This window comes from Peribacillus sp. TH27 (assembly GCF_016650915.1).
GTDB lineage: Bacteria > Bacillota > Bacilli > Bacillales > DSM-1321 > Peribacillus > Peribacillus butanolivorans.
This window is the reverse complement of record NZ_JAEKEV010000002.1, coordinates 5,146,000-5,203,670: the sequence shown is the minus strand read 5'-3', so window position 1 is coordinate 5,203,670 and position 57,671 is coordinate 5,146,000. Positions and strand designations below refer to the sequence as shown.

Sequence of the window (57,671 nt, the reverse complement as noted above, 5' to 3'; positions counted from 1 at the left end):
CTTCCACTTTGTTTGTTACATCTTCGTAATTACTTTCTAATTGCATAAAAAAACCAGGTAATTTACCTGGTTGTAGGAGATGGGTTATATGTAGCTCGGTTTTCAATTGTTGACTCCGTATAAGCTTTTACTGCCTTTGCCGGTTTTTGAATATTACTTAATACATGTTTCATCACAAAACTATATGTAGCGATTGTCAATAAAATGAATAACCAGACCATTACGAACACCATCCTCTTTTATATTGGGTAGCTTTTAAGTTTCAAAAATATTTATCAGTAAGTGAATGAGAATAATTTTCATCTTCAATTAGAATCTTATCACGAACGATAATCATTTTCAATAAGAAAAATGAAACTTTTATTATTTTTGCTTAAAAACTGTAGAATATTCTGTGTGTGTTTTTAAAGCCTTCTCTTCCAAGGGGATTCTCACCGCCATCATCCAAGCGTTCAACAAACTAAAAATAATAGCTGTATAATAAGCATTGAATAATAAGGAAATGACGATAATCTCCGTTGCAACAATGAGATAGTTAGGATGTTTGAAGTATTTATAAGGGCCTTTAACTACAACTTCGGCATTTGGCACCACAATGATTTTCGTATTCCAATGTTTTCCTAGTGAACTGATTACCCAAACCCTGCCTGACTGAGCAATGAGAAAAAGAGTCAGCCAGATCGGCCAAAGCGTAGCAATTTTCCTTTCATAGACCATTACCTCGATAGTGAGTACAATAAAAAAACTCAGGTGCATCAGAACCATCCACCGATAATGGGACTCACCGAACTCAACAGCCCCCTCCATTTTCAACTGCTTTTCGTTTTGTTTTGCAATATATAATTCAACAAGACGCTGAATAGCAATCAGCGCAATAAAAATGGTGAAAATCATCAATTCCACCTCATTAACACTAGTTCTGAAGAAAACCCTGGCCCCAATGCAGCTGCCAAGCCATATTCACCTATATTCCCGCCACGAATCATGAATCTTTCTAGTACATACAAAATCGTAGCCGAAGACATATTTCCAAACTCCCTCAATATACCCATTGACTCTGCTGTCATGCTTTCATTAAATCCCAGAGCTTCGTGATAGGCATCGATTACTTTTTTTCCGCCTGGATGCGCTATAAAATCTTTCACATCCCCCAGCATCAATCCATTCTCCACTAAAAAAGATTCCACGTTAGGTTTAAGCCAATCTTTGATAATGGTTGGAATATCTTTTGAAAAAACCACGTACAACCCCTGATCTTTAACTTCCCACCCCATTACATCCAACGAATTTGGCATAAGCGTTGATTGTGAATCTAAAAATTTTAAATGCTGATCTTTTTTCGAGAACTTTTCAGCTGACACTTCATCACCACAAATTAAAACGCAGCTAATTCCATCAGAAAATAAGGATGTTCCAATTAAATTGCTCTTGGAAATATCGTTTCTTTGAAAGGTTAAGCTACACAATTCCACACTTAATACTATGACCTTTGCTTTCGGATATGCTTTACAATATTCAAAAGCACGCGATAGCCCACTCGCTCCCCCCGCACATCCTAGCCCCCATATGGGAATTCTTTTTGTATGTGGGTTAAAAGGTAGTTCATTCATTATTCTTGCATCAATGGTAGGAGTAGCCATCCCTGTACTTGATATATAAAAGAAGGCATCAAGCTCACTTGGCTGCAGTTTATCTTTTAAAAATTCAGTGTTAGCTAAACATTTTTCAATTGCTTCTTTACCAAACTCGACTGCTTGTTTAATATATATATCATTCCTTTCCGCAAACGTATGTTCCTCTTTGAACCAATCAAGATCATTTGAAAAATAACGATTTTCGACTTGGCCATTTTTAAATGCCCGCAATAATCGTTCAATATTCTTAAAAGAGGAACCAAAGATTTCCCTGGAAAATTCCATGATCTTTTCCTGTGAAAGTAAATAAGGAAGTTTTATATGAGATGCGGATAATAAATATGGCATGAACCCACCCCTTAATATACATGATATGGTTAATATACCCACAATAACCCATTTAATGCTTTAACGATAAATAGTGATATATATATGTTTTTTATAAATATTTTGTTTTTTTCATTTTATTAAGTAGGTAAAAAAACCTATATCTTTGATAAGATATTCAAAAGCCTTCTCTTTTTTCTAATCAGTCTTCGAACAGGAAACCATCAGCGTGCTAATTGGCATGACAGTTGATTTCCGAGGAAGATTTTTCATTGAGGAACTAGTGGATGCATGAGGAAAATAGTCGAGCCATGTTTGGTATCCCTCTAGAAGGAGAAATGCTTGACTCATTTGCGCAGAACTTGGCAATATGCTAGCTGTTATTATAGCAACATCCTTAACAGTGGATGAGACCATTATGGATATTACCCCTCCAACTGTTTTTGTCGGTCAAATATACGGCTTTAATCAAGTAATCATTTTCCTGATTATACTGAATGGGCCCATAAGATTCATATTATCTTGATGATTGAATTGTAGTTTTTAAATCATAAAACCCCCCTTACCTTCACAAGCGGTAAGGGGGGCCTTCATTCTTCCTTCTTTATTGAGGATTGGTTTTGTACTTGTATAATGATATTTTGAAATTCCTCTTTTCCGCACACACGGCATCTAAATTCCTGATTTAATATAGTTCGACAATGAATACAATATTTTTTTTCCATCTCTATCACTTACTTTCTTGTATAGATACTATCAATATATTCAAAAAGTGAAGAGAGTTTCCTTTTATCTGTTAAATCTTTTTTTCATTATAATTAGAATTCTCTGGAGGGCTTTCTTTCAATCCGGTAATGATTTAATAACCAATCAGAATAAAAAAATACTGCCTCAAACGCAAAAATATCTGTGCGTTTGAGGCAGTTTACTCTAAGGTATAAATCTATCAGCTTTTTCGAAACTATTTAGGCTACTTTCCGTCCTTCGATACGTGCTTCTTTCACTTTCCCGTTTGCAGGGACGATATTGAAAACAATATTCAAGAAAATAGCGGTCAAACTTCCTGCCACAATTCCGTTATCCGTTAAAATTTGGATACTTTCTGGAATTTGAGCAAATAGCTCAGGAACAACCGTTACCCCAAGTCCCATACCTACTGAACAGGCGATAATCAATAAATTTTCTTGGGAAGCAAAGTCTACTTTGCTTAACATTTTAATTCCTGCTGCAATAACCATTCCGAACATGGCTACCATCGCTCCGCCTAAAACGGATGAAGGAATAATGGTCGTGAACGCACCTATTTTAGGAACAAATCCGATCAAAATAAGCATACCTGCTGCTGTATAAATAACATTTCTTGTCTTAATACCGGACAATTGTATCAGACCGACATTCTGTGAAAATGCCGTATAAGGAAATGCATTAAACAACCCACCCAACATGATCGCAATCCCCTCAGAACGATATCCACGTGCTAGATCATCTTCTGAAATCTCTTTATCTGTAATTTCCCCTAATGCATAATAAACACCTGTTGATTCCACTAAGCTAACTATTGCCACCAATGTCATTGTAATAATAGCTGTAATGTTAAATGTCGGAGTTCCAAAGTAGAAAAAATGAGGTAAATGCAACCAAGATGCACTTGCTACTGAGCTAAAATCCACTTTCCCCAGGAAGAAAGCTACAAATGTTCCGACTAGTAAACCTAATAAAATAGAAATAGAACGTACAAATCCCGTTGAGAATTTATACATAAAAATGATAAATAGCAATGTTCCAAAACCAAGACCCACATTATTCAAGGCACCGAAATCAGCTGCACCTTGGCCGCCCCCCAGATTGTTAATCGCAACTGGAATAAGCGTGATTCCGATAATCATAACTACTGATCCTGTAACAACAGGAGGGAAAAATCTTGCCAACTTACCAAAAAACTTACTTATTATAACCACAATCAATCCTGAGACCAAAATGGCTCCATAAATGGTAGTGACTCCATATTGGGTACCAACCGCAATCATTGGGCTAACTGCTGTGAATGTGCAGCCAAGAACGACTGGCAGCCCAATTCCAAAGAATTTATTTTTCCACACTTGTAATAAGGTTGCTATACCACACATTAAAATATCAATCGATACTAAATAAGTTAACTGCGCTGCCGTTAAACCCAACGCCCCACCGACTATCAGGGGAACAACAATCGCACCTGCATACATCGCAAGTACATGTTGTAATCCTAAAGAAGCAACTTTTATTGGTGATTGGTTAGACATTTACTGTTGCCCCTTCCTGTTCCTCAGCGAATGTTATCTCGCCGAATTTCAACTTTGCGATTCGAGCTAGAGATTCCACTTGGAAGCCTTGTTCTCTGAGATCCTTTCCACCACTTTGGAAAGCTTTCTCAATTACAATCCCGATTCCGGCCACTTCTGCTCCAACTTGGTCACAAATATCCGCCAAACCTCGGGCTGCTTGACCAACTGCAAGAAAGTCATCGATGATCAATACCTTATCACCTGCTTCAATATATTTATTGGACACCGTGATTGTATTCGTTTCTTGCTTAGTAAAGGAATGAACAGATGCTGTCACTAAACCTTCAGTCAAAGTCAGTGATTTACGTTTACGTGCAAAAATTAGCGGAACTTCTAATTCTAAGGCCGCCATCAGTCCAGGTCCAATCCCTGAAGATTCAATCGTTAGTACTTTTGTTATTTCCTTATGTTCAAAACGTTTCACAAATTCCTTACCGATTTCTTTCATCAGGATAGGATCCATTTGGTGGTTTAAGAATGAATCTACTTTTAAAATATCTTCTGATAAAGCTTGACCCTCGGACAAGATTTTTTCCTTTAAAAGTTGCATGAAGGTTCCTCCCAATCTTGGATGTTTATTTAACCCATAGTCATGCAGATGTTTCCCGACAAATAAAAAGCCCAAGAAACATTGCAGCACTTTTTTTAGAGTGAGGCAATATTTCTTGGGCATAAATGAAAAAGGACTCAACAAAACCCTTTTATTGTGCGACAAGATCTATTACTCACCCATAGTCGAATTATTTACGGTAATTCGGTAGAAACTTGCAGGCCATATCCCTGCTATTATACGAGTGAAACTTTATATTTTTGTAATATATGAATTATAACAACGCTTTCTCTATTTGAAAAGGTATTTTTAACAAAAACCGAACTTTCACTTTAAATAACAAATGATCATTCGTATTTTTAGAAAATTTAGAAATTGACTGATCGTTTCATAGGATTTTTTCCTACCATCTATGTGTGAAAAAATCCAGACTATATAATCTTCACAATTTTTTCACAACTTGATACACATCAAAAGCAAATTTTTATACTTACTTCAACTTTACACTATATCGAACTTATAAAAGTAACGATTGAACAATTTGTGAAAAGAGAAAAAGTGGATTCTAACTTACCACTACTTTTGTATGATGAACATGTACTCATGTATTTTTGGGAATTAGAAAGGAGTGAAAACGATGGCCGCACCTAAACTTAAGAACAAATCACAAATAAAAGAGACTTCTAATTTAAAAGGTACACTTGCTTCTGTTTTAATACTAGGAATTATTCTAATTATTGTATGGGTCAGCATCTATTTTATTTTTGTAAATCGTTTAGGTTAATTGAGGAGGAGAAATAATGCACATGCACAAGTTTGAAAAGGTTTGGTTGATTTTCGGTACAGTAGCCCTGCTAGTTTTCTTGACAGTGCTTGGGGTTAGTGCTTTCTATCTAGGGAATCAACCTCCCAGCTGTTTAGTTACAATTGATCCTGAAAAAGTGGAGGTCACTGCTCCATTTAATGCCCCTGGCTTACATGAGGTCACAGGAAAAGATTGGGACTATGAATTAGTGTTTGTAGCTTCTGCCTTTTCGTATAGTCCTGCAAAAGTGGAGATCCCTAAAGGTTCAACTGTCAAGGTTATCGCAACATCAAAAGATGTTATCCATGGCTTTGAGATAGCTGGGACTAACGTTAATATGATGCTTGAACCTGGATTCGTCAGTGAATATACCACTAGATTTAATAATGAAGGAGAAAATTTGATTATTTGCAATGAATATTGCGGGGTTGGTCACCACATGATGAGCTCCCGTATCGAGGTGGTTTCAAAATGAAAAAAACGGCTGAAAATGAAAAAGTTCACCCACTGGATGCAAAACTATCCATGGCTCATTTCTATGTAGCCATTATTGCTTTAGCACTTGGAGGATTTGCAGGATTACTTCAAACTTTGGTTCGCTCAGGCAGAATGGAATTACCTGCCGGTATAACGTATTATCAATTACTTACGGTTCACGGAGTTTTACTTGCTCTGGTGCTAACAACTTTCTTTATCATAGGATTTCAGCTATCAGCAGTTAGTAAAACAATCGGTCCATTGTCCACCCCTTCCAGAATTGCAGGCTGGATTGGTTTTTGGACAATGACACTCGGCACTGTTATGGCCGCTGTTATGGTTTTATTAAATGAAGCATCTGTCCTTTATACTTTTTATGCACCTCTTCAAGCGCATCCTATTTTCTATGGTGGCTTAACACTTGTGATCGTTGGCAGCTGGATTAGTGGTGGAGCCCTTATAGCGGCATACCGCAAGTGGAAGAAAAACAATCGCGGCCAAGCAAGCCCCTTATTAAGTTTTATGGCTGTTGTAAATACTCTACTTTGGATTGTTGCTACTATCGGAGTGGCAGCTACCGTGTTATTTCAAATTCTCCCATGGTCATTAGGCTGGGTGGATTCTATTAACGTTTTAGCAAGCCGAACTTTATTTTGGTATTTCGGGCATCCGCTCGTATATTTTTGGTTGCTACCAGCTTATATGTGCTGGTATGTAGTGATTCCTAAAGTCATTGGCGGGAAAATTTTTTCAGATTCATTGGCTCGAATGTCTTTTATTCTTTTCCTGCTTTTCTCTATCCCTGTTGGACTTCATCACCAATTGCTAGAACCCGGTATCGATCCTGCCTGGAAGTTTTTACAAGTGATTTTAACCTTCTTGGTCGTTGTTCCATCTTTAATGACGGCCTTTTCTTTATTCGGATCTTTTGAACAATACGGACGTTCTCAGGGTGCCCAAGGGATATTCGGTTGGTTTAAGATGCTACCTTGGGGAGATGCGCGTTTTACCGTTCCTTTTATCGGAATGGCGGCTTTCATACCAGCAGGTGCCGGAGGCTTAGTCAATGCCTCAAACCAATTAAACCAGGTTGTCCATAATACTATTTGGGTTACAGGACATTTTCATTTAACGTTGGCGACTTCCGTAATCCTAACTTTCTTTGGGATTTCATATTGGCTCGTTCCCCATTTAACTGGACGCACCTTAACAAAAAAATTAAATAAATTAGCGATTATTCAAGGGGTCTTTTGGGCAATTGGGATGTCCTTTATGTCTGGGGCCATGCATATCGCTGGATTGCTGGGAGCACCTCGCCGCTCTTCGTACTCCACTTATGGAGATTCCACACAGGCACTTGATTGGATTCCTTATCAAATCGCCCAAGCTGTAGGTGGAACCATACTCTTTATCGGGATTATTTTATATATCATTATTTTTATACAGTTATCCTTCATTGCTCCAAAAGGCAACGAAGAGTTCCCTGTTGGTGAAGTTACTGATAAAGCCGAAAAAACGCCTCTCGTTTTTGAAAATTGGAAATTATGGCTTGGAATAACTGCAGCACTCATTCTCTTTGCGTATACAATTCCGTTTATTGATATTCTCCAAAATGCACCACCGGGATCAAAAGGATTTAAATTATGGTGATCCTACACCATAAAAAAACCTTGGCAGATTTGCCAAGGTTTTTTTATTTGAAGATTTTATTTAATTTTATAAACTTCCTTATACTTACTTTCAAGATAATCTATTAAATACTGCACGTTTAAGCCTTCACCTGTTGTTTCTTTCAAAATCTCAAGCGGCTTTTTTGTTTTTCCGTATTTATGTATCTTTTCATTAAGCCATGTTCTAATTGGAGCAATATCACCGGATGCCAACAAATCATCAAAATCAGGCAAATCTTTAAGCATAGCCTGCTTGATTTGGGCCGCATACATATACCCTAATGCATAGGATGGGAAGTAACCAAAGCTGCCGTCTGACCAGTGTACATCTTGTAGAACGCCCATGGCATCATCTTCAGGTACAATCCCTAAGTATTCCTTGTATTTTTTATTCCAAACCTCCGGTAAATCCTTCACTTCAAGCTCTCCATTAAAAAGTGCTTTCTCCAGTTCATAACGAATCATAATATGTAAAGGATATGTCAGTTCATCAGCTTCAATACGGATGAAGGACGGTTTTGATTCGTTAATGCCACGGTAAAAGTCATCAAGTTTCACATCAGCAAATTGTTCTGGTGCATACTCTTTTAAAAGAGGGTATTTATTTTTCCAGAAACTATAGTTTCGTCCAATAAAATTTTCAAAAAACAATGATTGTGATTCGTGGATTCCCATTGACGTCCCATCATCTAGCAGTGTCCCCGTTAACTCTTCAGCGATATTCTGCTCATAAATAGCATGTCCACATTCATGAATCGTACCAAAAATCGCCCCTCTAAAATCATATTCATCATAGCGGGTCGTCACCCTTACATCACCTCTGTTGATTCCAGTCGCAAAAGGGTGGACTGTTTCATCCAACCTTCCAGCCTTGAAATCGTATCCAAGCTGTTTTAAAACTCGAAGATTGAGTTGATGCTGTTGTTCTTTCGGGAATTCTTTATAAAGGAAAGCAGTTTCAGGTTGATGCTTACTCTCCGCTATTTGTTTTACTAGAGGAACTATACTTGCTCGCAGTTGACTAAATACCTTATCAAGAATGTCAACGGTCATACCTGGTTCATACATATCTAATAGGGTATTATATTTCTGACCCTCATAACCCCAATATTCAACGAATTTACGAGTATAGGCAACAATTTGTTCCAGATAAGGTTGAAATAACGAAAAATCCGCCTTTTCCCTTGCCTCTTCCCAAGCGCTTTCAGATCGGGATTGTAAAATAACGAATTCTTTAAATTCGTCTGCTGGGATTTTCTTATTCCTTTCAAACTCTTTTTTACATTCTTGTACCATTTTATTCGTCGTTTCACTAAGAGAAGCTTCCTCTGTTGTAAGGTCGTCGATGAAGCACTCCATCTCTTTACTTGTGATCATATTGAAAACTTCAGAGGAAAGTACCCCAATAACTTCAGAACGCTGCTCTACTCCCTTTTTGGGTGCACCTGTACGTAAATCCCAATTAATTAATGCGAGGGCTTCATTATAGGCTGAAATTTTCTTCACATATTCTTGAAATTCTTTTTCTATCACATTAGTACCCTTTTTCATATTCACTGCCCCTTCCATCTACACTTTACCATATTATACAAAAAGTTTTCATATCAGAACTACCAGCAGCTTAAAAATAAAATAAGAGCCAAGGGCTGGCTTTGCCCCTTGACTCTCAAAATAGTTTAATTAAAGCGATACAGGAAGAACAGAAATAATTTTCTCTTTCACCTGTTCCGAAAGATCCTTCTCAATCAAAATCTGTACGGTCCCCGAGTCATTGCTGGTACGGATCAAACGTCCAATTCCCTGACGCAAGCGAAGAAGCATATATGGAAGATCCACTTCTTCAAATGCATTAGTAACCGAGTTTCGTTTTGCCTCGAATACTGGATCATGTGGCGGGAATGGAAGTGAGTGAATCACTACATTTTGTAATGAAGCCCCCGGAACATCGAGCCCTTCCCATAAATGATATGAGAACAGAACAGATTGCTCTTCTTCTTGAAACCTTTTAACAAGATCGCTAATCTCCGCTTCACCTTCAAAATAAAAGGGATATGCTGTTTTCTGGCTGTTTTCCTTGAACCATTGCAATTCTTCTTTTGATTGGAATAATACTAGCGTTCTACCTTCATTTTCCTCAATCGTCTTCATTGTATAATTAAGTTTAGCCAATTTGTCTCCATTTTCAAAGACCGGCATATTCATTTTCATGACTTCATCATAATCAAAAGGCGATTCAACAGAGAAGCTATCATACTTATCTATCCCTAAGCTATCTGCAATGTATTGGAACGATTTATTATCAGATAATGTTGCCGAAGAAAAAATGTAAGGGATTTTTTTAGAAAAAACTTGTTCAGACAAAATATCTTGTACAAGCCTTGGCATAATGACCAATGTTTTTGTCATTTCATTTTCTTCAAACCATGATACCGCCTGTTCATCCTTCACAAATAGAGAAAGTGAGTATCCTAGCTGTTCTAAGTATTCTTCTGTCACTTTTAAATCATAGTCATTAATGGTGTACATTTCCGCTTCAAAAACAAGGTTTTCTTCTAACTCTTCAACCTTTTTATGAAGCTTTTGTGCAAAGTTTGTAATTTCTTTGGACATCGGAATTTCATACCGATTAGAACCACTAACATGAATGGCCTTTTCATCAAGCAAATCGAAGAACTCTTCATTAATGTCAATTAAGTCTTCAATGATGTAAAGCGTTTCTTCACGCACCTGGTTGGCTGTTAGCAATTCTAAAACCGAAGCAAGAGTTTGTTCACCAACTTTATACGTTAGTGCCTTTTGAGCAGAAAACTCCAATAAATGGCCTTCATCAAAGACTACACAGCTATGTTCTGGCAATAACGGTAACTGTCCTTCACGCTTACGTTTTTCTTTTGTCCAAACATGCTCCATAAAGAAGTCATGTGAACAAATGATCAAATCACTTGATTTTCGGTAGTGGTCTCGTGAAAGGGTTTGTCCACAACGATGGCGTTTATCACACGTAAAACAGTTTTGAAGCTGATCCCAGCCTACTTTTGACCAGTCTTCATCATTCAAATATGGATATTGTTTACGGTCCCCGTAAGCAGTATAAGCATTCATGGATGAGTTATCATGGACAAACTTGGGAAGTTCATCATATAGCTGATCTATTCCCTCTGAATCTTCATGATTCACTGCATACTCCAATTTCTTAAGGCATACATATTGATCATGATATTTGGCAAGACGTACATCCACTTCAATACCTAATGCGTTCTTAATTTTTTGAATGTCGCCTTCTTCTTTGACAAGCTGTTCAATCAATGTTTCGTCTGCACACGAAATAATTGCCGGTTTATTAGTATATCGGGCATAACAAATGGCATATAGTAAATAGACCAATGTCTTACCAGTCCCTACACCAGCCTCCGCAAAACTTACATTCTTTTCTTTAAAGGCTTTTTCTAATTGAAAAGCCATGAAGATTTGTTCGTCACGCAGCTCAAATCCTTTTTCGGGAAGAATATCGTAAAAAACATCACCGATCCATTCTGAAAGCTTATCGTAAAAAGAATCTTCCTTTGTAACCGAAAAAGGCAGTGTTTTAAGCATCATGGTCTCCCCTTTTATCTATCATCAGTATATAAAATTTCGTAAAATAACTTATCTAGGCAAAAGTATATTATCCTTTATTCTACATTGATAGTCAAGTTATTTACCTTTCTACAAGAAATGAATTTTCCCGTATAAACTGCATCTTCTATGTATGTAAGCAAAGCGGCTCCCTACTCGTAAAATAAAAGACAGGCTCTTCATGAGAGCCTGTCTGTAAGTACTATTTAGTTGAATTAAGCTTTGTTTACGTTTGATGCTTGTGGTCCACGTTGACCTTGTTCTACATCAAATGTAACATCTTGGCCTTCTTCAAGTGTTTTGAAACCTTCGCCTTGGATAGCTGAGAAATGTACGAATACATCGTCTCCACCTTCACGTTCGATGAATCCAAAACCTTTTTCTGCGTTAAACCATTTTACTTTACCTTGTTCCATTTTTGTTGCCTCCTAGTGTGTTCGCCACACATTATATTACTATCCTTGCTCATTGAATATTAAGGTATTCCTTAAATCTGAACAAAAATAATTCATTATTAGAATAACAGAAAAGGAAATGATAAGCAAGACTGGAACCTATTATGAATAAAATGTCCTGACTATTCTAAATTTTCCATTATATTATACCTATTTATTCATTTCTCGGTTGTTTTGGCGGCCGTTTTCCCCAATACTGATAAAGGTCCGCTCGGATGAATCCATTGAACAACTTCCTTTTTTTAGTTGCAGGCTTACCATAAAACTGTTCAAAGTCAGGGTTCGAGGTAATCATGTACACTGACCAAGTATCAAGCTTCTTGAAGGCCTGCCCCATTTCTTTATACATCTGTTCAACAGCTTTTTTCTCCCCTAGACGTTCACCATAGGGTGGGTTCCCCACAATAACACCATATTCTTTCCTGGTCGAGATATCTCTCACTTGCATTTGTTTGAATTCAACAAGATCACCAAGTCCTGCTTCAAAACTATTGGCTTTTGAAATTTCAACCATGCGATGATCAATATCACAACCTGTTATGTCTAAATACTGATCATAATTCGCTAAATCTTCAGCTTCAATTCTCGCTTCATCCCAAACCTTACTGTCCATCCAAGCCCAGCTTTCAGAAACAAATTCCCGGTTAAAACCAGGAGCGATGTTCTGCCCAATCAATGCAGCTTCAATAGGAATAGTTCCAGATCCACAAAATGGGTCAATGAAAGGTTTATCCGGTTTCCAATTAGTCAGCATGATCAATGCAGCCGCCAAAGTTTCTTTAAGGGGCGCTTCCCCTTGCCCTGTGCGATATCCGCGCTTATGAAGTCCTGCACCTGATGTGTCCATAGTAAGTGTCACTACATCTTTTAAGATAGAAACTTCAATTTTAAACAAAGGACCTGTTTCTTCAAACCAAGATACTTGTTTATATTTACTTTTCAATCTATCAACAATCGCCTTTTTAACGATAGCCTGACAATCAGGGACACTGTAAAGCTGCGATTTAACTGATTTACCACTTACAGGGAACTCAACGTCTGCAGATAAGTAATCTTCCCAGTTCAAGGCTTTTGTTTTTTCAAACAGCTCATCAAAAGAATAAGCTTTAAATTCAGCGACTTTAATTTTCACACGGTCTGCACTGCGCAGCCACAAATTAGAGCGAGCAATGGCTGATTGGTCCCCTTTGTACATAATTTTCCCGTTTTCCACTTGACAATCGTAACCAAGATCCCGAACTTCCTTGGCAACAATTGATTCCAATCCCATTGCTGATGTTGCAATAATATCGAATTGTTTCATTTCTTCATGCACCTACTTTCCATTAATCAAAATCGGTTCCCGCATTTTTCCAAATTTTTTTAATTCAGAAACAGGTAGCGGTTTTGACAAGTAAAACTCTTGAATGATATCACACTTTTGCTTTTTCAAAAAGTCTACATGCTTTTTATGTTCAACGACTTCAGCAATGATTTCCAGATTAAGTGTCTTCGACATCGTGATGGTAGCTTTTACAATGAGCAAGTCACCTTTATAATTGACCAACTTTTCATTAAAACTTTGATAAATTTTCATTGTATCAATCGGAAACCATTTAATATAACTTAAGGAAGAATAACCAGTACCAAGATCATTGATAGACAAAATGACCCCCTGTTTTTTAAGAATAACCAATTATTCAACAGAACCCTCTGCATTTGCCATAATTCTGCTATCCAACAGTTTCATTCCTTGCGCAATAGGGGAAATGTTCTTATTTTCAATAAGGACAATACCTTTTTCTAACATTATTCCTGTTAAAATACAAACTAGAAATGTTAATGCTAACCTTGCAATTAGGATACCCAGAAATATGGAATCACTTAACATACTCACATGTTCATTTTATAACCAACTGGCTGATTTAGGTTAACAAGGTCTGTCTCTTTTGGAAAAGAAATGAACTCTCCAAGGTGATATGTATTCCAGTCCAATCACATCTCCTGTTTCCAAGTGAACTTGCGGAAGATAATGTACCTGCAACTCATTTCTTTCAATTGCAGTCAAAATCCAAGTTTAACACAGAAAGGTATTGATTATACCCTTATGAAAGTTATTATTGTTATACTCATGATTTAGAGTTAACATTGCCGTACCCAACAATACGTCTTACTGACCCACTTTTGAAACTGATCTTTTTTCTCGATTGGTAATGTCCAAAAATAGAGCAACGTAATACATCCCGATTCGACTCTTCGGAAATGGGGGAATCTTAACTATAAGGTAAAGAACTCCCCCTTTATGGATAATCACTGGTGAATCACTATACATATCATATTGCTGTATAAAAGTATTAGTAAATTAAAAAAACTCTAGAATACTGACCTGTTCATTTATGTCACTCACATAATCTTCGAATACTTTTACAAAGTCATTTTCACTTCTATGATAAGGTATTTTGCACCTATAGTGTTAAGATATTGAGGGAAATTTAAAATGGATAATTTTTTCACAAACAAAAACTCTCCTTTTAAAAAGGAGAGTTGTGCTTTAAGTGTTATATGGTAACGTTCTGTAAGCCATGTTTTGTTCCTCAGTACTGCAAGCGACTCACGTCTCGTACTTCGGCGGTAATCATCTATCTACAGAAGCATAGCTTCTGTCCTTCTCCTCGTTCAATTCCAAGGAAGAAAGCGCCCCTACCATTAATTTGGGTTTCTCGCTCGTGGGGTTTACCTCGTTCCACCCTTTACATTTCTGTAAAGGCTCCGTCACTGTGGCACTTTTATAGGTATTCATGCCATATCCAAAAGGACTTAGGCATTTTCCCAGCCGTCAGCAATCCAAGACTGCTGCCCAAGCTTATTTTTTCGCCAGGCACGAACACTACGGACATCTCAGTCCGTGCGAGCATGGACTTTCCTCTACTGCAAAAAAATGCAGCAGCAATTACCCAAACGTTAACATAACATTATTGATTATAATACATTATTCAAGAAAACACAATACAAATTATTTTACCTTTTAAAAACATTAATCAAAAAGCTTGTTTCCAAATACGTGCTTTTCCAAGTTGGATAACCGTTTAAGGATATCAAAGTTAGTGGTCCCAGGAGTGGCACCAGGTGCAGGTTGGCTCGGACGTTTTGTACTCTCTTCGGCCTGTTTTTTTAATTTAAGATTTTCTTGTTTAAGATCATCAATTTCCTGATGAAACACTTCATAATCTTTAATGATTAGATCCAGAAATTGATCCACATCCTCAGGTTTATAACCCTTTATGGCTGTTTTAAAATCTTTTTCAAGAATATCTTTAGCCGTTAATTTTATCTTATCGGATAGCATAAGACTTCACCTCAATACTTTCGCCAATACAATCGACTTTTTATTATTTTTTCAAATCTACTTGGGTTTGTCAACGAAACACTTTTTTTATACGTCATACTTTTTTTAGTGCCCGATATGTACTCCCATAAATCTGTATCTAATTTTCATCATAATATGAATATGCTTTTGAAACAACTTTTAGTCCATAATTATTTTTACTGTGCTAATCTTCGGCCCAACTGTCTTCTTCTGCAGCCAGTTGCAGATCATCAAAGCTTATCTGTAAAATAGGGTATAGTTGAGTTTCCGCTTTTTTCATTGCTTCGTAATAAGGATATTGGGCGGATCCTTCTTTTTCGGGATCAAAAATGATTAGCATGGCATCACTTTTATGGACCATATAACGATTTTTAGTTTTCAGCTGTTGTGGTCCTTCATACGGTTTTTTGAAGATGGATTCTATAAAATCAGCACGTGCTAAAATGGAACGGTAATAGTCTTGATTCGTCTCGTTCCATGACTCTTCCTGTTTCAGGAAGGGAGTAAGTACCCCTAATTTAAGCTGGGTATATTCTTCCTGTATCTCGAATACTACTTCTGCACTCCATAGTTCTGTGCCTAACTGGCCTGAAATAATTACCCATTCTAACCCCTCTTCCACCAATGGTAAAAGACGTTGCTTAATTGCTTTTTTTATATATTTTACTGCTTCATGATCATTTTTAAATATTCCCATTTCAAAAGCTTTGTAGCCAGTTATGTACAAAACCTTCATTACTTGGCCAATCTCCCTTTTCACATGATTATGTAAGAAGATAAGGGCTTAAAATAAGCCCTTAAATTTTAATATCCGAAATGCCCAGGTGGGCAGCAATGATGGTGGTGATGCGGCCTTCCACAAATAAAGTTTTGAGTGTAACACTCATTCACTACAGATTGAGTATGCGGAAAGTAATGTTTATACGTGTTTACATGTTTATTAACGGTTGTAGTATGTGATGGGTGAACGACAGGTATCACTGTGTTCGAAACGTTTGTATTAACATATTGCTGCGTTGGAGATACTTGTGCTGGGGCTACTTGAGATGGAAGTGCTTGTGTTGGACCATATTGCGCTGGAGATACCGCAGTCGGATAACCGCCAGCCATCGGATAACCGCCAGCCATCGGACTAGTATAAGCTCCCATTACATGGGAAGGTTTTTTTCCAGTTGAAGCACCCATTACATTTGATGCTCCCATTACATTCGATGCACCCATTACATTGGATGTTCCCATAACATTGGATTTATGTCCTCCACAATTACGAAAATTCATTTATATTACGTCCCCTTTCGTCATAATAATTTTGGTCTTACCATTATAGACTATGAAAAAAAGGGGCTACGTGTACTGATGAAAAGACCTATTTATACGTAATAAGTATAAAACTCTATGCGACAACCTAAAAGTACACATCGTTATATGTGATAGCCCTACAAAAGTGCTTGCAGAGTGAATTTCTTATAAAAAGGAGTAGAAACTGTCTTTTAATGATGTAAATAAAACAATCGTTAAACAAAGGACAACAAAAAATAGAAATAAAGTCGTTTTATACATTTCTCCGCTCCGCTTTCACCTTGAATTTAAATGATGTAAGGCATGAAATGAATGTTTCAGAATTTCACCCTCAACCATTACCATTTTACACATAATGACTGAATGCTACAATATTTGTAACCATTTTTTTAAATTTCATAATCACGTATTTATTGACTATGTAGATTCCTATTTAAGACTATCTATATTATACAAGTCTACCCTTAGAACCTTTTTTCCTTTCGAGTCTTTGAATCCTTTTTTTCAGATCCAAGATTTTTTTTGGTAGATGGTTGCCATTCTCTGTCCTCATCATCTCTTGATGCGCATTTCTAGCACAATTTATTGCTGAAGCGATGTCCTTAAATTGATGTTCAAATAATTTTGCACATTCAATCTGAGCCTGTATCCTTAAGTGAACATCCCCTTTTAAAGCAACTTCCTTCCAAATCTCCAACGCTTCATTGAATTGCTTTTGCTTCTTTTTCTGAAAGGCTAAAGCATTACCAGCTATAATCCGATCTTCCTCACTTCCTACTTCCAATATTCTTTGATAGGTCTCAACCGATTCCTCTTTTTTTCCTAGATAATCGAGCCAGCGTGCAATTTCCATCGACTCTTCCGTATATCCATCTATTTGGAGAATTTTCCGGGACAAGTGAATATACAGAGTGATTAGTGATAAAATATCCACTTCATTATGCTTCATGATTCCAAACAAAATTTCCGGGTTCTTTCTTTCAACGAAATCAAAGTAAATCATCGGCGCCAAATATCCAGGAATATCATCCTCTCTATGTACACCTAAAATGTCTGTTTCGACAACGGATAATTTTACACGTTCTAATTTGTTTTTCCAAAGGCGTCTTGAAGCATGATACAAATCAAAATGTCCGAATTCAGGCAGTTTTGGAACATGTTCCTTTATCAAGGTATGTCTGGTTTTTAACTGCGGCCAATCAAATGACTTACCATTATATGTGACAAGGGTTTCATAATTGATGTTTTCCAGAAAGCTTTGGTAAAGCGGTATTTCACTACCAGGCTGTGGCAAGATATGCTGTTTAACGACCACTTCTTCACCTTCTAAATAGGCATAACCTAGTAAAAAAATTGTATTTCCGGCACCACCGCCAAGCCCTGTTGTTTCGGTATCGAAGAAAAAGAGTTCTTCGCTTTTTACACCTTTAGCGGAAAGGGGATGCACTAATGAAGTTTGATTCCATTCTTTCACAATCTTTTTCAACTCAGAAAATGAATACAACCCATGCTTATGATTAAGGGGATAGCGGACTTCACGGATGAAACAATAGTCATCATCGAAATGAAAGGAAACGGTATCGTTCTCCAGCCACTTATCATGAAAAGGAATATCTGTATTTACTGACGTGCTATCTTCCTCTATAGGAGAAGGATTGTTCACTGGTTCTAAGTTCATATGTGTTTTCATACGATTCAATTTATTTTTTAATGACAAAATACTGCACCTCTATTCACATACCCCTGCATTTGATGCATGGTTTCCCTTACAAAACAGATCCAATAACCGCTTTGCATCACTTTTGGCTGTCTTCGAAGCAGATTCCGTTCCGATACAGGAAGGACAGCCGTTTTCACAAGAACAATTTTCGATCATTGATTTTGTTTCCAACAAAATAACCGCAGCATTTTCAAACACTTTATCACTTAGTCCTATTCCACCTGGATAACTGTCATAAATAAAAATGGTAGGTTTTTCATTATGTGCTGCTTTAACTTGTGGATACACATGTATATCATGGGGATCACACATTACATAAAGCGGAATCATGTAATTCAGCGCGTGTGAGGCACCTATCATTCCTTGCTCGATTCGATTTTCATCCCATTCAAAAATATCAGGTTCCATGGAAAGCATGGCAGAGCTCGTATGAAGTTCCACTTCCGGGAGGCTGATTGGCCCTGATCCAATATTTTCATGAGTCTCAAATTTAATTTTTTTGAATATCGTAGGCATCGCCCGGATAGAGACATCTCCAAAAGCTGCTGTAGTTGAAGAGAATGTTTGCTGTTTATCCACTTCCAATACAGATAACTGAACAGCAAGGTTAGCATCGGTGTAATAGTCCACATTGACTTCACGTACATACGCTTTCTTTTCTTCCCAATCTAATTCTTCCACTTGGAATTGTATTCCTTGATGCAAATAAATTGCTTCATCGTGAAGAAGGGTCATCGCACTGAACGTATCCATTTCTCCGATAACCCTATTGTCTGGGGCATTCGTTTGATCGACGATGACGACATTTTCCTGTGCTGCAGAACGAAGACTGATATTGCTCGCCGGAAATGCGTCATTCATCCAATGCCATTTATCGCCATTTTGGTGTAAAACTCTTTCTTCTGTCAGAAATTCAAGAACGTCCATAATCTCCGCTTTGCCAAAGGCATCTCCTTTTTTAAAAGGAAGCTCATATGCTGCACATTTGATATGATCAACCAAGATTACGAGATTATCTGGATTAATTCTTGCGGTTTCCGGATTTCTCGTAAAGAAATAGTCAGGATGCTTCACGATATACTGATCAAGAGCACTAGAGCTGCCGACCATGATGATTAAAGCTTCTCCATGCCTTCTACCTGCACGTCCTGCCTGCTGCCAGGCGCTCGATATTGATCCAGGGTAGCCAGTCATGATGCAAACCTGAAGCTGACCGATATCAACCCCTAACTCAAGAGCATTCGTAGAGATCACACCATAAATTGAACCATCCCGCAGCCCCTTTTCAATTTCTCTACGCTGTGTTGGCAAATAACCTCCACGATAACCTCGGATCGATTTTGGACCCAACTGTTTGGACACTAGTTCCTGTAAATAGGTTAGTAAAATCTCCACACGGACCCTGCTTCGAGCGAAAACAATTGTTTGAATCTTATTTTTCAAAAACTCATTTGCGAGTTTCCTGACTTCCAACACCGCACTTCTTCGAATATTAAGCGGTTTATTAATTACTGGCGGATTATAAAACACAAAATGTTTTTTTCCGCTCGGTGCTCCATTGTTATTGACCAGAACCATCTCTTTTTCCGTAAGTTCCTCAGCCAACTCTTTTGGATTATTGATTGTCGCAGATGTACAGATGAATACAGGATCACTTCCATAAAACTGGCAGATTCGTTTTAGTCTTCTAATGACGTTTGCCGTATGACTTCCAAAAACGCCTCGGTATATATGAAGTTCATCGATGATCACATACTTTAAATTCTCAAATAAAGAAACCCATTTCGTGTGATGCGGCAGGATTCCCGAATGGAGCATATCAGGGTTGGTAATCACAATATGCCCTGCCTGACGTATTTTTTGCCTTATATTGGATGGTGTGTCTCCATCGTACGTATAACTATTTATATCAGCTTCCATCTCATTAATCATTTCGTTCAATTCACTTTTTTGATCATAACTTAATGCTTTTGTCGGAAAAATATAAAGTGCTCTTGTTTTTTCATCTTCAAGTACTTTTTGAAGAACTGGCAAATTATAGCATAACGTTTTACCAGAAGCTGTCGGTGTGACAGCCACAAGGCTTTTACCACTCACAGCAGTCTCAAAAGCAGTCGCCTGATGGGTATACAACCCATTTATCCCTCGTTTATTAAGAGCCTGCTTGATTTTATCATCTATTTGATCTGGGAAAGAGACGATTTTTGCCTCTTTCGCGTCAATAACTTGCCAGTGAACAATATTATTTTTAAATTCCTCATTTGTTTTTAAACCAGTGATAACTTCTTGTAAATTTTTTCGCAGTTTCATATAACCCACCTCATACTCCTATTCTACCGAATGAACGTTCTGTACAAAAGGGAAACTATTTCCTTTTACAAAAAAAAAGCAGGAAACGGTAAAATTCCGTGTTCCTACTTGTTATTTCTTCACTTATTTTCCTTCGACAAAACGTATAATTTCTTCGGCAAGTTTGCCTGGGGCTTCCAACATCCCCATATGCCCGCTTCCTTTGAGTATAACTTCTTTAATATGATCCCCTTTTACAGTAAAGGTTTTTTTAGCAGGAATAACCTTATCTTGTTCACCTGCAACCAAAAGGACAGGTAGCTTTGTATCTTTCAGTACATGATTTCGGTCTCTTCTTTTCCTCATAGCATGCAAACAACCGATTGCTCCACTTTCACTTGTTTTATAACCTATTTCTTTTGCATTTTCAATGTTAGGATCATCAGATTTAGCAAAAAGCTTCGGTACAAGTCCGTCAATAAAGGCAGGGATCCCGTCAATTTCAATTTTTTCAACAGATTTTAACCGCCCTTCCTTCCCAGCCTCATCGTCAGGCAATGCGGTGGAATGAATGAGGGAGAAACCACTCAATTTTTCAGCAAACTGCTCAGCAAATGACAATGTGATATAACCTCCGAGCGAATGACCGAACATGTAAACCTGATTGATTTGCTGTTCATCTAAGAATGCAGCAATATTCACTGCCATATCTTCAATCGTGAAAGATGTCCCTAGTGGCTCACTTGCACCATGACCTGGTAAATCAATGGCAATAACTCGATATTTATCTTTTAAACCACTAATGATGTCCTGCCAATACCCATGACTTCCGCAAAATCCATGGATAAATAGCAACGTTTTTTTACCTTCCCCGCTATCTATGTAAGAAAGCTTGTTCCTTTTATTCATCTCTATCCCTCTTTTCTAAAAATAATCATTTAGTAACGTTATTCCCTTCCTCCCTATATCTAAACCCTTCTTTGATTCACACATATTAAGTCTCTACATAGCCTATATGCAAAGGAATTTTTAGAAAGGAGCACCGTGATGACCTCTTCTGAAAAAAATAATAACCACAAGGGCAGAAATGAGCCTTTTACCCATTTTATTCACAAGATGGATCGATTGTTTTCCGAGAGACCCAAAGGCATGCTGCAATCACTTGATGATTTCTTTAGTTCAGCAAAAGAACGAAGCTTTCCGGTCGACCTTCATGAGACGAATTCCGAATATATCCTCACTGCTAGCTTGCCCGGAATTGCACGCAGCCAAATTTCCATTGATTTGTTGACCCAGGCGGTAACCATCTCGGCAAATCATGTAGATAGCCTTGCTACGCAACATAAAACTCAAGGAATGTTTCAGAAAGATCTGTCAGCAAGCCGATTATCTAGAACCATTTCCTTTCCAAAACCAATTAATGAAAGAAAAGTAACAGCAAGACATCGCGATGGCATTCTCACTCTACATTTACCCAAGGTTAAGGGAAATCGAATTGAAATCAATGATTAATCTTTTTAAGCAATTAAAAAGCAGACTTAATTAAGTGGCTGGGTCACTTGTAAGTCTGCTTTTACTTTATTCAACATCTAAACTTTGAAGAAGCCCCCTACTCCTTTGACCATTGAAGAAACTTGAGAGACTGTATTCATCATTTGTCCAGCTGTGTTCATCATTTTCGTTATATCCATGGATCCATCTTGTGTTTTGAATTGATTCATAACCGACTTGATACCCGATGGCTGCTGTTTTTGCATGAATTGCTGCTTTGGATATGGATTGTGAGCCTGCTGCTGATTTTGTGGGGGACGTTTAGCCGGCTGGAGCGGGTTATCAAACGGACTAAAAGCTTGAGGCTGATGTTGCTGCTGATGTTGCTGCTGATAGGGCTGCAGTTGCATTGGCTGCATTGGCTGCTGCATTGGCTGCATCGACTGCTGCATTGGCTGCATTGGCTGCTGCATTGGCTGCATTACACTGTTGCCTGGAAACGCTCCCACAGGCATCACCTGTTGTTGCATTTGTTGAAACGGATGATAGGCCGCCTGTTGATATGGGTCATGATTTGTCGGCATATAGCCCCCTTTTTCCTGGGGAGGATAAGGATACATATATGGTTCTTGATTACTGGGCTGAGGATACGGCATTGGCTGCTGGTATCCTCCCCAGTATTCTGATATTGATTGAGGATAATGTTCTTGACTAGGGGAGACTTGGTTATAACCGGATCTCATCATTTTCAATGAGCCCTCCTCATTATTCATGGCATGGTTCCAATAATATATGAAAAAAGAGGAAATATAGTGTAGGTGTTTTTATGATAATATCCGATCGATTTCTGATTTAACATTATTAAGAATAAACACAACCGATTGGACATGACTTTTAAATCGCTTGTAACTGGTTTTTGGAAAAAATGCCTGAACGGCTACATCGGAAAGGTTATGTGCTGTTTGTTCAATTTGCTCGGGGAAAAGATGTTTAAACTCCGTTTCTTTCATCCACTCCTTCATTCCGCTTTCCCATTCCATACAAATGGTTCTGACTTGATCTGCAAACGGCTTAACCTCAGAAAAGAAATCCTTTTCTTTTCCTTCCCTACGTACATTTTCATATATATCATCTGCTTTAACCGCATAATTCAATAATTGTTCAGTTAATCTTTGAAGATTTTCTTTTTGCACAATAAATTCCTCCGCACATTTGTTTCCAATAGTATAATCTAGTTCCTTATAAAATGAAATCCTGTTGGCTTAAAACTGCACTTCAGCTAAAATCTTGTGCGTCCTTTTGGATTTATCTAGTGTAATGGAATAGGAATGGTTTTCTTTTTCAGTATTAATCCAATAATCTTCTGCTTTCTCAATGGCCTCCTGGGCTTCATTTACTAATGTATACTGCTCTGCCCATAGTTTACACCTTACTGTATTAACAGTTTCTCCATATGAATTTTCCAAACAGTCCAGACTGGTACTGATCTCAGCTATCATCCTTAGTATTTCCTCTGTTGCGACACTATTATTGACCATGCTGACCCCTCCCATTCATTACCTGTACTATTCTTTTTTTTATTAGAAAGCCCTTCAACGTTGACAAAACTAGAAGGGAATCGGCAAAGAAAGTGCTATTCACTTAATTTATTGGGACCTTCGACAACAATGGCAGAATGAAGAATGGAGTTTTAAACAAAAATACAGACAGGAGGTGAATTTTATGCAGTCGAATGAAAGCAGACAGAAAGCAAACGAAAAACGACAAAAGCCGCCCAGCAACAAGGCAGGAACGGGAAATCCGAAACTTAGTGGAGAAAACCGGCCCTCTACCTAAGGCTGTAACACTTGCATCACCATTAACAGGGAAGGCTTAATCAACGCCTTCCCTGTTTGTCATTTTATTAAAAAACCAATTTTTGACCATTACGGCTGTGTGTAGCTGTTTTTGTTTATGGTCATACCAGTCGGTCAACATAGGGTCTTCCTCCCATTTAGGTTTTATAAACCACTCCTTTTTAATTTTTTTATTTGAATCCCACTGTTCAATCTTTTCTGCCTTATGATGGATGATTGGATAAACTCCCCGCAGCATCGGTGTCTCGTGGTACCTAGGCCTTTTTCGATATTGTTCATAATCGAAGCGGGCTCCGGTTGGCTCAGTGCGGCAGGAAAATTCATGAAATAGTGGAAACAACTCCTTAGAAAATAAAAGATTAGCCAATTTTTTCCCCAAATTAATTCTTTCATCGATATTTCTAAAATGCGAAACGGACGAACCATACAATTTCCCATTGCAAGTAGGAAATAATACAGTACTAAAATGCATCCAGTCCTGCAGCAAAAATAATAATGAATGAAATACGAAAGATTGCTTTTTAATAACCGGTTTTTCAATGATATTTTGTTCATTTATTATTAGAGCAGTGACTAATTTTTCGTGATTTCTATGTTTCCAAAAAGATTTCCATTGATTTGTCATAAATTTGGTAATAAAAAAATAATGACATAAGTGAAACAAAGGACGCCCATACTTCGTCGAATAATGATAGAGCAGTAATTGTGGATAAGCATCCTGGAAAATACGCCAATTCGCTTCTTCATATGTAAGGAATAATTGAAGTCTGTATTTAGAACTAAGTAAATGAGAAAACCAAATCCCTTCAAGATCACACATATTCCAGCCTGCATTTCGGGAAACCATACCTGCCAAAAAGGACCATTGGATTTCTGGATGAGCATTAAAAAATTGTTCATATGCTTTAGTTCTTGATATATTATCTCTATTCCCTTTTGCAGTTTGAACTTTTATGGAGTAGAGTAATTGCATTTCCGTCTTTGGAATTCGCATTCTAATGCTCCCAACCTTTCAAGAAGGATAAAATGTGACAATTGTGTTGTACTTAAATCCTATCGTTCTAAGAAACAATTCTTTTTATTCACATTTTAGATTCTTTTTTTGCTAATATAGATAAGTGAAAAAAAGGAGGGGTAAAAGTGGCATTTCATTATCCCAACGGACGAAGATTTGTACCGCAGGCAATGGAAGAAAAGAAAAGCCCACTTAAAGAAATCAGTTATAGCAACCGGGGAAAAACATTAGAAGATGATTTGAACGAAACCAATCAGTATTATTTAGCACACGGTATTGCCGTCATTCATAAAAAACCAACACCTATTCAAATTGTCGATGTTCACTACCCGAAAAGAAGTGCCGCTGTTATTAAAGAAGCATACTTCAAACAAGCATCGACTACCGATTACAATGGTGTTTATAAAGGAAAGTACATTGATTTTGAGGCAAAGGAAACGAAAAACAGCAGTTCCTTCCCTCTTAAGAATTTTCATGACCATCAAATTGAACATATGAAACACATTGTTCAGCATGACGGAATTGCATTTGTAATCATCCGATTTTCTGCTACGGATGATATATATTTAATGAGTTCTGAACAACTAGGTTTTTATTGGAAAAGAATGAAAGACGGCGGACGCAAATCTATTACTCTCCAAGAGGTCGAAAGTAGTTCAGAAAAGATTACTCTTGGCTTTCAACCGAGAATTGACTATATTAAAGTAGTAGATTTACTAATCGCAGAAAATTTTTAGTTTTTTTTAGAAAGGCAGGTTAGCTGTAATGGCTGAAAAATATAATACTAGAGAAGAACGCCGAAAGCAGGGGCAGACTCAGAAAAAGGCACCAAAAAATGGGCCGAAAAAGTCAGCAAGCATGCTCAAGCGCATTTTTCTTATACTCGTTACAATTGGAATTATCGGCTTAGTCACTGGAGGTGCTGCATTAGCTTACTTTATAAGTGATGCTCCCAAACTTGATGAAAAGCTTTTAAAAGATCCAGTTACTTCAAAAATCCTTGATGAAGATGGTAAATTACTGGCAGAGGTTGGCAGAGAGAACCGGGATTATGTCAATTATGAAGATATACCTGATCTTGTAGAAGAAGCCTTCCTGGCAACAGAAGATTCCCGCTTTTATAAACATCACGGGGTTGATTTTTTACGTCTGGGTAGCGCAGTCATCGCCAACGTCAAAAATGGATTTGGCTCAGAGGGTGCTAGTACTTTAACCCAACAAGTTATCAAACGTTCTTATTTAACGCCTGATAAAACTATTAAAAGGAAAGTCCAAGAAATGTGGCTATCCATACAGCTTGAAAGAAAGTATACAAAAGAAGAAATTTTTGAAATGTATGTTAATAAAATTTTCTTTGCAAACCGTGCAAATGGGATTTTGACTGCATCTCAAACATATTATGGAAAAGATTTAAGTGAATTGAAATTAAACGAAGCGGCCATGCTTGTTGGATTACCGCAAAGTCCAAGCCGTTATGATCCATATAAATATCCCGAACGTGCAAAAGAACGTCGCGATATTGTACTTCATTTAATGAATAAACATGGTTATATATCCGAGAAGGAAATGAAAGATGCTCAAAATATCGATATTGCTGAAGGACTTCAAGAAGTTGATAAGAGTCAAATAGACACGACAGCTTATGATGCGTTTATCGACTTAGTAATTGAGGAAGTCGGGGATATGGGAGACTATAACGTCTTTACAGATGGATTAGAAATACAAACGACTATTGATAAAGATGCCCAAGAATATGTTTATAAAATGCTAAATAGTGATGAAGTCATCAATTACCCAAGTAAGGACCTTCAAGCCGGCCTTACCTTGCTTGATACACAATCGGGTGAAATTAAAGCTGTAGGCGGCGGTAGGAATACAACTGTTAAGCGCGGCTGGAATTATGCAACGGATGCCAAGCGTTCACCTGGTTCGACCATTAAGCCAATTCTGGATTATGGTCCTGCAGTAGAATATTTAAATTGGTCCACCTACCATCAAATCAAGGATGAGGAATATACCTACAGTGACGGAACACCGCTTAAAAATGCTTCAGGGCGTCATTATGGTACAGTTACGACTCGTGATGCACTGGCAAGGTCATTAAATATCCCTGCCTTAAAAACGCTTCAAGCAGTCGGCTTGGACCGGGCACGTGATTTTGCTGTAGACCTGGGCATTCCTTTTGATAAGGAAATCACCGAATCCGCTGCAATTGGCGGTGGCAAAGATGTTTCCACACTAGAACTTGCCGGAGCATACAGCACATTCGGTAACAGCGGAATCTATAACAAACCGCATACAGTGAAAAAAATTGTTTTACGTGATAAAACTACGATCAAAAACAAAATGGAAACGAAACCTGTAATGAAAGATTCAACTGCTTTTATCGTGACGGACATGCTGAAAAGTGTCATGAAAGAACCTTATGGAACAGGAAGGTTAGCCAATATACCTAATCTCCCGGTAGCCGGTAAAACGGGGTCAACCAATTTCACGCCTGAACAGCGTGCAAAGAACAACATCCCATCTTCCGGTGTAAAAGATAGCTGGATGGCGGGTTATACAACCAATTATACAGTCGCAGTATGGGCTGGTTATGATAATGCTTCAGGTGGGCAAATGGAATATCTGGGTGATTCATCACAAAGAATTCCAAAAGCAATATTTAAGAATTTAATGGAATATATGGCAAATTCAAAGGAAACTAAAGACTTTGAACAACCAGACAGTGTAGTAAAAGTTGGCATCATAAAAGGCTCAAATCCAGCTATTAAAGCCAATGAATATACGCCAAGTGATAAAATCACTTATGAATATTATGTTAAAGGGCACGAGCCAACACAAGTAACGACAGAATATAAGAAAATGGACTCACCTAGTATCAACGCTTCCTATAATCAAGAAAGCAATGAAATTCAGCTATCATGGTCATATCCTCAAAGTGATGGGGATCCGCAATTCGAAGTCAACGTGTCCGTTGATGGCGGAGCTCAAAGTGTGCTGAAAAAATCTAAGGATACTAGCTTGACGATTCCAAATCCAACCCCTGGAAGTAAATATACTTTCTCTGTTGTAGCAAGAGTTGATAATCAACAAAGTGATCCTGCTAGTACCTCTGTGGAAATTCCTGCAGAAGCGGTAGAACCTGAGAAACCAGACGAGGATATTGAAAAACCAGCCGAAGATGAAAATCTGGAACAAGAAACTCCAACCGAAGGCGAGGACAATCAAGGCAAAGACAATCAAGGCGAGGACAACGGCAATGGCAACACCGAGAACAATGGCAATGGCAATGGTAATGGTAACGAAAATGGAAACGGCAATAACAATGGCAATACAGATGATGGAAGTGGCAACAAAGACGACGAAAACGTTGTTGATGAAGGAGATACTGAACCTGGCACAGTAGAGGAGAATAAACCAGAAAAACCAGTCGAGACTCCTGATCCCACTCCAGACCCAGACCCAGATAAAGAAAATGCAGACTAACAAACAAAAAAAACGTCTAAGCTTTAAGCTTAGACGTTTTTTTATCGTTCTTATTTTTTAATTTTAGACTTTACATATTGTTTTTCAAATTCCCTAAACATTTCACTGAGCTGCCTATACGAATGAAAAAAAGCAGGTCTTGCAAGGATAAAAGAAAGCCTTTCAACCAAATTTACTGGAATATAAGTGAAGTCCTTTATCTGTCCCTGCCAGGCACTCATTACAACTGGCATTCCATGCATCCAATAGACTGCCGATAAAAATAAACCAATTCCCTGCTTCATAGGTTCCAAAGCCTGTCCCGCTTTTCTCTCTGAAAATAGCAGACCGCATTCAGCTTCGATTTTCTTCCACTTTTCCAGTAGTTCCGGGACATGCCCATCTCCATCTTTCCAAGGTAAATAAGACTCTACTTTATTATAAAAAAGTAACTCATATGGGAACTTCTCGAGTTGAATCAAACAATTCCACTCATTATAGTCTTCTTTTTCCAAGATGATTTCCTCATTAGAAAAAAACAAAGGATGTTTTAATTCAGCAGGCACTCTTAATGAAAGCAATTGCGTCATTTGACCTCTATCCTTTTCATTCTTTTTTTCCCTTCACGGCACAGCTCTAGAAGCGGGCAGGTTTCACATCTCGGTGACTGGGCCTTGCAATGATAGCGTCCAAAGAATATCAGCCGGTGGTGCGTAACAGACCATTCTTCCTTTGGTATCTTGACCATTAATGTTTTCTCAACTTCGAGCACACTGTCCTTCCAGCGACATAATCCCAGTCGCTTGGAAACACGCTCTACATGGGTATCAACAGCAATCGCTGGCACGTCATACGCGACCGATACGACTACATTGGCCGTCTTTCGGCCGACACCAGGTAATTTAGTAAGTTCATCACGATCTCGTGGAACTTCTCTGTCATATTCCTCAATCAGCATTCGTGACAACTTTTGGATATTCTTAGCCTTATTACGAAACAACCCGATTGAGCGAATGTCATTTTCTAACTCCTCTATCGGGACGCTTATGTAATCCTCAGGCGTTTTATATTTTTGAAATAGATCCTTAGTAACCTTATTGACTAATACATCCGTACATTGAGCTGACAGGGCAACAGCAATCACCAATTCAAATGGATTGGAATGATTCAGCTCACAATGGGCATCCGGAAACATCTCACCCATTGTATCCAAACAATAGCGAATTTGAGCTTTATTAAGCATGTTCGTTCTCCTTTAATTCACATTACTGCTCGAGCCAATTATAAAAGGGCACATCTTTCATCGGTTGTGTTGGCTCTATTTTCCGGTCCCTTTTTTGATGCACTCTAAATTTTTGTCCTTGCTCCCTTGCTTGTTCCAGGGTTTTTATTCCATTCTTTTTCCACTCAAATAAAATCCGGTCAATGTATCGGAAATTCAATTTACCAGAAATGACAGCCTCCTTAAGAGCTGATTTAATAATTTCCGGTTGATGATCATCTTCCATCCACATTGCCAATGTCTCACATTCAAATGGAGATAATGGGCGCCCGAACTCCTGTTCAAAAATCGTATAAAGACTCTCCCCGGCTTTTTGTACCTCAGCGGATTCAGCCTGTTTCAAAGACTTTAAGAAGCAGTCCATCATTTTTTCATATAGCGGAGCCAGCGAATATTTTTCCTGGCCGATTTCTTGATTACTTTCAACCAACATTTCAACAAACCCTCTTTGAACCAAACGTTGGATTAAAAATAGACATTCCGATTCTTGTAATGTCATTCGTTCAGATAGTTGGGATGGTGCAGGAAAAGGATTATCTTTATCAATAAAACTTTGCAATTGAAGTAATAGGACCATTTCTTGTTCATTTAGTCCCATTGTCTTATAGTTAGTCAACAAAAAGGATGGAATCGTTATCGTTCCTTCCTTAAACCACGCATATAAATGTTCTTTATTCATGTTATGGACACCTCTGAATAAGTATAACATGAATAAGGGTTTACGAATAAGCTTATAATTTTAACAAAAAACGGTTATCTGCCAAATATGACAAGATAACCGTTTTATCATGGAATCAAGGATATAATCGATTTAATAGGCGTGGGAATGGAATAGTTTCACGGACGTGTTCAACACCACTAATCCATGCTACTGTCCGTTCTAAGCCCAAACCGAAGCCCGAATGCGGTACCGAGCCATATTTTCTTAACTCCATATACCATTTGTAAGCATCTTCACTCAAGCCATGCTCTTTAATTCTCTGTTCAAGCAGTTCTTGATCATGAATCCGCTCTGAACCACCGATAATTTCACCATATCCTTCTGGAGCAATCAAATCGGCACAAAGAACGACTTCTTCCCTGTTAGGATCTGGCTGCATATAAAAAGGTTTAATTTTCGTTGGATAATGAGTGATAAATACTGGCTTTTCATAACTCTCTGCTATTGCTGTTTCGTGTGGCGCTCCAAAATCATCACCCCATTGGATATCTTCAAAGCCTTGTTCATGAAGGAATTTAATTGCCTCATCATATGTAATCCGTGGGAAAGGAGCCTTAATTTGTTCAAGCTTTGCTGTGTCACGGCCTAGTGTATTCAACTCAAGCTGACAGTTTTTCAATACAGACTGAATTATTGATGAGACAAATTGCTCCTGAACTTCCAGGTTTTCTTTGAATTCAATGAAAGCCATTTCCGGTTCAATCATCCAGAACTCGATTAAATGACGTCTTGTTTTGGATTTCTCTGCCCGGAACGTAGGACCAAAAGAAAATACTTTTCCTAATGCCATGGCTGCTGCTTCCATATAAAGCTGACCGCTTTGTGAAAGATATGCATCCTCTTCAAAATATTTCGTGGCGAATAATTCACTTGTTCCCTCTGGAGCACTTCCTGTTAAAATTGGAGGATCGACCTTAACAAATCCTTCTTCATTAAAGAATTCATAGGTAGCACGAATGATTTCATTCCTAATTTTCATAACAGCATGCTGACGTTTTGAACGCAGCCATAAATGACGGTTATCCATTAAGAATTCAGGACCATGTGCTTTTGGAGTAATCGGATAATCAACTGATTCATGAATGACTTCAATATCTTTTACCTGTAATTCAAATCCAAACGGCGAGCGCTCATCCTTCTGAATGACACCTGTAACGTACATAGATGTCTCTTGCGTAACCGTTTTCGCACGAGCGAAAACTTCTTCGCCCACATCTGCTTTAACGACCACACCTTGTATGAAGCCAGAGCCATCACGAATTTGAAGAAAAGCAATTTTCCCACTGGAACGTTTGCTAGCAAGCCAGCCGCCAATGGTCACTTCTTGATTGACAAATTTACTAGCTTCTTTTATTGTAATTTTCACGGAATTTCCCTCCAAAAATAGCTTATCTTACTAAGGAATTTACTCTACTTATTATACCTATAGCCCTCCATACAAGCAAATAAATCACATAAATCAGAGGTTCCAAAATTCTTTTATATTCTTTTTATTCATACTTTTTTTGATAACTATTGCCCTTGTACTTGTTAGGTTCCTTATTTACTAACGTATTTGCTGATACAAAATGCAATAGTCATTTTTAAGCTTTTGTTTTTAAAATTTATAGACTAAACATACTATTTAAAAGGGGTGACAATTGAACTGTCCACATATATAAAATCCACCATTTAAAATTTGTTCCAGAAATAATCCTTTACCCTTTCACGCACCTTTATCTCTAGCTCTAGGTTTATAGTATTATCTTTTATAACACCTAACAGCAAAATTGGCCATTATTTTAATCACTACTTATCGTGATAAAGTCCTGGCAACTATCAACATGACTTTAAATACATATTCTTTTGTAATTCTTTAGTTAATTGAACTTCTGAAAGATAATCTTGAAGGAGCCGATTACACATAACTTTTATTATTTTTTTTATCAATATCTGAATCTACTTCACACAATTTATCTAAAACAATTGGTCACATCCTTTTATAAAGGGAACCAAAGTACATCCTGTACCACTAAAATATTTATTAAACAAAAAAACCTGCTGACACCCACTTTTACGCGGAATGACTGCAGGTTTTATAATATTTAAGCCATTTTTGACTTAACAAATGAATGGATTCTTTCAACCGCTGCTTCAAGCAGTTCCAATGAAGTCGCGTAAGATAGTCTGATGTTGTCCGGAGCACCAAAACCTGAACCTGGAATTACTGCTACCTGAGCTTCTTCTAACAATGCAGTAGTAAAATCATCCACATTGCTGTAGCCAGTTAATTCAACCGCACGTTTAACATTCGGGAACAAGTAAAATGCTCCTTGCGGTTTAATGCAGCTAACTCCTGGAATTTCCACTAATTTATCATAAATTGTATTCAATCGACCTTCAAATGCTTGGCGCATTTCTTCCACAGGATCCTGTGAACCTTCATAAGCGGCAATTGCACCGTACTGAGCTGTTGTCGTAGGATTGGATGTGCTGTGGCTAGAAAGGTTTGTCATAGCTTTGATGATGGCCTCATCACCTACTGCATAACCAATTCTCCAGCCTGTCATTGAATGTGATTTAGAAACACCATTAATGATGATTGTTTGCTTTTTCAATTCAGGAGAAATCTCCGCAATCGATGTATGTGATGCATTTCCATAAACCAATTTCTCGTAAATTTCATCGGAAACGATTAAGATGTCATGTGCTAAACATACTTCTCCGATAGCCGCTAACTCTTCCCTAGAATAAAGCATACCAGTTGGATTGCTTGGAGAGTTAATGATAACTGCTTTCGTTTTCTCAGTAATTGCTTGTTCTAACTGTTCTTTTGTAATTTTATATTGATTTTCTTCAGTGCCTACAACATATACTGGTTTTCCGTCAGCAAGTTTAATTTGTTCTGGATAACTTACCCAATATGGTATTGGAACAATAACTTCATCTTCTTCATCCAGAATTGCTTGAAACAATGTATAAAGAGCGTGCTTAGCACCTGAACCAACAATAATTTCAGAAGGCTTGTAATCTAAACCTTGATCACGCTTTAATTTGGCAGCAATAGCCGCTTTTAACTTTGGAAGACCTGCTGATGGCGTATATTTAGTTTGCCCTTCATTCATCGATTGAACGGCTGCATCAATAATATGTTTAGGAGTGTTATAGTCTGGTTCACCGGCCCCCAAACCAATTATATCAAGACCTTGAGCTTTTAGTTCTTTTGCTTTTGCTGTTATTGCCAATGTTGATGATGGCGTTAATGCTTGAACCCGGTTAGCTAATTTCATAATAAATTAATCCCCCATTCTAAATGCTTCGATAATACTTTAGCCATTCCCCTGTTTTGAAATCATAATAATCATAATTAAAGCGCTCAGATTCATCAAGATATGTTACTTCCCAAAGTGGAACGTTTTTTTCCATACCAAGCTTTACTGAAATGATTTTTTGAGGATTTAGCTTTTCATTAACAATGCTTAAAATCTCTTTTTTTGACTTACCATCTTTATAGTTTTCCACTACAATTTCTTTCTTCTCGTCCTCAGGAAGCCAGACTATTTTTTTAGTCCCATTTTCTCCCTTACCAATGATGACAGAATACGAATCCTGCCCATTATAAAGGTAGAACTCTTCCATGGTTTCAAGGCCGCCCTCTTTCTTCGCCTTTTCAAAAGCCTCATTACCAGCTTCTTTTTTAGGCTGCAACGCTTTAATATATGCCCCGCCGACAAATCCGATAAAACAAAGGACTAGGATAGAAGCAATAATCAACCATTTTTTCAAAGCCGCTTTTCCCTCTTTCTATGTACGATAAATTGTAAATATCGCTTTTTCTTGATTTTCTGAATCTAATGCAAGTCCGAACATTAAGTCGTCCTTTTTCAACGTCCGGTTCAAAGAATCTACAATCTTATACAAATCAGGAGAATTTTGCAACCTGACTGTCGAGATTACTTCAATTTTACTTTCCATGAAAACGCCCCTCCATTTTAACTAAAAATTGTCAACAATCACTGGTATGAATAGGATTAGAAGGCTTTACTACCTTTCACATTATAACAGCTCGAAGGTTATTTTTCTTTATTATTTCATAAAAATTCAATTGGATTTATGAATAATCTAAAGATTCTTTAAATCCACTCTTCTATCATATCCACCATCTCATTAATTGAGCCCTGATGCCAGTCAACGGCCGGTATGGACTTTTGAAATTCAAGACCGTATTTGGCGGTGATAATGCGGCGGTCCAGAACAACTAGGACTCCTCTGTCTTCAGGAGTACGTATCAGCCTCCCGAATCCTTGGCGGAACCTTAGCAAGGCTTCAGGTAAAGAATACGCAGAGAAGGCGTTTCTGCCTTGCTTTTCGAGAAGTTGGCATTTTGCAGCTGTGACCGGCTCATCCGGTGGTGAAAACGGCAGCCTGACAATGATTAGGCAGGATAAATCCTCTCCTGGAATATCAACACCTTCCCATAGGCTAGTTGTTCCAAATAGGACGGCTTTCTCGAAGTTTTGAAAATTTCTGAGTAACCTCATTCGGCTTCCACCAGAAATCCCCTGTGCAAACAAGGTATACTCATCTAGGACCCCTGAGTCTTTGATGGAAAAATAGGTTGCTCGCAGCATCTCATGCGATGTGAACAAAACCATCATTCTCCCTTTAGCTGCCTGTGCAGCGGCAATAATATGGTTTGCCGCTGTTTCCGAGAACTCCTCCACTGATAAGCAATTAATATCCGGAATATCGTTCGGAACTACGACCTTCACAAGTTCCTTATAACGAAAAGGCGAAGGAAATCTTGCGGTCTGTATTGGTTCAGAATCTAAACCAAGCTGCGCTTTAAAGTACTGAAATGAATCCTTCACAACGAGGGTTGCCGATGTCATGATCACACTTTTCTGGCGTCCAAAATAGGAATCCCACAACCATTTACTTCCTGCAATTGGCTGAACAGTCAATGTCACGCCATGTTGTGGTGCTGTATTTGTATAATCAAGCCAATAAATATTTTCTTCTTGTGGATTGATAAAAAATTCATGTAAGGAATCCCTTGTATCCTGCAAATGTCCAAGAAGCACTTCTATATCATTTAAATAAAATAAAGCATTTTTCCCTAACGTGGCCTCATTATTTAATAAAAGACTCAACCTTTTCTCCAGTTCCATGATGATCGATCCTAGCAAGTCTACTAACCGTTCAGCAACCAGAATCGCTTTACTCCATCGATGGTCATCTATCTTAAATGAGAGGCGTTTCGGACTCACAGAATGAGATAGTTTTTGGGCTTGGTTGGAGATGTAATAAAAAAGTTGTTCAAATTCATAGGCAAAGTCATTAAGCTTTCGATCTAGGTCATGCGTGGACTTACCTTCCGTCAAGCCGTTGTTTGAGAGCAATTTTTCAAGTTTGTATAATAATTGCTTTTGATCTGTGGTCCCTAGTCTGTTCAGCACCGTCTTCACGGAAATATAATTAAGTCTTCGTCCAAGCTGTTTAGAAGCAGCCTGTTCCAAATGGTGAGCCTCATCAAGAATTAAATACCCTTTTTTTGGAATGAGGGCATCTTCTGTAAGAAGATCAGTCATTAAAAAGGAATGATTAGTAATGATGATATCTGCTTTGCCAGCTGTTCTTTTTGCTCTTTCAAAAAAGTCCAATTCAAGCCATGGTTGTTTTAAACCGACATATGTAAGCCCGTCACTTTGAAGTCTATTCCAAAAAAGTTGTCCACCACTTGTGAGATTTAATTCATCTTTATCTCCTGTTTCCGTTTCCGTTAGCCAAACTAATATTTGCATTTTTGTTAATGCTGTTTCGTAATTATCTTCCTTTTCACGTAATGCCCGTTCAAACTTTGCCAAACTCAAATAATTACTTCTTCCCTTTAGCAATACAGCTTGAAAAGAATAAGGAAGGATTTTTTTCAGCTTAGGAACTTCGTTTTGAAGAAGTTGATCCTGTAACTGAAGCGTATACGTCGAAACGACTACGGGCTTTTGATGTTTCCTCGCAAAATAAACAGCAGGAAGCAGATAGCCTAAGGATTTCCCAATCCCAGTCCCAGCTTCAATGATTGCGTCTTGACTGGATTCGAAGGAATGATGAATCATATTCATCATTTCCAGCTGTCCGTTTCTCGCTTCAAAAGCAGGAAAAGCATTTTGTAGCATGGCCATTTTCTTCTCATCATCTTGCGGAAATTCTGCTTCTCTGTCTTTATAATCAGTTTCTTCGTCGACTTTTTTAAATGCAAGGCCTCTAAATGTAATAAGTTCAGGTGAATGAACTTCAGCTTTTGTAAGTTTGCTTGCAATACAAGCATCTATCAATTCGGAAATTTCACTTTGTAAGGAAAAAGATAAGCGGTATAACTGTTTTAGCGTCATCACTGGCAGATTCATGAGCTTTTTTTTCAATTCCAATAATAATAAAGCGGTAGCATATGCATCGCTATCCGCTTGATGAGGCCGAGAATGATCTAGATTTTCTTCTTTGGCCAGCTGATGTAGCTTATATCCATCGGATGTCGGTTTCAAAATTTTCGCTAACTCTACCGTATCAAGTGTGGAACCATAAAAAGGCTCCAATCCACAGCGTACTAATTCTTCCTGTAAAAAAGATAAGTCAAATAAAACATTATGGGCAACAAAACAAGCCCCTTCTATAAGCCTGGAAATATTTTCTGCGACATCTTCAAAGTCAGGTGCATCCTTTACCGTCTCGTTGCTTATTCCGGTCAATTCTTCAATAAACAAGGAAATTTCTTGTCCAGGGTGGATGAACGTTGAGTATTCATCTACAATTTGATCATTTTCGATGACTACGCCGGCAAATTGAATAATCCGGTCTCCCTTTTTCGGAGAATTTCCTGTTGTTTCCAAATCGACCACTACATATCGTTGTGTCATGAATTGTACACCTCAAACTTCACTTTCTCCACTTCCTGATGGAATTCTCTTATCTTTTTTATACCATAATAATCGTAATAAAGGAAACACGCAGTTTATCGAATAAAAGTTTAATTACCTTTGAATCCACTTCAATCCCTACCCCTATCCTGGTAATACAATTCTAAGCAAATGAAAAGGGCCGGCTCAACATATGCATGATACATGTGCATAAGAGCCGGCCTTCCGCTTACATGATAGTAGCTGCAGGTTCGTTTGAAATCAGTTCAACAATTTGGTTATTTTCATTCATAATCGCAACTTTAGGCTGATGATCACTCAGCTTATCTTCAGCGACCATCACATAAGAAATAATAATCACAATATCATCAGGCTGAACTAGTCTTGCTGCTGCTCCGTTCAAACAAACAACACCGCTGCCCCGTTCACCTGCAATCACATACGTTTCAAGGCGTGCACCATTATTATTATTGACGATGGCTACTTTTTCATTCGGCAGAATGCCTACCGCGTCAATTATGTCTTCATCAATTGTAATACTGCCAACATAATTCAAATTGGCTTCAGTAACCCTTGCGCGATGGATTTTTCCATTCATCATTGTTCGAAACATGTAAACTCCCCCTAAGCTGTAGGTTTATTCTACTGTCAATGTAATATTATCAATTAGCCTTGCATGCTTAAACTTCACGGCCATTGCAATAATGATATTTCCTGATAATGTTTCAATCGGCTTGAGCTCTGGATATTGATAAACCTCAATATAATCTATTTTCCCATTTGTATGGGCTTCTACATGTTCCCTTACTAGCGCCGTAATTGTATTAGGATTTCTTTCCCCTGTATTAATCGCCTCTATCGCCTTTAATAAACTTTGGTATAATTCTTTTGCTTCTATGCGTTCATCATCTAGCAGATATACATTTCGAGAGCTCTTTGCTAATCCATCTTCTTCACGAACGGTATCGACAGCTACGAGTTTAATTGGAAAATTAAAGTCTTGAATCAAACCATCTATTACTGCGACTTGCTGTGCATCCTTCTTACCGAAGTAAGCTCTATCTGGAAGAATGATATTAAAGAATTTCGTTAGGACCGTCGCTACACCATCGAAATGGCCTGGTCTTTGTCTACCACATAAACATTCCGTCCTGCTTTGGACGACAACCTTGACTGATGGTTCTTCACCGTACATTTCATTGACAGTTGGGTAGAAAAGATAATCTACGCCTGCATTGGCTGCGACATTTTCATCACGTTCCAAATCACGAGGGTATGTTTCAAAGTCCTCATTGGGTCCGAACTGCAACGGATTGACAAAAATACTTAAAACAACGATATCATTTTCTTTACGAGCGTTTTCTAAAAGGGTGGCATGCCCCTCATGTAAGAAGCCCATTGTCGCTACATAGCCGACACTTTTTTGATTGCTTTTTTCCTTAATGATTATTTGTTGTAATTCAGCTGCAGAAGTAAAAGTTTTCATTTTTTTCCCCCATAAAGAGCTGAAAGCTGCTCTTCCTTCATCGTAAATGTATGCTCTTTCGTTGGAAAATCTTTAGTTTTCACGTCATTCACATAACTTGTAATCGAATTGCTTATTAGTTCGTTCGCATTTCCGTACACTTTAACAAATTTTGCAACACGATCAACACCATAACTGATGACATCGTGATAAACAAGGACTTGACCATCTGTTTCAGCACCTGCCCCAATTCCAATGGTTGGAATTGCTAGGTTTTGTGTGACGAGTTCTCCTACTTGATATGGTACACATTCAAATACTATCGCTATGGCTCCTGCCGCTTCACATTTTTTCGCATCTTCAACGAGCTGTGCAGCTGCTTCGGCATCTTTTCCCTGTACTTTATACCCACCAAGCACACCGACTGATTGCGGAGTCAGGCCAAGATGAGCTATTACGGGAATACCAGCCTTTGTTAATGCGGAGATTTTTTCGACAACGTCATCTGCCCCTTCAACCTTCACAGCATCCGCATGGCCTTCCTGCATGATGCGGGCCGCATTTTTAAGTGTTTCATCTAAAGAAAGGTGATAGCTCATGAAGGGCATGTCTGTCACGACAAACGTATCGGGGGCCCCACGTTTTACTGCTTTTGTATGATGAATCATGTCATTAACCGTAACAGGGATGGTAGAGTCATAACCTAATACAACCATTCCTAAAGAATCGCCAACTAAAATCATGTCGACACCTGATTGTTCGGCTAACTTTGCTGACGGATAATCATATGCCGTAAGCATGACAATTTTCTCGTGATTTTGTTTCATTTTCAAAAAATCTCCGGATAATTTCATTACGTTTCCTCCTTTTTGATGGAGGAGATGAAAACATCAGCGTTTTAAAAACTGGTGTCTATACATTCATACGCAAAAAAAAGACTGACTAAATAGAGTATCTGTTACGTTACAATAAGTGGCAAAAAACGCCTCATCTTTGTCAACAAAACAGCACTTGTCCTTTTAGTCAATCTCTTTGATAACATCAGAAGTTTCATCCCTCCGTCCTAGTCCAGTACGCTGGATCAAGGCAGATTTTCAAATAATTTGGTATTTATGGGGGTGCAGTTCACATGTGATACTGCCCACTTGCATTATATCAAGCCAAAATCAAAAATTCTATTTATTTTTCACAGATTTGACAAAAATCTACTGAATTTCAATGTCTGCTGAATAAATCGAATGTACGGTTCCCTTTTTGTCTTCAAGGAGCAGAACACCAGCATCTGTTATTCCCAATGCTTTTCCGACAATTGTATCATTAACCGTACTCGCTTTAATAACCTGTCCCAGGCTGATGGCATAACTCTCCCATAGACCCTTTATTGGCATAAAGCCTTCTTGTAAATATAGATCATACAAATTTTCTAAACGAACCAACACACGTTGTATAACCTTTGACCTTGAAACCGTTTCTCCGCTTTCTATGAAAAGAGAAGACGCTTTCTCCTGCAGATCTTCTGGGAAATCTTCAATTTGTTGATTGATATTCATACCAATTCCGATAATGACAGAATGAATTCTGTCCGATTCTGCCTGCATTTCTGTCAGAATGCCAGTTACTTTCTTTCGATTTATCAAAATATCGTTCGGCCATTTGATTTGAGGTTGTAAATCCGTTATATCCTCTATTGCCTGAACCACGGCAACCGCGGCCAGTAAAGTCAACTGAGGAGCCTCATGAAGTGGAATCTTTGGTCTTAAGATTAGACTCATCCAGATGCCACTGAATTTTGGAGAATGCCAAGATCTCATGAGTCTTCCTTTTCCAGATACTTGTTCCTCGGCAACAACAAGAGTCCCCTCCTGAACTCCTTCATTTGCAAGTTGATGGGCAATTTTTTGAGTTGATTCTACAGATTCCTGATAGTGAATCATTTTCCCGAGTTTTTTTGTTTCCAAGCCAAGCTGTATTTCACTTTCTGACACTTTTTCCGGTGTTGAAATAATCCGGTAGCCTTTTTTGCGGACAGCTTCAACATTATAACCTTCACTGCGCAGGTCTTCTATATGCTTCCAGACAGCCGTGCGCGAACAGCCTATATATTCAGCAATTTCTTGACCGGATATAAATGCACCATTCGCCTTTGAAAGGGCTTCCATCAGCTTTGTTCTTAAATCAGATTGCATTTCTCCAGCCACCTCTTAATTTCATCTTTTTCATTTCTTAATTCTGCATTCAAAACAGCTTTCAAAATCAATTCCAAGTTTTCTTTCACCCATGGACCCGGTCTTTCTTGACGCCATTTCAGTAAGTCCGTACCCGTTACCGCAAGATCAGACATTTGTTTAATTATTAATTCATTAAATCGTTGATGAATAACCTTCTCTGCATCCTTAACATTTCGTCCTGTTAAGACAGCTCGGACTTTAGCAGCTTGGACGGCTTCAATCTGACCTGCCTGAAATATTTCGAGAGCAGAATTTTCAAACGGTGGTTCTTTCTTTGCTAACTGAATAATACGTTGGACACTTCTAATTGTTTTTAGCGGCAGTTTCCACTCTCTTAACGCCACTTCAATATCCTTGGCATTCGTATAAATCATGATAACAGACCATAATTCTGCCGCTTTTAAGTGATGAAGCGGCAGATTTAATAACTGCTCCAAATTTTCTTTTTGATTAGAAAATTGGGGCAAGTATTGGTATAACCCGCTCTCTAGTAAGAGCGAAAGAGCCCTTGTCTTGTAGGCTCCAGCTAAAAGTTTTTCAAATTCAATGAGAATTCTTTCGATTGCAATTTCGCTAATGATTGGTCCATTCTCTTGAAGTGAATCAAAAGTTTGCTGATCCAGTTCGAAATCAAGCTGGCTGACAAACCTTAATGCACGCATCATTCTCAAAGCATCCTCATGAAATCTTTCATGAGGATTGCCAACCGTGATAATTCTTTTTTGTAACAAATCACGCTTTCCGTTAAATGGATCAATCATATTCCCAGACTTATCCATAGCAATCGCATTCATCGTAAAGTCTCTTCTCTGTAAGTCTTCGGTCAAAGAACGGACAAATTGCACGGAATCAGGTCTGCGAAAGTCCGTATACCCGCTTTCCGTTCTAAATGTCGTAATTTCGTACGTACCAGACTCCGCAATTACAAGCACCGTTCCATGTTCGATTCCGATATCTGCTGTTTTAGGAAAGATCCCTTTAATTTCCAGAGGTGTAGCAGAACTAGCGATATCCACATCATTGATGGGCCTGCCGAGTATATAATCTCTTACAGAACCACCCACAAAATAGGCTTCGAATCCTGCTTTTTCAATCAATTCAAGAATGGGTACTGATTTTAAGAATAACTGATCCATCAGCATCCCCTCCTTATTCAATAGAATTAGTTTCGAGCGCTTGAACATAGATTGCTTCATACTCTGACATAATGGTATCTGAGTGAAATTCAGTATTGGCCCTTTCTAGAGCAGCCTCAGAAAAACGTTTATGTAAAATAGGGTTGCTTAAAAGTCCGACAGCCTTTTCAGCTACCATTTCGACGTCGCCCAATTCACAAATATAGCCGGTCTTTCCGTCAACAATAACCTCTGGAATCCCTCCTACATTCGTTCCTATACATGGAACACCACATGCCATTGCCTCAAGAAGTACAAGTCCAAAACTTTCTTTTTCGGATAGCAGTAAAATTAAATCACTAATTGAATATAATTCGGCAAGGTTGTCCTGCTTCCCCAGGAACAAGACCTTTTCTTCGATTTCAAGATCTTTAGCCAACTTTAATACCGTTGTTACTTCCGGGCCGTCTCCTACGAGAAGAAGCTTAGCAGGTATTTTCTTTTGAGCTAAAAAGAACGCTTGGATAACATCTTTAACCCGCTTGACTGAACGAAAATTTGATACATGAATGATGACTTTTTCTTCATCTTGGATACCGTATTCGTCCCGTAAATATTCTGAATTGGTTTTATGATAATCCCTTTCATCAATAAAATTATAAACGGTTTTGATTTCCTTTTCCGGAGAGATTAACTCATGTGTTTGTTGCACGAGCGAATTAGATACACCTGTAACAACATCTGATTGTTCAATCCCAAATTTTATTAAATTGGATAGTGAAGGGTCATGGCCTAGCACAGTAATGTCTGTACCATGAAGAGTCGTGACGATTTTAACTTTATTTCCTGACATCTGCTTTGCAAGAATCGCACAAACCGCATGTGGAATGGCATAATGAACATGGAGAATATCAAGTTTTTCCCTCTTCACTACTTCCGCTATCTTACTCGCAAGCGCAAGGTCATAAGGTGGATATTGAAAAACAGAGTAAGAGTTGACTTCCACTTGGTGATAATAAATATTATGGTACATCTTATTTAGGCGGAAAGGGAGGCTTGAAGAAATGAAATGAATTTCATGTCCTTTTTCAGCAAGCATTTTGCCCAATTCAGTTGCAACGACACCCGAACCTCCTACTGTAGGGTAGCAGGTAATTCCAATTTTTAATTTCATAAGATTATTTTTCCCCTAACAAATCGGCTTCGATCAGCAACGGTTTTTTTGACATAAATCCTTCCGCATAAGCGACACCCACTTCTTTGCCGAACATCTTTTCCCTTGCTTCTACTGTCTCGATATATCCGTTCACAAGCGGTGTCTCCACCGTTGTATTACTTTTTTCGAATTGACTTCCATATGCTCTAAGACTGTCCAATTTTTCCGATATAGAAGAGGTAATGTCAACGACAAAGTCAGGTTTGTGAAAACCATTTATCATAAAATAGTACATATTTTGGACACGATGAGCTTCAAGACCATCTTCATCCAAATACTTTCTAACCCCTGCTGAAAAAACTGCTTCTTCAACTAATTTTGCACAATTCCCATGGTCAGGATGACGGTCTTCCCAAAAAGGGGCAAATACAAGTGTAGGTTTATATTTGCGAATAACCGTTATAATTTGATTTATGTATTCTTCTTTCATATATAAACCACGGTCGGGTAAATCTAGGGATATTCTCTCCACCCCTAGGATTTCCGCTGCCTTAGCTGCTTCCTTTTGCCGTAATAGAACGGTACCGTTGGACGACATTTCCGCTTTTGTCAAGTCACAAATGACGATGTCCTTACCCTGTTGCGCATATTTAGCAATCGTACCACCCATACCAATTTCAACATCATCCGCATGTGCCCCGAAAGCGAGGATATCTATATTACTTTTGTTTGTCATTTATCTCACCTTGTTTTTTTCGTAGTTTAAGCCAGTCCATATATCCATGTTTCAAACCCTGAATAAGTACTTCTGCCGTTCCCATATTTGTGGCCAATGGAATTTCATATACATCGGAGAGCCTTATTAGTGCTGATACATCCGGTTCATGTGGCTGCGATGTTAATGGATCTCGGAAAAACAGGACCATATCCATTTCACCACGGGCAATCATTGCCCCGATTTCCTGGTCTCCGCCTAGAGGTCCCGAATGGAAACGATGGACAGGCAATGATACTTCTTCCATAATTCGTTTCCCCGTTGTACCAGTAGCAAATAATTCATGTTGTTGAAATACAGCTTTATAGGCTGTTACAAATTGAATGATATCTTCTTTTTTCTTATCATGGGCAATTAAGGCAATTTTCATCGTATTCCTCCTAATACCTACTCGATAATATTTTCTAGTCCATATACAAGTACATCCAATTTCATGACTGAATCAACAGCAAGTTTAACTCCTGTCATAAATGACGCGCGATTGAATGAATCATGGCGAACCGTCAATAGCTCTCCATCACTCCCGAAAAGTACCTGTTGATGAGCAACAAGCCCCGGTAGACGAACACTATGGATATGCATGCCATCTATATTTGCTCCTCGAGCACCTTGAATGGTTTCTTTCTCATTCGGATGACCCTGTTGTTTTGTCTCACGTACTGCAGCTATCATATCTGCCGTTTTAGCAGCTGTACCTGAAGGGGCATCCAATTTTTGATCATGATGCATTTCAATGATTTCTACATTCGGGAAGTACTTTGCAGCCATTTGTGAGAACTTCATCATCAAAATAGCCCCAATTGCAAAGTTTGGAGCGATAATACATCCAATACCTTTTTCCCTAGTTAACGAATCCAGCTTTGCTAAATCTTCTTTTGTAAATCCTGTTGTTCCTACAACAGGACGGATACCATGATTCAGTGCTGTTTCTGTATGATACATTCCTACTTCAGGTGTAGTTAAATCAATCAATACGTCTGCATTTACAGCCGAGAAGCATTCGTTAATATCGGAAAAAACAGGTGCTTCAATTCCTTGAAAACCATCAATATTTGAGAGGCTTTCCCCGTTATATTTACGGTCTATAACAGCTGCTAATTCAAACCCTTCTGTTCTATGTACTAGCTTCACCGCTTCATTACCCATTCTGCCACGAGGTCCAGCTACAATCACTCTTACTTTACTCATCCTTTACTTCCCCCTCTACATTCTCTTCTTTTTTTGTCCATCTGTCTTTATCACGTGTTGCAAACTTATGCATGACCGTATCGTGCGAGCTTTGAAGGTCAATACCAAGTGAATTAGCAAAACAAATTAGCACAAATAGCATGTCACCCAATTCCTCTTCAACCGTATTCTCATTTTCAGTTGATTTCTTAGGTTTTTCACCATGGTAATGATTGACTTCTCTAGCCAGTTCACCAAGCTCCTCTGACAAGCGTGCTAGCATAGCCAAAGGGCTGAAATATCCTTCTTTGAATTGTCCTATGTATTGGTCGACTTCTGCTTGCATTTGTTGGATCGTCTTTTGCTTTTCCATTTAGTCACCCATTCTTGATTTTCGTTAATAAACATTATACCTTCTTTATGTTAGCTAAAAGTGAATCATATGACAACAGATACGTTCGGTAACAACAATTGCCCATAGTTGGTTAATTAGTTATAATAAGTAAATTAACCGCATTCAAACGTTTTGGAGGTAAAAGACATGCTTTTCGGCTTAAAATTGAAAAACACTATATTTATCCTTTTTGGAGCTGGAATCTTCGCATTTGGCCTCGTACATTTTAACATGCAAAATAACTTGGCAGAAGGCGGTTTCACTGGTCTCACCTTGATTATATATCAACTTATTGGGATAAATCCTTCTTATTCTAATTTGGTTTTAAATATCCCATTATTCTTAATAGGGTGGAAATATTTAGGGCGGACTTCTTTTTTTATACAATCATTGGAACCGTTGGTTTATCCGTTTGGCTATGGGTATTCGAAAGATATCAAATCGAAATAAATCTCGGGAATGATTTGATGCTGGTGGCATTGTTTGCCGGGGTCTTTGTTGGTGTTGGGCTAGGTATCATCTTCCGTTATGGCGGGACAACTGGCGGCGTTGATATTATTGCCCGATTTGCCCATCGATATTTAGGAATGGGCATGGGCCGGACCATGTTTATTTTTGATGCCATTGTTATTGGCCTATCCATTCTCACCTACTTGGATTACAGGGAAGCGATGTATACCCTAGTGGCGGTATTCATCGGTGCGCGGGTTATCGACTTTATGCAGGAAGGAGCCTATGCGGCTAGAGGAGCAATGATTATCAGCGAGAAAAATGAGGAAATTGCTGATAAAATCATGAAAGATATGGAGCGAGGAGTAACAGTCTTAAGGGGGTATGGATCATATACAAGAACTGATCGAGAAGTTCTATATTGTGTTGTCGGTAAAAATGAGCTCGTTCGCTTGAAAAATGCCATCACTTCAGTGGACCCTCATGCTTTTGTATCTGTAAGTGAAGTGCATGACGTATTAGGTGAAGGCTTTACCCTAGATGAGAATAAGAATCCAATCGAACGGTAGTATCAACTGTGAAACCATTACAAATACATCATTTTACATGATTCCCCGAATAGTGAAGTTTTATAAGTAGTATTAACTAAACCCGGAATATATCGTAAACGAATAAAAAGAACTCCATCATGAGATGGAGTTCTTTTTATTTAATCTTCTTCTCTCATACCTGTATACATAAGCAGAAGTCGAACTAGTTCAAGCACGGCTACAAGAGCGGCAGCAACATACGTCATCGCAGCTGCACTTAATACTTTTTTCGTTTCTCGTTCTTCATCATTACGGATAACTCCTACAGAAACGAGTTGATCCATTGCCCGAGAGGAAGCATTAAACTCCACCGGCAGCGTGATTACTTGAAATAATACTGCAGCTGCCATAAATACGATACCCGCTATTAATAAGCCTGGGATTCTGGCTAACACCCCGATTAAAATTAAAATCCAAGATATATTGGAACCAAAGTTAGCGACCGGTACTAACGCATGGCGAAAACGTAAGAACGCATAAGCTTCTTTATCTTGAATCGCATGTCCCACTTCATGGGCTGCAACTGCTACACCGGCAACAGAATGCCCATGATAGTTATCCGTCGATAAACGGACCGTTTTATCTCTTGGGTCGTAATGATCTGAGAGCATTCCAGGTGTTTCTTCGACCCTGACATTATATAAACCATTTTGATCCAAAATGGCTCTCGCCGTTTCAGCACCATTCATACCCGAAGAAGCAGATACTTTTGAATATTTTTTATACGTACTTTTCACTTTCATTTGTGCATAAATCGGGATTAAAATGATAATCGCCAAATAAATGAAATACATGGTATCCTCCTAAAACTATTATTACTCTCAATTCTATGGAATGAATGCTACCATGTCAAATATAGAGTTCTCTTCACTTACCTTCAATCGTTATGCTCTTTTCTAGGTTTTTCTCGATCTCCATTATATTTTCTCCAGCCGACGTAAGAAAGAGTCATTATTATAATACTGCCAGTAGTTATGATAACCCACCAAAGGGAAGGATCTGCATCGTCTTCTCCCATATCATTAAAAATAGACGTTAATTCATTTTGCAATGCATCCAGCTCTTTTTGGCTATCACTATCTCTAATTACTTCAGGACGGTATTGATTAATGTATTGAATCCTAGTATCCAGTTGCTGAATCTTTTCTTTAGAAAGGTCGACTTTCAAGCTTGGATATATCATTTCGTATTGTGAAAGGAATAAGTTCAATTGATTATTAAATGTTATTGTGTCTTGATGGATCGCGGCATCCTTTGTTTGCCTGAAGGAATTCATCATTTGATCCTCCATCTCGGTCCAAAGAGGCTGATGCGTTGACTTCACAGCATCCACAACAAGCCTAAATTTTGTAACTGAATTAACCTTCTCAGAATCTCCCTTATTCAAATCCTTTATTGTCATCAATGCTTCATTATGAGCTACAGTAATAATTCGAAGTTCGTCCATGTCAAGAATTTGTTCTTTCGCTGTCTCTTTTATAAACTGGTCAGAAAAAAACGTAAGCATCTTTTCCGAATCTCCGTATCGCTTCAACTTTGTCATTTCCAACGCTCTATCGGAAATGTTATCTAATTGCTCCAAACTTGAAGAGGATTCTGCATAGACAGGGAAATGTAAGACGACAAATAAAACAGCAATGGTTAATATGAATTTTTTCAACATGCTACTCGTCCCTCCTCATATCTCTACTAAAACGATATGAAACAAAAAACATGAGTAGACCTTGTTCATCATAAAAAGTTAACCCCGCACTCAAAAAATGAATGCGGGGCTAACTATTAGTTGATCATTGAAAGAGTAAATCGCTTTTTTCTAAAACCAAAGTACCATCCAACAAAGATAGAAAGAATACTTAGCCAAAAGGTAAAATAGCCTATTGAATTCATATAGACCAATAAATCACGATAAATAGGCATCATTTCAAAAACGTAATCAATAATATCATTATGTATGGTCCAAATCCCTGCTACAATCAAATGCCAAGGTTTTATTCGATAAAATGGTGAATATAAAATCCCTTGAATCGCCATACCCAAATGAGAAGCCATTAACATATAACCTTCCCAAGGCAATGAACCTGTTGTCATTAATGTCAGTATATTCATCACAACTGCCCATAAACCATATTTGAATAGGGTTATAATCGCCAATGCCTCCATAAGGCCAAAGTTTCTTTTCAAAAGAAACCCCAGTAATACAAATACAAAAAATAGGCTAGCAGTCGGGCTGTCTGGTACAAAAGCTAAAAAAATAGTCGGTGTGTTTGCTAATTGACTACCATACCAATAATATCCAAATAAAGTTCCGAATATATTAACCATTAATAGCAAAAAGAGCATTTGCCGATTTGCAAGCCAGCTGTAGATAATATTCATTCTTTTTACCTCTCTTACTATTCTCAATACAACCATTTTACAGTTCCTGATCTTTAAATCCAAGTTTTCATTTCAATTTCTTATCAGATTCTTTTCAATTTTCCAATAAAAAAGCCGACAACCGTAGTCGTCAGCTTTTCCATTCGGCAGCATATGAAAGAAAATGCTGTCGATAGATACTTTATTTTGCTGTTAAACCCGAAACAAATTCAGCTAATGTTGCCAATTCTTCATCAGAACCTTTGAACATACCAGCTGGCATAGCACCTTGGCCTTTGCGAGCGATTTTAGAGATTTCTTCTGGCTTTAAACCAGTGTCAATCAAGCTCGGTGCACCTGCACCACCTGTTAACTCAGCTCCGTGGCAACTAATACAACCACTAGCATCCATAAGTTTATAACCTTCGCTGTCTTTATCAATGTCTGCACCTTCTACGATTGCACCTTGCTTCTTAGAAGCTTCCCAGTCGTGATGGGCTGCAGACTCCCATGTCAGATAAAATACACCAGCCATTGCTAATAACATAAAACCTACAGCAAATGGACGTTTTGCTGGACTACGCTCTGGACCACGGTCTAAAAATGGTGCCAAGAGCAATGCTCCGAATGCTAGTCCAGGTATAACGAGAGCCCCGATTGCATTATACGGACCCGATGCATAAGTATACTTAAGTAATTGGTAAAGGAATAGGAAATACCAGTCAGGTAGCGGAATATACGCTGTATCTGTCGGATCTGCTATTCTTTCTAATGGAGACGGATGTGCAATTGTTAGGCACAAATAGCCAACAAGAAATACAGCTCCGACCATCCATTCTTTTAAAAGGAAATTAGGCCAAAATGCTTCAGTTTTCCCAGGATATTCTGAATAATCTTTCGGAATATTCGGTTTACGGTTCGCGGAGATACGCGAGTCACCTACGAATTTCATACCTTTCCCACGATGCATTGAACAATCCCCTCCTTTATGAAAAGGTTTTTATGATTCTCAGTTCATAACTCTTTTATAGTGGACCTGAAATACCTTGTTTCCGGATCATCAAGAAATGAGCCGCTAGTAAAGCAAATAGTGCTGCAGGCAGGAAGAATACATGAATTGCGAAGAATCGTGTTAATGTCTGTGCTCCAACTATTGTTGGATCTCCTGCTATCAATGTCTTAAGTGCTGGTCCCATTAGCGGTACCGAATCGACAATTGTCAAAGTAACCTTTGTTGCAAATAGCGCTTTCATATCCCATGGCAGTAAATAACCTGTTAATCCTAATGCCAGCATAATAAAGAAAATTAATACGCCGACCATCCAGTTCAATTCGCGCGGTTTTTTGTAAGCTCCCTGGAAGAAGACACGAAGAGTATGTAAAAACATCATAACAATAACTAGACTTGCTCCCCAGTGATGCATACCACGGACAATTTGACCGAAGGCAACTTCATTTTGTAGATAATAAACAGATTCCCAAGCGTTTTTAATGTCCGGTACATAGTACATCGTCAAGAACATACCCGACAATATTTGGATGACCGTGATAAAGAAAGTTAACCCACCAAAACAATATACGAATGCAGAAAAATGATGCGCGGGGTTAACATGTTCAGGAACCTCATGGTCAGCAATATCCCGCCATAATGGCGTAATATCTAAACGCTCGTCCACCCAGTCATATAACTTTGTTAGCAATGTTTACGCCCCCCCATGCGGTTTTAGTTGACCCAAATAAAGAATTCCATCTTTCTCTTTCGTGTCATAGACATCCAAAGGTGAAACCGGTGGTGTCCCTTTCACGTTCACACCATCTTTCGTGTACCTGCCATAATGACAAGGACAGAAAAATTGATTCGGATTAGACTTATCCGTATTCCATGCTACCGTACAGCCTAAATGTTTACAAATTGGAGATAAAGCAACGATATTGCCGTCTTCCATTTTATAAACCCAAGCTGTATTTGTTTCTTCAGACTCATACCACCCGTCGACCTGCTTAAAACTAAAGTCAACACGGGTTGGTTCGGTAGTCAGTTCACTTACCTTTTGTTTAGTTGCAATGTAATCCCCGCCTTTATCTGCTGATAATACTGGATCAATTGCAAACCTAACCATAGGCATCAACATACCGGCCGCCATAAATCCACCAACGCCAGTAAGTGTGTAATTAAGGAATTGACGTCGTGAAACATTATGCTTGCTCATGCGTTTTCCCCCCCTCTATTACTATACTGAGAGCCCAAAGGACCAATAAATAGCAACACTATAAAACTAGGACATTTCCATGATATCTCAATAATTTACCAAGGTCAATATTTGTAAAACCCAAAAGGTGGCAACTATGTGTCAAATAATGCGAAAAATCCTACTTTTTTTCATTTTTCCAATTATAAGTGAAAATATCAAGGATCTGGAGAACTTGCTGGTTAATCATTTCCCTAGCTTGGTTATTTTCTAGGGTTTCAAGAGGGATGGCTGGAATCCATACTAAATTATGTTCTAATTCCCGCTCTTCCTTTTTCCATTCAATATCTGATGTAAGAAAAAAATATGTTTAAAATTATTTTCTTTCACTTTGTTAGTCCAACGCTTTAATAAATCAATCTTATCCTCCTCATCACTCAAATAATGAAAAGTTGGCATTAAAAGAATTCTTCCTTTCATCTGCTTTTCAATTTCCGAGCTTAAAATGGTAAGAAATTCATTCATTGAACCAGTTTGCTTAATTTGACTTCCAAATGTTATGGGAACCAAAGGAATTAAAACCGTATCCACATACTCTTTTGACTGGATATACATATCCAGATCTTTTGCTGTCCACTTCATATTTTTTCTTCACTCCCGATTTATTAAATCAACTCCTTATCATTTTACCATTTTTTTATTACATCTTTACCATATACCTATAGTCTTTACAAAAATGTGGATTTTATCAGCGTTTTATAAAAAATAAAAACCTTTCCTGATTACGGAAAGGTCGTTTTAGTTCATCCAAGTACTTTTAATTGATTTAGTTGTTCGGTTAAGTTCTTAAATGCCTGTTCGTCATGTTTATCGAGCGCTTCATCAATTTCCTTAAGTAGACGATCCCTTTGGAAATACAGCATACTTTTTTCCAAAAACTGCTCAGCCAGCAGCTGATCTTTTTCATTTGCAGCCGTGGATTTCGGCATGAAAGGGTTATTCTCAAGCACTGCTGCGTACTGATATGAAGAATAAGCGGATTTAAAATTGAGTTGAATATAAATATCTTCATCCCGGTTTAAGCGGATATCATGAAAAGATTTCTCTGCATCGGTCGTCATAATATTGGACTTATAGAACCTAAAAGGAACCTCTTCTACACAATGTGTCGACATAATTAATCCGCGTGGACAATATTGTGCATTTTCTACAAAATGAACCTTTTTCATTAATTGATCATGACTCATTAAATAATTTAATATCCAAACACATTCTCTTCTTTTCAGTTGATAATGATTTAAAAACCACCGAATAAAATCCTTTTTCTCATTCACAGAAACAGGGGCAGCCACCATGAATTCCCTCCTCTGTCTTGATATTATTTTATTTTCTCTTATCTACAATTCCTCTGGACTTTCGCCAAGCCGTTCCAAAATCATCACATACTCATCGTTTGCTGGGTTTAGCTCAAGCAGCTTATTAAATACTTCTCTAGATGTGGTTCTGTCTCCTTCTTCAATTAAAAAGAAACCATAGTTTTCAAGAAAGTCTGGATTGTTCTTGAATGAATTATATGCTTTATGATAGCAGGTTAATGACTCTTTAAATTGTTCGGTGTGTTGATAACATACGGCAGCTATCCATTCAAACTGCGGATCATCCTCACCGTATCTTCTAACCTCGCCAATACACTCTAAGATATCTTCATATCTTTCGTGGTGCATATACAGTTTCAAAAGAGTAAGTGCAGCTTCCAAATAGCCGGGATCAATGGCAAGAGCCTCTTTGAATAAATTTTCTGCTTCACTATCGAGTCCGCTTTTTAAGGCTATTTTACCACCGAAGAAATAAAGCTCCTTATTGAATTCATCAGCCTTGATACCTTCTTTGACCGTTTTCAAAGCATTTTCCAAATCTTCAAGATGTTCATAACTCTTGGCCAAGTATAAATATAGGGAATGATATTCATGATCCAATTCCTTCAATTCGATAAACTTACGCACGGCGGTTTCATAAAGACCTGCTTGAAAAGCTGTAAATGCATACTCAAATAACGTATTTATTTCGAGCCCGTCATTTAGAGCCTTTTCAAAGTACGGAAGGGCCTCCTCAAACTTCCCAGAGCTGCTTAATGCTTCAGCTAGTCGTTGATTGACATTAACTCCAGCAATTTCTTGTTCCTGTTCCAAAACCTTTATGTAATTTGCAATGGCTTCCTGGTCTCTTCCTTGGTGATAGAACAGTTCACCTAGTGCAAAATCAATGATGATCTCATCTGGTAGTATTCCCTTTGCCTGCAACAATTTTCGTTCACTGACCTCATCCATCCCCTGTAATTGATAAAGGTCTGCTTCCAAAAGCAATGCACTTGGATATACTTCATCATCTACACTTACTTTTTCAAGCATTAACATCGCTTCATCTTCTTGATCCATATCAATCAAAATTTCAGCTAATGAAACAATCAATTCTCCTTCATCAGGATATAGTTCTAGTAGATGCTCAAAAAGATCTTTTGCCTCCTCTACAAAACCAAGCTGGAGCATTTCTTCAGCCAGAATCAAAATGTCCTCGGCTGACTCTGATGATTTAATTCGATTTATATGTTTAAGAGCCTCTGTTAATTCCCCTTTTTTTAAATGCTGAATAACTTGATCTACTGTGTTCATTGCTGCTTCCTTCCTTTTTGCATAATAAACTTAGTCTCTAGACAAACACTCTCACGTGATAGTGTTATATTCTCTTCCATAAAGTACAAAATGTTGCATCTAATCGTGAGGTGCATAGTAAAAACAGTATTCATTAGTTTACCATACTGCAGCCCTGTATTCCATTGATGAAATTCTCCCCCCATTCTTATTAAAAAAAGGTTAATAGTTAATTCTCCATACAAAGGTAAATCTCCTTTTTGGTGATAATCACCTTTTTTATAATTCTAAGGAGTTATTATTAGAAAAGAGGCTATAATGATAGCGCTTACAACAATTTCGAGAGATTAATCTAAGAAAAAAAAAATATAAAAAAGTCTGCAGACTCTAATAAGGTCTGCAAACTTCTTTAAATCTTTACTGTATTAAATGAGTCAAATGCTCAAAAAATTGTGGATATGAGACATCAATTGCATCCGGATCCTCAAGTTCCACTTTCCCATCTGTGATCAATGCCGCTACAGCCAGCATCATCCCAATACGGTGGTCTCCATGGCTTGTAACCGTGCCACCATTTAGTGCTTTTCGTCCCTTGATAATTAAACCGTCTACAGTCGGCGTTATATCCGCTCCAAGGATGGAAAGCTCGTTGGCTACCGTATCAATTCGATTGGTCTCCTTCACTTTAAGCTCTGCTGCGTCCTTGATCGTCGTTATTCCTTCCGCCTGGGTGGCCAAAAGTGCAATAACTGGTATCTCATCGATTAGGCGCGGAATTAGATCACCGCTGATCGTTGTTCCTTTTAAACGAGAGCTTCTGACAGTAATATCGCCTGCCGGTTCACCTTCACTCGATTTCTTCTCGACCGTTATATCTGCCCCCATCGCTTTCATAACTTCGATGATACCTGTTCTTGTCGAATTAAGGCCCACATTCTTCAGAACAATTTCACTATTTTCTGTAATTGCAGCAGCCACCATAAAGAACGCTGCAGAAGAAATATCTCCCGGCACATGAATATTGGTTCCTTTGAACACTTGGTTGCCTTTTACTTTTATCGTTTGACCGTCTTTTTCGATTTCCCCGCCAAACTGCTTGATCATTCGTTCCGTATGATCACGAGTCTCTTCCGGTTCGACAATGATTGTCTCCCCTTCTGCCTGCAAGCCTGCAAGGAGTATAGCTGATTTGACTTGTGCGCTTGCCACAGGCAATTTATAGCGAAACCCTTGTAATTGGCCACCCCTTATGAAAAGCGGCGTGTATTCGGCTCCTTTCCGGCCATCAATGTGTGCTCCCATCTGACTGAGAGGATTCACTACTCGCGTCATCGGGCGTTTAGCTATTGATTCGTCACCTACTAACACAGCCGAAAAATCCTGTCCAGCCAAAATACCCATCATTAATCTGATCGTAGTACCAGAATTTCCGACATCAAGTACTTCACGTGGTTCCGTCAAACCATTAAAACCTTTGCCTTCAATACGGACTTGCTGCCCATCTTGTTCAATGTTTACTCCAAGCTGTTTAAAACAGGAAATAGTACTTAAACAATCTGCTCCAGGCAGAAAATTAGTAACTGTCGTTTCACCCTCGGCAAGGGCTCCGAACATAATCGAACGATGGGAGATAGACTTATCTCCTGGTACAGCAATCGCACCACGTAATGATTGAATGTTCGTTTTTAAACTTTTTGTATTCATACAATCATCCTTCGACTATTATTTTATTATGCCAGAATTGTTTCATATTCTGTATGTCTTGAAATGCATTCCGATGCTTTAATACGGTCTACATCCGTTTGGAAGCTGATAACTAGAACACCGTATATTTCTTCCCTAGTTTCAATAATTCTTATGTTTGTTAAACTGATTCCTTCTTGAGCCAAATATCCGGTAATTTCAGAAATTACACCAGCATAATCCGGTACATCAATATATAAATCATAAAAGGCAGGGATGGCGCCTTTCGCATGCGTTGGCAAATCATCTCTAAAAGTCTTTGCATCCTTAAAGAAACGCAGAATCTCTTCACTATCTTCATTTTCTACAAGCTCTTTGACATTCTCCATTTCCTTCAGCCAATCATTCATTAATACCAGTAACACATCACGATTATGTAACAAAATGTCACGCCACATTTCCGGACTGCTTGAGGCAATTCTCGTAATGTCTCGGAATCCTCCAGCTGCAAGTCTAGAGATCAGCTCATTTTCCTTACTATATGTCTCTGCCTGTTTAACCAACCCGGAAGCAACAATATGTGGAAAATGGCTGATTACTCCTGTCAGTCTATCGTGGGTACTAGGTGTTACTACCAAAAAGTTCGCTCTTGTGCCAATTAACCATTCTTTTAACTGCTCTATTTTACCTTCTTCTACAGTTTCATCTGGAGTAAGTAAATAAAACGCATTCTCAAATAAATGCAGTTTGGCAGCCCCTGCACCGCTTTTATGAGACCCAGCCATTGGGTGACCACCGATGAAGGCCACACCTTTATCTATCAATGGTCTTGCCGCATTTACGACTTTATCCTTTGTACTTCCCGCATCAGAAATGAGGACATCCCTTTTCAAATCCAACTCAGCTAATTTCGCTAAAATCTGGACGGTTTCATTTACGGGAACTGCCAGCAGAATTAAGTCAGCGTCACACGCTCCCGCTTCAAGAGAAGATACTGAATCATCAATGATTCCCAGTAGCCTTGATAGTTGAATATTCTTTTCGCTTAGATCCATTCCAACAATCACAGCTTCAGGATGTGCATGGCGTACAGCCATGGCCAAAGATCCACCAATTAGACCTAGACCTATTACAAAAACCTTTCCCTTCACACTTCTCTCCCCCGCTTCTTTTTGCTCCTCTATGCTTGCTGAAACGATTAAAGAAGGGAATTAGAAGGCGTAGCACCTTCATTTAAGAAAGATTTGATAGCGTTAATCATTCCTTCATTTTCTTCTGTTGAACCAATCGTTACACGCAGACTGTTCGGGAAACCGAACGATTTTCCAGACCTTGCAATGTATCCACGCTCTAGCAAATATTGAAATACTACATCCGCATCCTGTTTGAAATGTATGAAAATAAAATTACCTTGTGATGGGTAATAAGCTAGATTTTCCTTACTGCAAAACTCATAATATTGTTTGAGTCCTTTTTGGTTCTCAGTATTACACTTTTCAATAAAAGCTTGATCTTCCAGAGCAACAATAGCAATCTTTTGTGCGAAAGTATTGACATTGAATGGTTCTCGGGATGGGTCGAGCTTCTGAATAATATCATCATCTGCCAATCCGTACCCGACCCTAAAGCTGGCAAGACCATAAATTTTTGAAAATGTGCGAAGTATAATCAAATTCTTAAATTTATTGATCCATTGATTTGTTTTCGGGTAATCCTCAGCCACTGCATATTCACAATAGGCTTCATCCAATACGACAAGAACATCATTCGGTACCTTTTCAATGAATGTTAATAAATCCTGTTCCGGAATGTATTTTCCTGTTGGATTATTAGGTGTACAAACCCAGACAACAGCAGTGTTCTCATCTATCGCTTTTAACATACCTTCTAAATCATGTGCTCCGTCAATATGAGGAACTTCTCTGATTTCCGCGCCTTCAAGTGTAGCATTATGGCGATACTGCGAAAAAGTGCCTGTTGCCATGACGGTGTTTTTACCAGCTCCCAATAGGCTTCTAGAAATGATTTGAATGTTCTCATCAGACCCATTTCCAAAAATAAGCTGTGTTTCTTTTACACCTGTATGCTTTGCAACAGCTTCTCTAAGCAATGTTGCATATCCATCCGGATAGATAGCAAAAGAATGGGTTGCGTTCTTAACGCTTTCTCTGACCTTTTCAGAACAACCAAAAGGATTTTCATTTGAAGCTAATTTTGTGATT

The 57,671-nt window shown here is 38.3% G+C and carries 55 protein-coding genes, 1 other RNA gene, 2 pseudogenes and 1 riboswitch (1 of these 59 running past the window's edge); of the genes and pseudogenes, 7 read left to right on the top strand and 51 right to left on the bottom strand.

The genetic code is table 11. From position 1 onward, the window contains the following. Positions 1-62: 62 nt before the first annotated feature. The 5 genes from JFU24_RS26525 to JFU24_RS26505 all read right to left on the bottom strand — a co-directional run bounded on the left by JFU24_RS26525 (position 63) and on the right by JFU24_RS26505 (position 4,832). Positions 63-221 carry a hypothetical protein gene (locus JFU24_RS26525; protein WP_157443918.1) on the bottom strand — a complete coding sequence of 53 codons (159 nt, stop codon included), beginning with the start codon at positions 219-221 and terminating at the stop codon, positions 63-65. A 142-nt stretch (positions 222-363) separates the two neighbouring features. Next, entirely contained in the window at positions 364-894 is a 531-nt protein-coding gene (locus JFU24_RS26520) for an isoprenylcysteine carboxyl methyltransferase family protein (RefSeq protein WP_098176868.1), read from the bottom strand. Continuing rightward, complete coding sequence (locus JFU24_RS26515; protein ID WP_201250716.1) at positions 894-1,982, bottom strand: type III polyketide synthase; 1,089 nt, start codon at positions 1,980-1,982, stop codon at positions 894-896. Before JFU24_RS26515 ends, JFU24_RS26520 begins: the two co-directional genes overlap by 1 nt. A 944-nt stretch (positions 1,983-2,926) precedes the next feature. Beyond that, a complete protein-coding gene (locus JFU24_RS26510; protein WP_201185598.1) occupies positions 2,927-4,240 on the bottom strand; it encodes a nucleobase:cation symporter-2 family protein in 1,314 nt (437 codons plus the stop codon). Next, positions 4,233-4,832 (bottom strand): xanthine phosphoribosyltransferase, encoded by a 600-nt coding sequence (locus JFU24_RS26505; protein ID WP_201185600.1) that lies wholly within the window; start codon positions 4,830-4,832, stop codon positions 4,233-4,235. The genes JFU24_RS26510 and JFU24_RS26505 overlap by 8 nt, the downstream gene beginning before the upstream one ends. Positions 4,833-4,994: 162 nt before the next feature. After that, positions 4,995-5,096: riboswitch (purine riboswitch) on the bottom strand. A gap of 373 nt (positions 5,097-5,469) precedes the next feature. On the opposite strand from JFU24_RS26505, the gene JFU24_RS26500 reads away from it, so the two are divergent. The 3 genes from JFU24_RS26500 to JFU24_RS26490 are packed head-to-tail and all read left to right on the top strand — an operon-like array spanning position 5,470 to position 7,764. Beyond that, on the top strand, positions 5,470-5,616 hold the full coding sequence (locus tag JFU24_RS26500) for a hypothetical protein (protein WP_056524949.1): 147 nt from the start codon (positions 5,470-5,472) through the stop codon (positions 5,614-5,616). 16 nt (positions 5,617-5,632) lie between these two features. Then, the gene (locus JFU24_RS26495; RefSeq protein WP_056524952.1) at positions 5,633-6,112 is read left to right on the top strand and encodes a cytochrome c oxidase subunit II; all 480 of its coding nucleotides are present in this window, start codon (positions 5,633-5,635) and stop codon (positions 6,110-6,112) included. Next, positions 6,109-7,764, top strand: a complete 1,656-nt coding sequence (locus tag JFU24_RS26490; RefSeq protein WP_201250715.1) for a b(o/a)3-type cytochrome-c oxidase subunit 1 — start codon at positions 6,109-6,111, stop codon at positions 7,762-7,764. The genes JFU24_RS26495 and JFU24_RS26490 overlap by 4 nt, the downstream gene beginning before the upstream one ends. Positions 7,765-7,820: 56 nt before the next feature. On the opposite strand, the gene JFU24_RS26485 is transcribed toward JFU24_RS26490, so the two are convergent. The 12 genes from JFU24_RS26485 to JFU24_RS26430 all read right to left on the bottom strand — a co-directional run bounded on the left by JFU24_RS26485 (position 7,821) and on the right by JFU24_RS26430 (position 21,417). Then, entirely contained in the window at positions 7,821-9,335 is a 1,515-nt protein-coding gene (locus JFU24_RS26485) for a carboxypeptidase M32 (RefSeq protein ID WP_201250714.1), read from the bottom strand. Between the two features lie 129 nt (positions 9,336-9,464). Continuing rightward, on the bottom strand, positions 9,465-11,381 hold the full coding sequence (locus tag JFU24_RS26480) for an ATP-dependent DNA helicase (protein ID WP_397443364.1): 1,917 nt from the start codon (positions 11,379-11,381) through the stop codon (positions 9,465-9,467). A 233-nt stretch (positions 11,382-11,614) separates the two neighbouring features. Then, on the bottom strand, positions 11,615-11,815 hold the full coding sequence (locus JFU24_RS26475; RefSeq protein ID WP_034307871.1) for a cold-shock protein: 201 nt from the start codon (positions 11,813-11,815) through the stop codon (positions 11,615-11,617). Between the two features lie 193 nt (positions 11,816-12,008). Then, positions 12,009-13,157: a THUMP domain-containing class I SAM-dependent RNA methyltransferase gene (locus JFU24_RS26470; RefSeq protein ID WP_056524964.1), complete on the bottom strand. Its 1,149-nt coding sequence runs from the start codon at positions 13,155-13,157 to the stop codon at positions 12,009-12,011. Between the two features lie 12 nt (positions 13,158-13,169). Beyond that, complete coding sequence (locus tag JFU24_RS26465; RefSeq protein ID WP_274608149.1) at positions 13,170-13,529, bottom strand: EAL domain-containing protein; 360 nt, start codon at positions 13,527-13,529, stop codon at positions 13,170-13,172. Positions 13,530-14,404: 875 nt separating this feature from the next. Beyond that, positions 14,405-14,795: RNase P RNA component class B (gene rnpB / locus JFU24_RS26460), an RNA gene on the bottom strand. A gap of 72 nt (positions 14,796-14,867) precedes the next feature. Further along, positions 14,868-15,179, bottom strand: coding sequence for a cell division regulator GpsB (gene gpsB, locus JFU24_RS26455; protein ID WP_053346734.1), 312 nt, complete (start codon positions 15,177-15,179; stop codon positions 14,868-14,870). A 205-nt stretch (positions 15,180-15,384) separates the two neighbouring features. Further along, positions 15,385-15,936 (bottom strand): DUF1273 domain-containing protein, encoded by a 552-nt coding sequence (locus JFU24_RS26450; RefSeq protein WP_201185606.1) that lies wholly within the window; start codon positions 15,934-15,936, stop codon positions 15,385-15,387. 68 nt (positions 15,937-16,004) lie between these two features. Then, positions 16,005-16,478, bottom strand: coding sequence for a CotD family spore coat protein (locus JFU24_RS30450; RefSeq protein ID WP_242485397.1), 474 nt, complete (start codon positions 16,476-16,478; stop codon positions 16,005-16,007). 469 nt (positions 16,479-16,947) lie between these two features. Further along, positions 16,948-18,216 (bottom strand): ribonuclease H-like domain-containing protein, encoded by a 1,269-nt coding sequence (locus JFU24_RS26440; RefSeq protein ID WP_201250712.1) that lies wholly within the window; start codon positions 18,214-18,216, stop codon positions 16,948-16,950. Between the two features lie 12 nt (positions 18,217-18,228). After that, positions 18,229-20,529, bottom strand: coding sequence for a DEAD/DEAH box helicase (locus JFU24_RS26435; protein ID WP_201223804.1), 2,301 nt, complete (start codon positions 20,527-20,529; stop codon positions 18,229-18,231). 123 nt (positions 20,530-20,652) lie between these two features. Next, on the bottom strand, positions 20,653-21,417 hold the full coding sequence (locus JFU24_RS26430; RefSeq protein ID WP_201250711.1) for an alpha/beta fold hydrolase: 765 nt from the start codon (positions 21,415-21,417) through the stop codon (positions 20,653-20,655). A gap of 138 nt (positions 21,418-21,555) precedes the next feature. Between JFU24_RS26430 and JFU24_RS26425 the strand changes: the two genes are divergently transcribed. After that, positions 21,556-22,020, top strand: a complete 465-nt coding sequence (locus JFU24_RS26425; RefSeq protein WP_098176855.1) for an Hsp20/alpha crystallin family protein — start codon at positions 21,556-21,558, stop codon at positions 22,018-22,020. A 77-nt stretch (positions 22,021-22,097) separates the two neighbouring features. On the opposite strand, the gene JFU24_RS26420 is transcribed toward JFU24_RS26425, so the two are convergent. The 4 genes from JFU24_RS26420 to JFU24_RS26405 all read right to left on the bottom strand — a co-directional run bounded on the left by JFU24_RS26420 (position 22,098) and on the right by JFU24_RS26405 (position 24,849). Continuing rightward, positions 22,098-22,745, bottom strand: a complete 648-nt coding sequence (locus JFU24_RS26420; RefSeq protein ID WP_242485509.1) for a YppG family protein — start codon at positions 22,743-22,745, stop codon at positions 22,098-22,100. Positions 22,746-22,823: 78 nt separating this feature from the next. Beyond that, positions 22,824-23,192: a YppE family protein gene (locus JFU24_RS26415; RefSeq protein WP_162878644.1), complete on the bottom strand. Its 369-nt coding sequence runs from the start codon at positions 23,190-23,192 to the stop codon at positions 22,824-22,826. Positions 23,193-23,261: 69 nt separating this feature from the next. Further along, on the bottom strand, positions 23,262-23,537 hold the full coding sequence (locus JFU24_RS26410; RefSeq protein WP_053346742.1) for a hypothetical protein: 276 nt from the start codon (positions 23,535-23,537) through the stop codon (positions 23,262-23,264). 334 nt (positions 23,538-23,871) lie between these two features. Next, positions 23,872-24,849, bottom strand: a complete 978-nt coding sequence (locus tag JFU24_RS26405) for a DUF2515 family protein (protein ID WP_201223798.1) — start codon at positions 24,847-24,849, stop codon at positions 23,872-23,874. A gap of 146 nt (positions 24,850-24,995) precedes the next feature. Between JFU24_RS26405 and recU the strand changes: the two genes are divergently transcribed. Continuing rightward, complete coding sequence (recU, locus tag JFU24_RS26400; RefSeq protein WP_082527551.1) at positions 24,996-25,607, top strand: Holliday junction resolvase RecU; 612 nt, start codon at positions 24,996-24,998, stop codon at positions 25,605-25,607. Between the two features lie 28 nt (positions 25,608-25,635). Continuing rightward, complete coding sequence (locus tag JFU24_RS26395) at positions 25,636-28,359, top strand: PBP1A family penicillin-binding protein (protein ID WP_201250709.1); 2,724 nt, start codon at positions 25,636-25,638, stop codon at positions 28,357-28,359. Positions 28,360-28,409: 50 nt separating this feature from the next. Here the strand turns inward: JFU24_RS26395 and JFU24_RS26390 are convergent, their stop codons facing one another. The 18 genes from JFU24_RS26390 to JFU24_RS26305 all read right to left on the bottom strand — a co-directional run bounded on the left by JFU24_RS26390 (position 28,410) and on the right by JFU24_RS26305 (position 45,513). After that, positions 28,410-28,928 (bottom strand): YpoC family protein, encoded by a 519-nt coding sequence (locus JFU24_RS26390; protein ID WP_201185617.1) that lies wholly within the window; start codon positions 28,926-28,928, stop codon positions 28,410-28,412. Then, the gene (gene nth / locus JFU24_RS26385) at positions 28,925-29,581 is read right to left on the bottom strand and encodes an endonuclease III (protein WP_053346745.1); all 657 of its coding nucleotides are present in this window, start codon (positions 29,579-29,581) and stop codon (positions 28,925-28,927) included. The genes JFU24_RS26390 and nth overlap by 4 nt, the downstream gene beginning before the upstream one ends. A gap of 22 nt (positions 29,582-29,603) precedes the next feature. Then, entirely contained in the window at positions 29,604-30,299 is a 696-nt protein-coding gene (locus JFU24_RS26380; RefSeq protein ID WP_056525004.1) for a DnaD domain-containing protein, read from the bottom strand. Positions 30,300-30,414: 115 nt separating this feature from the next. Then, entirely contained in the window at positions 30,415-31,707 is a 1,293-nt protein-coding gene (asnS, locus tag JFU24_RS26375) for an asparagine--tRNA ligase (RefSeq protein WP_053346747.1), read from the bottom strand. Between the two features lie 718 nt (positions 31,708-32,425). Continuing rightward, positions 32,426-33,610 carry a pyridoxal phosphate-dependent aminotransferase gene (locus JFU24_RS26370; protein WP_056525007.1) on the bottom strand — a complete coding sequence of 395 codons (1,185 nt, stop codon included), beginning with the start codon at positions 33,608-33,610 and terminating at the stop codon, positions 32,426-32,428. Positions 33,611-33,629: 19 nt separating this feature from the next. Beyond that, a complete protein-coding gene (locus tag JFU24_RS26365; protein ID WP_056525010.1) occupies positions 33,630-34,106 on the bottom strand; it encodes a cell wall elongation regulator TseB-like domain-containing protein in 477 nt (158 codons plus the stop codon). 18 nt (positions 34,107-34,124) lie between these two features. After that, entirely contained in the window at positions 34,125-34,295 is a 171-nt protein-coding gene (locus JFU24_RS26360; RefSeq protein WP_082527552.1) for a YpmA family protein, read from the bottom strand. 158 nt (positions 34,296-34,453) lie between these two features. Next, positions 34,454-37,234: an ATP-dependent DNA helicase DinG gene (dinG, locus tag JFU24_RS26355; RefSeq protein ID WP_201223792.1), complete on the bottom strand. Its 2,781-nt coding sequence runs from the start codon at positions 37,232-37,234 to the stop codon at positions 34,454-34,456. 229 nt (positions 37,235-37,463) lie between these two features. Continuing rightward, the gene (gene panD / locus JFU24_RS26350) at positions 37,464-37,847 is read right to left on the bottom strand and encodes an aspartate 1-decarboxylase (RefSeq protein WP_053346751.1); all 384 of its coding nucleotides are present in this window, start codon (positions 37,845-37,847) and stop codon (positions 37,464-37,466) included. A gap of 24 nt (positions 37,848-37,871) precedes the next feature. Next, positions 37,872-38,720 (bottom strand): pantoate--beta-alanine ligase, encoded by an 849-nt coding sequence (gene panC / locus JFU24_RS26345; RefSeq protein WP_201185622.1) that lies wholly within the window; start codon positions 38,718-38,720, stop codon positions 37,872-37,874. Further along, entirely contained in the window at positions 38,717-39,553 is an 837-nt protein-coding gene (panB, locus tag JFU24_RS26340) for a 3-methyl-2-oxobutanoate hydroxymethyltransferase (RefSeq protein WP_201223788.1), read from the bottom strand. The genes panC and panB overlap by 4 nt, the downstream gene beginning before the upstream one ends. 351 nt (positions 39,554-39,904) lie before the next feature. Further along, a complete protein-coding gene (locus JFU24_RS26335; protein WP_053346754.1) occupies positions 39,905-40,885 on the bottom strand; it encodes a biotin--[acetyl-CoA-carboxylase] ligase in 981 nt (326 codons plus the stop codon). Continuing rightward, entirely contained in the window at positions 40,870-42,063 is a 1,194-nt protein-coding gene (locus JFU24_RS26330; protein WP_201223786.1) for a CCA tRNA nucleotidyltransferase, read from the bottom strand. Before JFU24_RS26330 ends, JFU24_RS26335 begins: the two co-directional genes overlap by 16 nt. Before the next feature lie 13 nt (positions 42,064-42,076). Beyond that, a complete protein-coding gene (bshA, locus tag JFU24_RS26325; RefSeq protein ID WP_201185626.1) occupies positions 42,077-43,216 on the bottom strand; it encodes an N-acetyl-alpha-D-glucosaminyl L-malate synthase BshA in 1,140 nt (379 codons plus the stop codon). Positions 43,217-43,220: 4 nt separating this feature from the next. Then, positions 43,221-43,934 carry a bacillithiol biosynthesis deacetylase BshB1 gene (gene bshB1, locus JFU24_RS26320; protein ID WP_201185628.1) on the bottom strand — a complete coding sequence of 238 codons (714 nt, stop codon included), beginning with the start codon at positions 43,932-43,934 and terminating at the stop codon, positions 43,221-43,223. Beyond that, a complete protein-coding gene (locus JFU24_RS26315) occupies positions 43,918-44,343 on the bottom strand; it encodes a methylglyoxal synthase (RefSeq protein WP_053346758.1) in 426 nt (141 codons plus the stop codon). The genes bshB1 and JFU24_RS26315 overlap by 17 nt, the downstream gene beginning before the upstream one ends. Positions 44,344-44,360: 17 nt before the next feature. Further along, positions 44,361-45,161 carry a 4-hydroxy-tetrahydrodipicolinate reductase gene (dapB, locus tag JFU24_RS26310; protein WP_057217451.1) on the bottom strand — a complete coding sequence of 267 codons (801 nt, stop codon included), beginning with the start codon at positions 45,159-45,161 and terminating at the stop codon, positions 44,361-44,363. Continuing rightward, entirely contained in the window at positions 45,154-45,513 is a 360-nt protein-coding gene (locus JFU24_RS26305) for a nucleotide pyrophosphohydrolase (RefSeq protein ID WP_053346760.1), read from the bottom strand. The genes dapB and JFU24_RS26305 overlap by 8 nt, the downstream gene beginning before the upstream one ends. A 168-nt stretch (positions 45,514-45,681) precedes the next feature. On the opposite strand from JFU24_RS26305, the pseudogene JFU24_RS26300 reads away from it, so the two are divergent. Further along, positions 45,682-46,553 (top strand): annotated as a pseudogene (locus JFU24_RS26300) (YitT family protein). Between the two features lie 140 nt (positions 46,554-46,693). Here JFU24_RS26300 and JFU24_RS26295 read toward each other — a convergent pair. The 12 genes and pseudogenes from JFU24_RS26295 to hisC form a co-directional block, all read right to left on the bottom strand. Next, the gene (locus JFU24_RS26295) at positions 46,694-47,368 is read right to left on the bottom strand and encodes a zinc metallopeptidase (RefSeq protein ID WP_053346762.1); all 675 of its coding nucleotides are present in this window, start codon (positions 47,366-47,368) and stop codon (positions 46,694-46,696) included. A gap of 83 nt (positions 47,369-47,451) precedes the next feature. Then, complete coding sequence (ypjB, locus tag JFU24_RS26290; protein WP_053346763.1) at positions 47,452-48,237, bottom strand: sporulation protein YpjB; 786 nt, start codon at positions 48,235-48,237, stop codon at positions 47,452-47,454. A 116-nt stretch (positions 48,238-48,353) separates the two neighbouring features. Continuing rightward, positions 48,354-48,950 (bottom strand): DUF1405 domain-containing protein, encoded by a 597-nt coding sequence (locus JFU24_RS26285; RefSeq protein WP_201250708.1) that lies wholly within the window; start codon positions 48,948-48,950, stop codon positions 48,354-48,356. 181 nt (positions 48,951-49,131) lie between these two features. Then, positions 49,132-49,899 carry a menaquinol-cytochrome c reductase cytochrome b/c subunit gene (locus JFU24_RS26280; RefSeq protein WP_053346765.1) on the bottom strand — a complete coding sequence of 256 codons (768 nt, stop codon included), beginning with the start codon at positions 49,897-49,899 and terminating at the stop codon, positions 49,132-49,134. Between the two features lie 55 nt (positions 49,900-49,954). Beyond that, a complete protein-coding gene (gene qcrB / locus JFU24_RS26275) occupies positions 49,955-50,629 on the bottom strand; it encodes a menaquinol-cytochrome c reductase cytochrome b subunit (protein ID WP_053346766.1) in 675 nt (224 codons plus the stop codon). A 3-nt stretch (positions 50,630-50,632) separates the two neighbouring features. After that, on the bottom strand, positions 50,633-51,139 hold the full coding sequence (locus JFU24_RS26270) for a QcrA and Rieske domain-containing protein (RefSeq protein ID WP_053346767.1): 507 nt from the start codon (positions 51,137-51,139) through the stop codon (positions 50,633-50,635). 160 nt (positions 51,140-51,299) lie between these two features. Beyond that, positions 51,300-51,733, bottom strand: a pseudogene (locus tag JFU24_RS26260) (YpiF family protein). 188 nt (positions 51,734-51,921) lie between these two features. Next, positions 51,922-52,473: a ReoY family proteolytic degradation factor gene (locus JFU24_RS26255; RefSeq protein WP_053346769.1), complete on the bottom strand. Its 552-nt coding sequence runs from the start codon at positions 52,471-52,473 to the stop codon at positions 51,922-51,924. A 42-nt stretch (positions 52,474-52,515) separates the two neighbouring features. Beyond that, positions 52,516-53,787, bottom strand: coding sequence for a tetratricopeptide repeat protein (locus JFU24_RS26250; protein WP_201185632.1), 1,272 nt, complete (start codon positions 53,785-53,787; stop codon positions 52,516-52,518). A 396-nt stretch (positions 53,788-54,183) separates the two neighbouring features. Further along, positions 54,184-55,470, bottom strand: a complete 1,287-nt coding sequence (gene aroA, locus JFU24_RS26245; RefSeq protein ID WP_201185633.1) for a 3-phosphoshikimate 1-carboxyvinyltransferase — start codon at positions 55,468-55,470, stop codon at positions 54,184-54,186. A gap of 26 nt (positions 55,471-55,496) precedes the next feature. Further along, positions 55,497-56,600: a prephenate dehydrogenase gene (locus JFU24_RS26240; RefSeq protein ID WP_201223782.1), complete on the bottom strand. Its 1,104-nt coding sequence runs from the start codon at positions 56,598-56,600 to the stop codon at positions 55,497-55,499. Positions 56,601-56,647: 47 nt separating this feature from the next. Then, on the bottom strand, positions 56,648-57,671 hold the 3' portion of the coding sequence (hisC, locus tag JFU24_RS26235) for a histidinol-phosphate transaminase (RefSeq protein ID WP_201185635.1). 89 nt of this gene lie beyond the right edge of the window; 1,024 of the gene's 1,113 nt are visible here — the last part of the coding sequence; the start codon falls outside the window, past its right edge — the gene reads right to left on this strand; its stop codon occupies positions 56,648-56,650.

Bases quoted from the DNA above. Each gene is read 5' to 3' on its own strand.
- JFU24_RS26525 (WP_157443918.1), bottom strand. From the start codon at position 221: ATGGTCTGGTTATTCATTTTATTGACAATCGCTACATATAGTTTTGTG.
- JFU24_RS26520 (WP_098176868.1), bottom strand. From the start codon at position 894: ATGATTTTCACCATTTTTATTGCGCTGATTGCTATTCAGCGTCTTGTT.
- JFU24_RS26515 (WP_201250716.1), bottom strand. From the start codon at position 1,982: ATGCCATATTTATTATCCGCATCTCATATAAAACTTCCTTATTTACTT.
- JFU24_RS26510 (WP_201185598.1), bottom strand. From the start codon at position 4,240: ATGTCTAACCAATCACCAATAAAAGTTGCTTCTTTAGGATTACAACAT.
- JFU24_RS26505 (WP_201185600.1), bottom strand. From the start codon at position 4,832: ATGCAACTTTTAAAGGAAAAAATCTTGTCCGAGGGTCAAGCTTTATCA.
- JFU24_RS26500 (WP_056524949.1), top strand. From the start codon at position 5,470: ATGGCCGCACCTAAACTTAAGAACAAATCACAAATAAAAGAGACTTCT.
- JFU24_RS26495 (WP_056524952.1), top strand. From the start codon at position 5,633: ATGCACATGCACAAGTTTGAAAAGGTTTGGTTGATTTTCGGTACAGTA.
- JFU24_RS26490 (WP_201250715.1), top strand. From the start codon at position 6,109: ATGAAAAAAACGGCTGAAAATGAAAAAGTTCACCCACTGGATGCAAAA.
- JFU24_RS26485 (WP_201250714.1), bottom strand. From the start codon at position 9,335: ATGAAAAAGGGTACTAATGTGATAGAAAAAGAATTTCAAGAATATGTG.
- JFU24_RS26480 (WP_397443364.1), bottom strand. From the start codon at position 11,381: ATGATGCTTAAAACACTGCCTTTTTCGGTTACAAAGGAAGATTCTTTT.
- JFU24_RS26475 (WP_034307871.1), bottom strand. From the start codon at position 11,815: ATGGAACAAGGTAAAGTAAAATGGTTTAACGCAGAAAAAGGTTTTGGA.
- JFU24_RS26470 (WP_056524964.1), bottom strand. From the start codon at position 13,157: ATGAAACAATTCGATATTATTGCAACATCAGCAATGGGATTGGAATCA.
- gpsB (WP_053346734.1), bottom strand. From the start codon at position 15,179: ATGCTATCCGATAAGATAAAATTAACGGCTAAAGATATTCTTGAAAAA.
- JFU24_RS26450 (WP_201185606.1), bottom strand. From the start codon at position 15,936: ATGAAGGTTTTGTACATAACTGGCTACAAAGCTTTTGAAATGGGAATA.
- JFU24_RS30450 (WP_242485397.1), bottom strand. From the start codon at position 16,478: ATGAATTTTCGTAATTGTGGAGGACATAAATCCAATGTTATGGGAACA.
- JFU24_RS26435 (WP_201223804.1), bottom strand. From the start codon at position 20,529: ATGAAACTGCGAAAAAATTTACAAGAAGTTATCACTGGTTTAAAAACA.
- JFU24_RS26430 (WP_201250711.1), bottom strand. From the start codon at position 21,417: ATGAATAAAAGGAACAAGCTTTCTTACATAGATAGCGGGGAAGGTAAA.
- JFU24_RS26425 (WP_098176855.1), top strand. From the start codon at position 21,556: ATGACCTCTTCTGAAAAAAATAATAACCACAAGGGCAGAAATGAGCCT.
- JFU24_RS26420 (WP_242485509.1), bottom strand. From the start codon at position 22,745: ATGATGAGATCCGGTTATAACCAAGTCTCCCCTAGTCAAGAACATTAT.
- JFU24_RS26410 (WP_053346742.1), bottom strand. From the start codon at position 23,537: ATGGTCAATAATAGTGTCGCAACAGAGGAAATACTAAGGATGATAGCT.
- JFU24_RS26405 (WP_201223798.1), bottom strand. From the start codon at position 24,849: ATGCGAATTCCAAAGACGGAAATGCAATTACTCTACTCCATAAAAGTT.
- JFU24_RS26395 (WP_201250709.1), top strand. From the start codon at position 25,636: ATGGCTGAAAAATATAATACTAGAGAAGAACGCCGAAAGCAGGGGCAG.
- JFU24_RS26390 (WP_201185617.1), bottom strand. From the start codon at position 28,928: ATGACGCAATTGCTTTCATTAAGAGTGCCTGCTGAATTAAAACATCCT.
- nth (WP_053346745.1), bottom strand. From the start codon at position 29,581: ATGCTTAATAAAGCTCAAATTCGCTATTGTTTGGATACAATGGGTGAG.
- JFU24_RS26380 (WP_056525004.1), bottom strand. From the start codon at position 30,299: ATGAATAAAGAACATTTATATGCGTGGTTTAAGGAAGGAACGATAACG.
- JFU24_RS26370 (WP_056525007.1), bottom strand. From the start codon at position 33,610: ATGAAATTAGCTAACCGGGTTCAAGCATTAACGCCATCATCAACATTG.
- JFU24_RS26360 (WP_082527552.1), bottom strand. From the start codon at position 34,295: ATGGAAAGTAAAATTGAAGTAATCTCGACAGTCAGGTTGCAAAATTCT.
- dinG (WP_201223792.1), bottom strand. From the start codon at position 37,234: ATGACACAACGATATGTAGTGGTCGATTTGGAAACAACAGGAAATTCT.
- panD (WP_053346751.1), bottom strand. From the start codon at position 37,847: ATGTTTCGAACAATGATGAATGGAAAAATCCATCGCGCAAGGGTTACT.
- panC (WP_201185622.1), bottom strand. From the start codon at position 38,720: ATGAAAACTTTTACTTCTGCAGCTGAATTACAACAAATAATCATTAAG.
- panB (WP_201223788.1), bottom strand. From the start codon at position 39,553: ATGAAATTATCCGGAGATTTTTTGAAAATGAAACAAAATCACGAGAAA.
- JFU24_RS26335 (WP_053346754.1), bottom strand. From the start codon at position 40,885: ATGCAATCTGATTTAAGAACAAAGCTGATGGAAGCCCTTTCAAAGGCG.
- JFU24_RS26330 (WP_201223786.1), bottom strand. From the start codon at position 42,063: ATGGATCAGTTATTCTTAAAATCAGTACCCATTCTTGAATTGATTGAA.
- bshA (WP_201185626.1), bottom strand. From the start codon at position 43,216: ATGAAATTAAAAATTGGAATTACCTGCTACCCTACAGTAGGAGGTTCG.
- bshB1 (WP_201185628.1), bottom strand. From the start codon at position 43,934: ATGACAAACAAAAGTAATATAGATATCCTCGCTTTCGGGGCACATGCG.
- JFU24_RS26315 (WP_053346758.1), bottom strand. From the start codon at position 44,343: ATGAAAATTGCCTTAATTGCCCATGATAAGAAAAAAGAAGATATCATT.
- dapB (WP_057217451.1), bottom strand. From the start codon at position 45,161: ATGAGTAAAGTAAGAGTGATTGTAGCTGGACCTCGTGGCAGAATGGGT.
- JFU24_RS26305 (WP_053346760.1), bottom strand. From the start codon at position 45,513: ATGGAAAAGCAAAAGACGATCCAACAAATGCAAGCAGAAGTCGACCAA.
- JFU24_RS26295 (WP_053346762.1), bottom strand. From the start codon at position 47,368: ATGTATTTCATTTATTTGGCGATTATCATTTTAATCCCGATTTATGCA.
- ypjB (WP_053346763.1), bottom strand. From the start codon at position 48,237: ATGTTGAAAAAATTCATATTAACCATTGCTGTTTTATTTGTCGTCTTA.
- JFU24_RS26285 (WP_201250708.1), bottom strand. From the start codon at position 48,950: ATGAATATTATCTACAGCTGGCTTGCAAATCGGCAAATGCTCTTTTTG.
- JFU24_RS26280 (WP_053346765.1), bottom strand. From the start codon at position 49,899: ATGCATCGTGGGAAAGGTATGAAATTCGTAGGTGACTCGCGTATCTCC.
- JFU24_RS26270 (WP_053346767.1), bottom strand. From the start codon at position 51,139: ATGAGCAAGCATAATGTTTCACGACGTCAATTCCTTAATTACACACTT.
- JFU24_RS26255 (WP_053346769.1), bottom strand. From the start codon at position 52,473: ATGGTGGCTGCCCCTGTTTCTGTGAATGAGAAAAAGGATTTTATTCGG.
- JFU24_RS26250 (WP_201185632.1), bottom strand. From the start codon at position 53,787: ATGAACACAGTAGATCAAGTTATTCAGCATTTAAAAAAAGGGGAATTA.
- aroA (WP_201185633.1), bottom strand. From the start codon at position 55,470: ATGAATACAAAAAGTTTAAAAACGAACATTCAATCATTACGTGGTGCG.